At 59.5% G+C, this 46,080-nt stretch carries 45 protein-coding genes and 1 pseudogene; 26 read left to right on the top strand and 20 right to left on the bottom strand.

The window, feature by feature from the left end:
- From SYN63AY4M2_RS04555 to ebsA, 5 genes are all read right to left on the bottom strand, one after another.
- On the bottom strand, positions 1–2,006 hold a 2,006-nt coding region (locus SYN63AY4M2_RS04555), incomplete at its 3' end, for a DNA polymerase III subunit gamma/tau (RefSeq protein ID WP_099887238.1).
- An 88-nt stretch (positions 2,007–2,094) separates the two neighbouring features.
- Complete coding sequence (locus SYN63AY4M2_RS04550) at positions 2,095–2,568, bottom strand: hypothetical protein (protein ID WP_187147164.1); 474 nt, start codon at positions 2,566–2,568, stop codon at positions 2,095–2,097.
- A gap of 91 nt (positions 2,569–2,659) precedes the next feature.
- Positions 2,660–3,352, bottom strand: coding sequence for a dephospho-CoA kinase (gene coaE / locus SYN63AY4M2_RS04545; protein WP_011429468.1), 693 nt, complete (start codon positions 3,350–3,352; stop codon positions 2,660–2,662).
- 99 nt (positions 3,353–3,451) lie between these two features.
- Complete coding sequence (gene cimA / locus SYN63AY4M2_RS04540; RefSeq protein WP_099887237.1) at positions 3,452–5,119, bottom strand: citramalate synthase; 1,668 nt, start codon at positions 5,117–5,119, stop codon at positions 3,452–3,454.
- Positions 5,109–5,480 (bottom strand): type IV pilus biogenesis protein EbsA, encoded by a 372-nt coding sequence (ebsA, locus tag SYN63AY4M2_RS04535; protein ID WP_099887236.1) that lies wholly within the window; start codon positions 5,478–5,480, stop codon positions 5,109–5,111. Before ebsA ends, cimA begins: the two co-directional genes overlap by 11 nt.
- Before the next feature lie 288 nt (positions 5,481–5,768).
- On the opposite strand from ebsA, the gene larE reads away from it, so the two are divergent.
- The 3 genes from larE to SYN63AY4M2_RS04520 all read left to right on the top strand — a co-directional run bounded on the left by larE (position 5,769) and on the right by SYN63AY4M2_RS04520 (position 9,029).
- Positions 5,769–6,593: an ATP-dependent sacrificial sulfur transferase LarE gene (gene larE / locus SYN63AY4M2_RS04530; RefSeq protein WP_011429471.1), complete on the top strand. Its 825-nt coding sequence runs from the start codon at positions 5,769–5,771 to the stop codon at positions 6,591–6,593.
- Between the two features lie 47 nt (positions 6,594–6,640).
- A complete protein-coding gene (locus tag SYN63AY4M2_RS04525) occupies positions 6,641–8,467 on the top strand; it encodes a DUF3769 domain-containing protein (RefSeq protein WP_011429472.1) in 1,827 nt (608 codons plus the stop codon).
- Between the two features lie 280 nt (positions 8,468–8,747).
- Complete coding sequence (locus SYN63AY4M2_RS04520; RefSeq protein WP_011429473.1) at positions 8,748–9,029, top strand: DUF1830 domain-containing protein; 282 nt, start codon at positions 8,748–8,750, stop codon at positions 9,027–9,029.
- A gap of 24 nt (positions 9,030–9,053) precedes the next feature.
- On the opposite strand, the gene SYN63AY4M2_RS04515 is transcribed toward SYN63AY4M2_RS04520, so the two are convergent.
- The 3 genes from SYN63AY4M2_RS04515 to SYN63AY4M2_RS04505 are packed head-to-tail and all read right to left on the bottom strand — an operon-like array spanning position 9,054 to position 10,769.
- A complete protein-coding gene (locus tag SYN63AY4M2_RS04515; protein ID WP_011429474.1) occupies positions 9,054–9,428 on the bottom strand; it encodes a hypothetical protein in 375 nt (124 codons plus the stop codon).
- A gap of 31 nt (positions 9,429–9,459) precedes the next feature.
- Entirely contained in the window at positions 9,460–10,185 is a 726-nt protein-coding gene (locus SYN63AY4M2_RS04510) for a hypothetical protein (protein WP_041438088.1), read from the bottom strand.
- Positions 10,186–10,226: 41 nt separating this feature from the next.
- A complete protein-coding gene (locus SYN63AY4M2_RS04505) occupies positions 10,227–10,769 on the bottom strand; it encodes a DUF3110 domain-containing protein (protein WP_011429476.1) in 543 nt (180 codons plus the stop codon).
- Between the two features lie 481 nt (positions 10,770–11,250).
- Between SYN63AY4M2_RS04505 and speD the strand changes: the two genes are divergently transcribed.
- The 3 genes from speD (at position 11,251) to SYN63AY4M2_RS04490 (ending at position 13,927) form a co-directional block, all read left to right on the top strand.
- Positions 11,251–11,709, top strand: a complete 459-nt coding sequence (gene speD / locus SYN63AY4M2_RS04500; RefSeq protein WP_011429477.1) for an adenosylmethionine decarboxylase — start codon at positions 11,251–11,253, stop codon at positions 11,707–11,709.
- Between the two features lie 28 nt (positions 11,710–11,737).
- Complete coding sequence (locus tag SYN63AY4M2_RS04495) at positions 11,738–12,676, top strand: polyamine aminopropyltransferase (RefSeq protein ID WP_011429478.1); 939 nt, start codon at positions 11,738–11,740, stop codon at positions 12,674–12,676.
- Between the two features lie 99 nt (positions 12,677–12,775).
- The gene (locus SYN63AY4M2_RS04490) at positions 12,776–13,927 is read left to right on the top strand and encodes an NAD-dependent epimerase/dehydratase family protein (protein WP_011429479.1); all 1,152 of its coding nucleotides are present in this window, start codon (positions 12,776–12,778) and stop codon (positions 13,925–13,927) included.
- Here SYN63AY4M2_RS04490 and SYN63AY4M2_RS04485 read toward each other — a convergent pair.
- The 10 genes and pseudogenes from SYN63AY4M2_RS04485 to SYN63AY4M2_RS04440 form a co-directional block, all read right to left on the bottom strand.
- Positions 13,924–14,835 (bottom strand): histone deacetylase, encoded by a 912-nt coding sequence (locus SYN63AY4M2_RS04485; RefSeq protein ID WP_011429480.1) that lies wholly within the window; start codon positions 14,833–14,835, stop codon positions 13,924–13,926. The two genes, SYN63AY4M2_RS04490 and SYN63AY4M2_RS04485, sit on opposite strands and share 4 nt — an antisense overlap.
- A gap of 49 nt (positions 14,836–14,884) precedes the next feature.
- Positions 14,885–15,205: a hypothetical protein gene (locus SYN63AY4M2_RS04480; protein WP_011429481.1), complete on the bottom strand. Its 321-nt coding sequence runs from the start codon at positions 15,203–15,205 to the stop codon at positions 14,885–14,887.
- 580 nt (positions 15,206–15,785) lie between these two features.
- Positions 15,786–16,157, bottom strand: a complete 372-nt coding sequence (rsfS, locus tag SYN63AY4M2_RS04475; RefSeq protein WP_041438093.1) for a ribosome silencing factor — start codon at positions 16,155–16,157, stop codon at positions 15,786–15,788.
- A 12-nt stretch (positions 16,158–16,169) separates the two neighbouring features.
- The gene (gene yqeK, locus SYN63AY4M2_RS04470) at positions 16,170–16,811 is read right to left on the bottom strand and encodes a bis(5'-nucleosyl)-tetraphosphatase (symmetrical) YqeK (RefSeq protein ID WP_011429484.1); all 642 of its coding nucleotides are present in this window, start codon (positions 16,809–16,811) and stop codon (positions 16,170–16,172) included.
- Positions 16,804–18,615 (bottom strand): translation elongation factor 4, encoded by a 1,812-nt coding sequence (gene lepA / locus SYN63AY4M2_RS04465; RefSeq protein ID WP_011429485.1) that lies wholly within the window; start codon positions 18,613–18,615, stop codon positions 16,804–16,806. Before lepA ends, yqeK begins: the two co-directional genes overlap by 8 nt.
- A gap of 266 nt (positions 18,616–18,881) precedes the next feature.
- Positions 18,882–19,406, bottom strand: coding sequence for an NYN domain-containing protein (locus tag SYN63AY4M2_RS04460; RefSeq protein WP_011429486.1), 525 nt, complete (start codon positions 19,404–19,406; stop codon positions 18,882–18,884).
- Positions 19,407–19,553: 147 nt separating this feature from the next.
- Positions 19,554–20,540, bottom strand: coding sequence for a glycine--tRNA ligase subunit alpha (gene glyQ, locus SYN63AY4M2_RS04455; RefSeq protein ID WP_011429487.1), 987 nt, complete (start codon positions 20,538–20,540; stop codon positions 19,554–19,556).
- Positions 20,541–20,585: 45 nt separating this feature from the next.
- Positions 20,586–20,708, bottom strand: coding sequence for a hypothetical protein (locus tag SYN63AY4M2_RS14350; RefSeq protein WP_276307358.1), 123 nt, complete (start codon positions 20,706–20,708; stop codon positions 20,586–20,588).
- A 270-nt stretch (positions 20,709–20,978) separates the two neighbouring features.
- Positions 20,979–21,658, bottom strand: a pseudogene (locus tag SYN63AY4M2_RS04445) (proteasome-type protease); the annotation flags it as partial.
- A 35-nt stretch (positions 21,659–21,693) separates the two neighbouring features.
- The gene (locus SYN63AY4M2_RS04440) at positions 21,694–23,124 is read right to left on the bottom strand and encodes a DUF697 domain-containing protein (protein WP_099884229.1); all 1,431 of its coding nucleotides are present in this window, start codon (positions 23,122–23,124) and stop codon (positions 21,694–21,696) included.
- Positions 23,125–23,300: 176 nt separating this feature from the next.
- Here SYN63AY4M2_RS04440 and SYN63AY4M2_RS04435 point away from each other — a divergent pair, with 176 nt between their 5' ends.
- The 9 genes from SYN63AY4M2_RS04435 (at position 23,301) to SYN63AY4M2_RS04395 (ending at position 31,747) form a co-directional block, all read left to right on the top strand.
- Positions 23,301–23,585, top strand: a complete 285-nt coding sequence (locus SYN63AY4M2_RS04435) for a DUF427 domain-containing protein (protein WP_011429490.1) — start codon at positions 23,301–23,303, stop codon at positions 23,583–23,585.
- Between the two features lie 119 nt (positions 23,586–23,704).
- Entirely contained in the window at positions 23,705–24,223 is a 519-nt protein-coding gene (locus tag SYN63AY4M2_RS04430; protein WP_041438852.1) for a TolB family protein, read from the top strand.
- 34 nt (positions 24,224–24,257) lie between these two features.
- Positions 24,258–25,457: an LL-diaminopimelate aminotransferase gene (locus SYN63AY4M2_RS04425; protein WP_099887235.1), complete on the top strand. Its 1,200-nt coding sequence runs from the start codon at positions 24,258–24,260 to the stop codon at positions 25,455–25,457.
- A 169-nt stretch (positions 25,458–25,626) separates the two neighbouring features.
- Positions 25,627–26,415 (top strand): hypothetical protein, encoded by a 789-nt coding sequence (locus SYN63AY4M2_RS04420; protein ID WP_240527732.1) that lies wholly within the window; start codon positions 25,627–25,629, stop codon positions 26,413–26,415.
- A gap of 244 nt (positions 26,416–26,659) precedes the next feature.
- Positions 26,660–27,973 carry a histidinol dehydrogenase gene (gene hisD / locus SYN63AY4M2_RS04415; protein WP_011429494.1) on the top strand — a complete coding sequence of 438 codons (1,314 nt, stop codon included), beginning with the start codon at positions 26,660–26,662 and terminating at the stop codon, positions 27,971–27,973.
- A gap of 49 nt (positions 27,974–28,022) precedes the next feature.
- On the top strand, positions 28,023–28,847 hold the full coding sequence (locus tag SYN63AY4M2_RS04410) for a hypothetical protein (RefSeq protein WP_240530498.1): 825 nt from the start codon (positions 28,023–28,025) through the stop codon (positions 28,845–28,847).
- A 96-nt stretch (positions 28,848–28,943) separates the two neighbouring features.
- Complete coding sequence (locus SYN63AY4M2_RS04405; protein ID WP_011429496.1) at positions 28,944–29,249, top strand: hypothetical protein; 306 nt, start codon at positions 28,944–28,946, stop codon at positions 29,247–29,249.
- Positions 29,250–29,273: 24 nt separating this feature from the next.
- Positions 29,274–30,464 carry a tetratricopeptide repeat protein gene (locus SYN63AY4M2_RS04400; protein ID WP_011429497.1) on the top strand — a complete coding sequence of 397 codons (1,191 nt, stop codon included), beginning with the start codon at positions 29,274–29,276 and terminating at the stop codon, positions 30,462–30,464.
- A gap of 512 nt (positions 30,465–30,976) precedes the next feature.
- Positions 30,977–31,747 carry an RNA polymerase sigma factor SigF gene (locus SYN63AY4M2_RS04395; protein WP_099812412.1) on the top strand — a complete coding sequence of 257 codons (771 nt, stop codon included), beginning with the start codon at positions 30,977–30,979 and terminating at the stop codon, positions 31,745–31,747.
- Between the two features lie 195 nt (positions 31,748–31,942).
- Here the strand turns inward: SYN63AY4M2_RS04395 and SYN63AY4M2_RS04390 are convergent, their stop codons facing one another.
- Positions 31,943–32,707 (bottom strand): hypothetical protein, encoded by a 765-nt coding sequence (locus tag SYN63AY4M2_RS04390; protein ID WP_099884225.1) that lies wholly within the window; start codon positions 32,705–32,707, stop codon positions 31,943–31,945.
- A gap of 204 nt (positions 32,708–32,911) precedes the next feature.
- Here SYN63AY4M2_RS04390 and SYN63AY4M2_RS04385 point away from each other — a divergent pair, with 204 nt between their 5' ends.
- From SYN63AY4M2_RS04385 to SYN63AY4M2_RS04340, 11 genes are all read left to right on the top strand, one after another.
- On the top strand, positions 32,912–33,397 hold the full coding sequence (locus tag SYN63AY4M2_RS04385) for an ureidoglycolate lyase (RefSeq protein ID WP_099887485.1): 486 nt from the start codon (positions 32,912–32,914) through the stop codon (positions 33,395–33,397).
- A 267-nt stretch (positions 33,398–33,664) separates the two neighbouring features.
- Entirely contained in the window at positions 33,665–33,820 is a 156-nt protein-coding gene (locus SYN63AY4M2_RS13760) for a hypothetical protein (RefSeq protein WP_168173315.1), read from the top strand.
- Positions 33,821–33,836: 16 nt separating this feature from the next.
- Positions 33,837–34,985, top strand: coding sequence for a CAP domain-containing protein (locus SYN63AY4M2_RS04380; protein WP_099887234.1), 1,149 nt, complete (start codon positions 33,837–33,839; stop codon positions 34,983–34,985).
- A 192-nt stretch (positions 34,986–35,177) separates the two neighbouring features.
- Positions 35,178–36,731 carry a ferredoxin--nitrite reductase gene (locus SYN63AY4M2_RS04375; RefSeq protein WP_099812409.1) on the top strand — a complete coding sequence of 518 codons (1,554 nt, stop codon included), beginning with the start codon at positions 35,178–35,180 and terminating at the stop codon, positions 36,729–36,731.
- Positions 36,732–36,763: 32 nt separating this feature from the next.
- Entirely contained in the window at positions 36,764–38,086 is a 1,323-nt protein-coding gene (locus tag SYN63AY4M2_RS04370) for a CmpA/NrtA family ABC transporter substrate-binding protein (protein WP_099887233.1), read from the top strand.
- 145 nt (positions 38,087–38,231) lie between these two features.
- Positions 38,232–39,191 (top strand): nitrate ABC transporter permease, encoded by a 960-nt coding sequence (ntrB, locus tag SYN63AY4M2_RS04365; protein ID WP_011431708.1) that lies wholly within the window; start codon positions 38,232–38,234, stop codon positions 39,189–39,191.
- A 72-nt stretch (positions 39,192–39,263) separates the two neighbouring features.
- Entirely contained in the window at positions 39,264–41,255 is a 1,992-nt protein-coding gene (locus SYN63AY4M2_RS04360; protein ID WP_099887232.1) for a nitrate ABC transporter ATP-binding protein, read from the top strand.
- Between the two features lie 38 nt (positions 41,256–41,293).
- A complete protein-coding gene (locus tag SYN63AY4M2_RS04355; protein ID WP_099816180.1) occupies positions 41,294–42,136 on the top strand; it encodes a nitrate ABC transporter ATP-binding protein in 843 nt (280 codons plus the stop codon).
- A gap of 174 nt (positions 42,137–42,310) precedes the next feature.
- Entirely contained in the window at positions 42,311–42,751 is a 441-nt protein-coding gene (locus tag SYN63AY4M2_RS04350; protein ID WP_240530497.1) for a Uma2 family endonuclease, read from the top strand.
- An 86-nt stretch (positions 42,752–42,837) separates the two neighbouring features.
- Entirely contained in the window at positions 42,838–44,973 is a 2,136-nt protein-coding gene (locus tag SYN63AY4M2_RS04345) for a nitrate reductase (RefSeq protein WP_099887484.1), read from the top strand.
- Between the two features lie 24 nt (positions 44,974–44,997).
- Complete coding sequence (locus SYN63AY4M2_RS04340; protein ID WP_099887230.1) at positions 44,998–45,498, top strand: nitrate reductase associated protein; 501 nt, start codon at positions 44,998–45,000, stop codon at positions 45,496–45,498.
- Here SYN63AY4M2_RS04340 and SYN63AY4M2_RS14125 read toward each other — a convergent pair.
- Positions 45,495–46,080, bottom strand: a 586-nt coding sequence (locus tag SYN63AY4M2_RS14125) for an RNA-guided endonuclease TnpB family protein (protein ID WP_240530496.1), incomplete at its 5' end; no start/stop codon positions are given. The two genes, SYN63AY4M2_RS04340 and SYN63AY4M2_RS14125, sit on opposite strands and share 4 nt — an antisense overlap.

Below are 46,080 nucleotides of genomic sequence, written 5' to 3'. Positions count from 1 at the left end.
TCCGGGGATCCCTCTGCTTCCAGGCTCTCGAGAGCGGACAGTTCTGCCGTCGCCTCCTCGGGCGAGGCCAGGATCCCTTGCAAATCTATCAGGCTGCCGTTGAAATGGTCGGCAAAGCGGCGGGCCACCTCCGCCAGCTCGTGGGCAAGGTGGTAGGAGGGAGGCTTTGCCGCTTGCGCTGGCGGGATGGAGTTCTCGCCAGGGGTCTCTGGCTCAGCAGGAGGAGGTTGCCCGACTCTACCGTAGCTTTGGGATCCCGCCTTGGGAGATGGCGATAAGTCTTTGGGGAGGTTGTCGCCCCTGGGGGTTCGGCTCTGCAACTTTGCAGGGGCGAGGGGTGGAGCCTTTTCGCGACCTGAGGTTTCGCCAGCACTCCCCTCACGATGGCGGGACGAAGGTCCCTGCTGCACCACCAAATTTAGCCGCACCGGGCGCTGCAGCAGGTTGTGGAGCGCAGAGCAGAGCTCGGCTTCTTTGCTGCGCACCTTGTCCACTAAGCCCTTATTGGGAAAAGCAAGGGTAATCTCTAAGGTCTCCGTCCCGTCAGAGCCAACGAGAGACTCCTGCTGCAAATAGCCGGATGCCAATAGGCCTCTGGTGATGGGGCGAAGGTTTTCAAGAAACTCCTCCCACCGGGGCCGCAGCAGCTTGAGGGGATGCGGATCTTTCGCTTTTTCCGGGCTGGCCGGCTTCTCCCGACTTGGCTTTGCCGTTTGCGACGGCGGGAGGGATCCCCCTGTTGCAGCAGGGGAAGGGGCTGGGGTCTCTGGAAGGGTTGTCGTAGGAGCTGTCAGCTCCTCGCTGGCTGGGACGGTGGGGCTAGGGGTCTTTCCGACCGTTGGCGGGCCGACGGCTGGGAGCGGCTCTCCGCCTTTGGCCTCTATTGACGGCAGCGGGACGGCACTCTGGCGAAGCTGGCCCAGCAGATCCAGCAGGGCGATCTCCAACCAAAGCTGGGGTTGCCCGCTCTGGCGAATTTGCGGCTCGCACTGGCGCAGGTGGCTCTGGGCCGCCAGCAGCATCTCCACCGAGTAGCGAGGAGCCCGCTGCTGCAGAGCTGCCCAGGTGGGATCCGTTACGGCCGCCAACTGCCGCTGTTGGGGGGCCGTCTTGGCCAGCAGCAGATCCCGGTAAAAAACCACCAGGCTCTGCAGCACCACCAGGGGCTCTCTGCCCCGCTCCAGCAATTGTCGCGTCTGGGCCAGCACCGCCTGCACATCCTGAGCCAGCAACGCATCGGTCAAATCCAAAAGCTGCCGCTCCGGGATCCCGCCCACCAAGTCCCATACGGCTTCTGGGGTGATGGATCCCTCCAGCAAGCTGAGCTGATCCAACAGGCGCTCGGCGTCCCGCAGCCCGCCCTGGGCCAGTTGGGCCACCAGGTGCAAGGCTTCTGGTGCAATGGGGATCCCTTCCTGGGCGGCGATCTGGCCCAGGTGGGCCACCATGTCGTCAAGGGGGATGCGGCGGAAGTCAAACCGCTGACAGCGGGAAACGATGGTGGGCAGAACCCGCTGGGGGTCGGTGGTGGCCAGCACAAACACCACGCGAGGAGGCGGCTCTTCCAGCGTCTTCAGCAACGCGTTGAAGGCGGCATTGCTGAGCATGTGGCACTCGTCGATGACATAGACCTTGTAGCGGCTATTTACCGGCGCAAATTGGGCCCGCTCGATCAGCTCGCGGATGTTGTCTACGCCGGTGTTGCTGGCCGCGTCGATCTCAATCACGTCCAAAGAAGAGCCGGCGGTGATGGCGCGGCACTGGCTGCATACCTGACAGGGATCCGGCGTTGGCCCCTGCTCGCAATTTAAAGACTTGGCCAAGATGCGGGCGCTGGAGGTTTTTCCGGTGCCCCGCGGCCCACAGAACAAGTAGGCCGGCGCCACCCGCCCCAGCCGGATGGCATTGGCCAAAGTCTGCACGACTGCCCCTTGGCCCACCACCTCGGCAAAGCGCTGCGGGCGGTATTTCAAATGAAGGGGTTCGTACTTGCCAGCAACGGCCATTTTTTCGAGCTCTCCAGTCGCCTTGCAAGCGCGCCCCCGCCGAAACCGCTCTTGCTGGGCAATGCTGAGGCATCCCAGGGGGGCTCCCCTATTCTGGCTTCTCCCTTTGTCCCTCAAGAGCGATACTGGGCCTGGGAGGAGATGTCGCTCCCTGGGCGGGCAGAGCTTTGGGATCCCGGCGGCGCAGCGGAGGGATCTGCGGCAATTGCACCTTCCAGCCGGGGGCATCCAGTTGATCCACGTGCTGCAGCCGGTAGCTGAGCTGGTACAGTTCCCTCTTGAGCCGGCGATTTTCTGCCTGCATGGCGGCGATGCGCTCGCGGATGGGCTGCAGGCGGGCCTGAAGTTTGCGCCGGTAGAGCTCCGGCAGCTCCTGGAGCATCTGCTCCAACACCTGCTTTTCTTGGTAGAGCTGCTCGATCTCGGCCTCGTAGCTGCGAATTTGCCGCTGTTGCTTTTCTTGGCGCAGCTCCAACAGGTCGATCTGGCTCTGCAGCAGGCGGTTGCGCTCCCGCAAAAGCTGGATCTCCCGCTCCCGCGCCGCCAGCGCTGAGGTCCACAAAGACTCTCTCCCGCTGCCACAAAGTGCTTCCTGCATCGCCTCTTTCTCGATCCATCCAGACATAGCTGCAAAGAAAGGGATCCCTCCCCCGTCACTCTATCCGGCTCGGCGGGGTGGGGCAAATGGCCCCTCCTTCTCTGGGGTGAGCCCCCAGGGCTTGCCTAACCTGGGCTTCCAGCTGCGCCAGGGATCCGGAATTGTCCAGCACTACATGGGCGCGACGGGCCTTTTCTTCTAGGGGCCACTGGCTGGCCAGGCGCGCCTCGATTTCTGCCGCCGTCAGCAGATCCCGCTGCGCCAGCCGCTGCCGCTGCTGCTCCGGGGTACAGGTCACCACCCAGATCTCGCTGGCCCAGTTTTCCATGTGGGCCTCAAACAGGAGCGGGATCATCAGGCAAACGGTGGGATGGCCTTCCCCGTGAGGACATTGGCAACTGGGTCGAGCCTCAGTCGCTTCCTCAGGCGGCGCAGATGCCCCGTGGGCCTCGAGAAACTCCCGCAGCCGCGCTTTGACAAAAGGATGGATCTGGGCTTCCAGCCAGGCCCGCTCGGCGGCATCGGCAAAGACAATCCGCCCCAACTGGCGGCGATCCAGCGCTCCAGAGGGATCCTGGATGGCCCGGCCGTAGCGCTGCAGCACCCGCTCGCGGATGGGGGATCCCACCGCTAGGGCTTGCCGCGCCATCTGATCTGCATCGGCCACCGGGATCCCGTGCCGTTCCAAGATGCGGGCCACCGTGGATTTGCCTGTGGCTATGCCGCCCGTCAGGCCGATGATTCTCATGGGAGCTGGGTGATTTCAAATGAGTTGGAGACAGGCCCAAGCGCTCCGCGCCGGCCCTCACCCCCAGCCCCTCTCCCAGAGGGAGAGGGGAGATCCCCTTCAAGGCGAGGCCCTTTGGGTAGAGGGTGGGGAAAGGCAAGGTTCTGTTAAGAGACTATACTCAAAGCCTTCCACCAAGGCCCGGCAGGAGGCTTCGATGATGTTGGTGGAAACTCCCACCGTGGTCCAACGGCGGTGGCCGTCGCTAAACTCCACCAGCACCCGCGTCTTGGCCGAGGTGCCGGCCCGCCCGTCCAAGATGCGCACCTTGTAGTCGGCCAGGTGAATGGCCTCCAGTTGCGGGTAAAACTCCAGCAAGGCTTTGCGCAGCGCCCCATCCAAAGCCGCCACCGGCCCATTGCCTTCCGCTGCCGTCACCCGCGTCTGCCCCCGCACCGCAATCTTCACCGCCGCCAAGGACTGCACCTCCGTTGCCTCGCCGCTGGGATCCCAGTCTTTGCTGCTCCAGTCGGAGCGGGTGGTGGCGCTGACATGGAAGCTGAGCACCTCAAACGGATGCGAGCGCTGCCCCAACAGCTCCCGCACCAAGAGCTCAAAGCTGGCCTCAGCGGCCTCAAACTGGTAGCCCTGCAGCTCCAAGGTCTTCAGCCGCTCTAGGATCAAGCGGGCCTGGGGATCCGACTTGTCCAGCCGGATCCCGAACTCGGCCACCTTGCTGAGGATATTGCTCAGCCCCGCCTGTTCCGAGACGACGATGCGCCGGCAGTTGCCCACCTGCTCCGGGGCGATGTGCTCGTAGGTGAGGGGGTTTTTTTGGACGGCGCTGACGTGGATCCCGCCCTTGTGGGCAAAGGCCGACCGGCCCACAAACGGCGCGTGGTCATCTGGGGCCAGGTTGACCACCTCACTGATGGCGCGGGAGATCTCTGTCAGGTGTTGCAGCTTCCCCTCCGGCAGACAGCGGTAGCCCAGCTTCAGTTGCAAGTTGGGGATAACGCTGCACAGGTCGGCATTGCCACAGCGCTCCCCGTAGCCGTTGATGGTGCCCTGCACCATGCGCGCCCCCGACTGTACTGCCGCCAGGGCATTGGCCACAGCAGTGCCAGAGTCGTTGTGGGTGTGGATCCCCAAGGGCAAATGCCCCAGGTGATGGGATTCGGCCAAGACGGCTGCCGTGATGGCGGCGATCTCGTGGGGCAGGGATCCGCCGTTGGTATCGCAGAGAACCAGCCACTCCGCCCCTGCCTCGGCAGCCGCCACGAGGGTTTGCAGGGCGTAGTCGGGGTTGTGGCGGTAGGCGTCGAACCAGTGCTCGGCATCGTAGATCACCCGCCGCCCTTGGGAGCGCAAATAGGCGATGGTGTCGCGGATCATGGCCAGGTTTTCCTGCAGCGTGGTGCCCAGCCCCTCCGTAACATGCAGATCCCAAGACTTGCCAAAAACCGTCACGTAGCGGGTTCCCGCCGCCAAGATGGCCTGCAGCAGGGGGTCATCGGCTGCCCGCCGCCCCGGCTTGCGGGTGGAGCAAAAGGCCACCAGCTCCGCCTGCTCCAGCGGCTCTTCCCGCAGTTGCCAGAAAAATTGTCCATCTTTGGGATTGGCCCCCGGCCAGCCCCCCTCAATAAAGGGGATCCCCAGCCGATCCAGCAGCTTGGCAATCTGCACCTTATCTGGCACCGACAGCGACAGCCCCTCCCGCTGCGCCCCATCCCGCAGCGTGGTGTCGTAGAGGGTGATGGCGACCGGAGAATCTGCTTCAGTCTTCATACCGCATCAACTTTTTGTAAAAGGCGGTGGTGAAATCCGGCGGCTGCCCCCGCTGCACCAGCGCTACCACGTCGATGAGGTAGTCCACAAACTCGTAGTTGACGATGGAGAGCTGGTAAGTGAGCTCGGCATCCTGATCGAAGACCACCTGCACCACGGTCAGATCTGCGGGCAACAGCGACGTGTGCCAACTGGCCAGGAAACGCACGGGCTTGTCTCCCTCGATGGCCCTCTGTCCTTCCAGGCTGCCTTTTTTGTAAAGGCCCACGGCCAGGGGCAGGTACTGCCGGCGGGCAACCGCGTAATAGGGCTGATAGAGGGACACTTCCGACGGGCCGGCGGGTTCGAGCTGCAGAGCCATGGCGTGTCAAGGGAAGAAAACGGTTAAGGACGGCAACAACCCCAACTGCAATCCAGCCTACCGCCTCGACGACTTGCTGGTCTAAGGGTTAGGGGCTCTAGGAGGGATCCGGCACCTTCTTTGGGAGAAAAGCGTTGGAAAGTCGAGAAGCTCTGCGGAAGAATAGGAGAAGTAAAGAGGGGATCCCCCCAAGCGACTCCCTCTTCGGCATGTCCTGGACCCATGGACACCAACCAAGACAGGAACATCGCTTCCCCCGCCCCAGCTCTGGCGACGGAGTGGGATCCCGTGCTGCAGCAAAAGTTTGAGCAGCTTGCCCAGATCTTGGCCAAGATGGGGCGGGTCTTGGTGGCCTACTCAGGCGGGGTGGATAGCAGCCTGGTGGCCAAGCTGGCCTGGGATCAGTTGGGGGAGGGGGCCCTGGCCGTCACTGCCGCCTCCCCTGCCCTTTTGCCCGAAGATCTGGAGGAGGCCATCTGGCAAGCCCAATCCATCGGCATCCGCCACCAGATCGTCGAGACCCAGGAGCTGCAGGATCCCCGCTACGCCGCCAACCCCGCTAACCGCTGCTACTTCTGCAAAAGCCACTTGCATGACCTGCTGTGCCGGCTGGCGCAAGCCCAAGGATACGACTACGTGGTGGATGGCCTCAACGCCGACGATCTGGCCGACTACCGGCCGGGAGTGCAGGCAGCTCGAGAGCGGGGCGTGCGTTCCCCCCTGGCGGAGGTGGGGATGAGCAAGCTGGAGGTGCGGCAACTGTCTCGCCATCTGGGCCTGCCCTGGTGGGATAAGCCGGCTCAGCCCTGCCTCAGCTCCCGCTTTCCCTATGGCGAGGCCATCACTGCCGAGAAGCTGCGCCGAGTGGGGGCGGCAGAGCGCTATTTGCGCAGCTTGGGCTGGCACCAGGTGCGGGTGCGCTCCGAGAAAGATACTGCTCGCATCGAACTGCCCCCTCACCAGATCCGAGAGTTTGTGCAAAAAACCGATCTGGAAGCGCTGGTCAGGGCTCTGCAATCCTTCGGCTACCTCTACGTCAGTCTCGATTTGGAGGGCTACCGCAGCGGCAAGCTCAACCGCGCCCTCAACCCGCCCCCGCCGACAACGGGCTGAGCCAGCCCGGGGGCTTGGGCTGAAGTTTTGCGCAGGTTTGGGGGAGTATGAAAGGGTTTTGGTGGCTCTGGCTTTGCTTGGGGGTGTTTGGCCTGGCAACGGCTGCTCCTGCCTCAGCCCAGAAAGACCAGGTGGCAGCCGCTCAGCCTGGGGATACGAGTGCCCCCGATACCCTTGCGGATCGCACGTTACGGCTGCGCTCCGACCGCCAAACCTTCGACCAACGGGCGCAGGTTTTCCAGGCGGAAGGAAATGTGGAGATGCGGCTGGGCCGCTCTGTGCTGCGGGCAGACCGCCTGCGCATCGAGCTGCAACAGCGGCGAGCCGTGGCCGAGGGCAATGTCTCGGTGGAGCTGCATCGGCAGCGCATCCAGGGATCCCGCCTGGAATACGACTTTGAGCGGGAGCAGGGAGTTTTGGAAGAGGCCTTCGGGCAGGTGGATATCGGCCAGTTGCAGGCCGCCGGATCCCCGGCAGCGGCCCTCTCGCCGCAGCGGCTGGTGCGCTTTCGCGCCGTTCGCATCCGCTTCGCTGCCAACAACTGGGAAGGAGAGCAAGTGCAGTTGACCAACGACCCGCTAGATCCGCCAGAGCTGGAGATCCGCAGCCCGCGAGTGACCTCCGCCCTGCAGCCGGATGGTTCCAGCCTGCTGATGGCCGAGGCGGGGCAACTGGTTTTCGACCAGGTCTTTTTTTTGCCCCTGCCCATTCGGCTGCGTCTTGACTCCTTCAACCGTCAGCCTCCGGTCAGCCTTTTTTACGATGACTTCGACCGGGAAGAACTGCGGCGCGGCCTGATCCTGCAAGCCAACATCGAGCTGCTGCAGGATCCCAACCTCAGCTTGGTGCTCTCCCCCCAACTGTATCCGCAGCGCCTCTGGGGGAGCCTCCAAGGGATCCGCGATGGGGTTGGGCTGCGGACGGATTTTCGTTGGCGGCAACCGGAAGCCAATGCCCAAACCTCGCTGTTTGCCGAGCTGCGCGGGATCGTCTTCGAGGAATTTGCTCGGCGCTTGCGGGCGCAGGTCGAACACCGCGTTACCACCGGCGACGGCGGCCAAGTCACCTACACCTATGCTTATCGGGAGCGTTTTTTCAGCGGGCGGCTGGGGTTTCAGATCGTGGAAAATCGCTTCGGTGTCAGCTACAACTCGCCCACCCTCCTTCTCGGCGACACCGGCTTGAATTTCAGCTACCGCATAGCCGCCGACTCCATCGACGCCCTAGGACAACTCGGCGACATCGACACCGATCCCGATCTAGCCCTGGCCAAGACCACCGACCGCATCCAGCTCACCCGACTGCAACTGGGGGCAACCGTGAGCCGCTCCTTTCCCATTTGGCGGCCCCCCAAGACGGCAGCAGATCCCCCACCCCGCTTTTCCGCTTTGCCCATCGAACAGGGAATCTGGCTCAACACCGGCCTCAGCAGCAGCCAGTCGTTCTACTCCAATGGCCGTGCCCAAAGCTATACTGCCGGCAGCATTGGCCTCGACGCGGTAATCGGGGCTTTCGTGGCCGATACCTTCGACTACACCAACCTGAGGGTGACCTACTCCAATGGCTTTTTGGCGGGGGCCTCGCCGTTTTTGTTCGACCGCATCACCACGCGGGAGCAGCTTGTTCTGGGCTTTTTACAGCAACTGTACGGCCCGCTGCGGGTGGGGGCCGAAACCACACTGGATCTCCAATCCGGCCAGCAGGTGGATACCACCTATCGCCTGGGTTACGACCGCCGCACCTATGGATTTAGCTTGCAATACAATCCGGTGCGTCAGTCGGGGGCGCTGGAGCTGCGGGTGGAGGGCCTGAACTGGGATCCCCGCCAGTCCTCGCCGAAGCCGACGACCGGAGCGAGCCTCCACGAGCCGTGATCCCCAAACTCCCAAGGGGACTCAAAATGTAATCTTAACTACTGCTCTGCGGAGATTCTCTGTGAGAAATTGCCTCGCCGCAGGGAGAAATTTCAATCCAAATCCCTCCTGATTTGAAGGGCCATTCTGAAAAATCAAAACTGTAAGATAAAATACAGAAATTACTTTTCCAGGATTCATTTTTGCTGGTTGGGATCGCCGTATCAAAGGCTACTGCAGCGATCCCCAGGCGGTGTTAGGGTAGATAGTAGGCTGAGCAGAGTGGGCTGGTGATCTAATTATGCAAACACTTGATGCGATCCCCGACAAAAAACGAGTAGAGCGAATAACCTGTAGCTACATCAACGCGACCAGCTCCGTTCAGGTGGTTCGCATCACAAATATCGAGAACTGGTACTTTGAGCGGGTGGTCTTCCCAGGGCAGCGGCTGCTGTTTGAGGCAGTGCTGGGAGCCAAACTGGAGATCCACACGGGCATGATGGCCAGCTCCATCCTGACGGATATCATCCCTTGCGAAAAGCTGCGCGTGCGAGAGACGGAGCCGGTGACGGTGGGCGCCTAGATGCCCCGAGGCCAGCGGTGTGGACTAGGTCTCGCGACCTTGCTCCTTTCTCTCCTCTCTTTCCGGGCTAGGGGAAGGTTGGGGTGAGGGGCGAGGCTTGGGCGGCAGTGGGATCTCAAGGAAACGGGCGCTCAACCGCACCGGGCTGATCTCGCGCCGTTGCGGCGGCCACGGGATCCCCAGCCAACGGGCCGTGAGCTCCAGCAGGCTGGGGGGCGGTGTGGGAGTAGGGGTGGGCGTTGGTGGTGGGGTGGGGTACAGATCCAAGCGCGGCGGACGGGGGGTGCTGACCCGAAAAGCATCGGGGGGAGGTTGGGTCAGCGGCACATTGGGATCCCCGCACCCCAGCAGGCCCAGCCCCAGCAGGATGTACAGCGTTGCGGTGCCTCTGCTTCTCATGAACAAGCTGCCGAGCATCGACACCAGACTATCACCGGGATCCCAGGGCTCTGAGCTGGGTTTGCAGATCTGCTTCCAGGGCAGATAGCTCGCGAGCTATGGCTGCGTAGCGGTTGGCAGTCAAGTTTTTGGCGATAAATTGCTCCAGCAGTTGCTGATCCCGGGCAACCATCTGGTTAAAGTACTGCTCTACGGGAACCCGTGGGTCTTCGATCAAGGCTCTGCACATCTGCAAAGCCGTGATCAACTGGGCCCGCACCTGCAAAAAGAGCGACTGGATATACCGCTGCTCGGCCTCGCTCAGTTGGCGAAAATCTCGCCAATACTGGCCCCCCTCCAGCGATTGTTGGAGCTCTTGCACCCAGCGGTTGTACTCTTTTACCTTGCGGGCGAGATCGCTGGCAAACTCCATGATCTTGGGAGGGCTATTTAGGAGGTGGGCCTCCTGCCAGCGCTGGCGAATGCGGCGCAGGCTCTGCTGCAGCTCCAAGCTGGCCCAGAGGAGCCCCAGCAAAACCACCGCCAGCAACACGACGGCCACTGTATACAGTAGCCAATAGCCGGGATCCCGCATCCCCAAAAAGATCACCAGGGCAACCACCAACAGGCAGAGGGCCAGCATAACCCAGAAGCGCAGTTGTTGTTGTTGCAGACGCAGGTACCCTTCCCTCAGGCCAAATGCTTCACAGCAAGCCTCCAGATCCGCATCCATGATCTGGCGAAACTCCTCTAGAGAGATTGGTTCGGCAGTGATCATCGAAGACCCTCGCAACGCAATCTGGGTTGAAGTCCAGGCCGTTAGGATTTGCCCTGCCAATTCCGCGCGGCTTCCGTACTCTCCTCCAGCGGCTCCAGCACCTCGCTGGCTGGAACCACCATCAACCCATAGCCCCCTTCGCGACAAAAATCGACGATCTCCTGAGTATCAAAGCGCTCGGCCAGCGGCTTGGGCAGCCCCTGCTGGGCCAGCCTTTGGGCATATTTTTTCGCCCCAAAGGCGCTCTCAAACGCAATGACAATGTCCTGCCCCCCGATCTGGCGTGTGCAGATCCCCTCTTGGCCATTGGCTTGGTAAAGCAGCACGATGACCTGGGAAGGCAAGTCTTCCGGGCTAGCCCAAGCCAACTCCTTCTCAGCCTGGGATCCGCCGCCGAGCAACACATCCCGCGCCTCGTTGAGCCGTGCCAGTTGCGCCTCCAGCAAGGGCCTTTGCCGTTCGTCCTCCAGCTCCAAGAGGGCGGCACTGAGGGTTTGATATTCTCGAAACCACTTCCTCCGGATCTCCCGTTCGCTGGCATCCGGCGGCAGGTTGAGAACTTGGAGGGCCTCGGCGGTGTCCATCGACAGCCTCTGCTCGGATTGAGAGGAACGTCACTGTCCACAGTCTAGACTAACCGCTCTGGGAGCTTTGAGAGGGGGACTCTTCCAGGGATCCCCGCTCCTTGGCGCTGTCAGCCGGTCGTTGGGTAGGAAGCCGAACTGCTGAGCAATTCCCCTTGCACCACGTTCGAGATGCCGCCAGCGGGGTGGGCAGATATCGGGCTTGGCCAACTGGATAGGCAAATCGGGCAGAGCAGCAAAGGATGGTGTGGCACAGCAAGTGGGGGTTGCCTGCCAGCAGCTACTGCAAGTTGTGAAAGAATCGCCGCTCTCCCCCTGCGTGGGAGCAAGCCGGCAGGGCTGCGGACAACGTCAAGGTTAATTCTCAGTTAAGAAAAAAGCCGTTGCGGGGTGTAATCCCGCTGCATCTATGAGAAGATGGTAAAGCTGTGCTTTTTGTTCGCACGGCTTCGGTAGTCTATCTGGCCAATTAGGGGATAGTATGCTGCACACACTATCTGGCCAATTAGGGGATAGGTCTCTGGCTCTGATCGGGATCCACTGCATCCTAGAGCTTTACGACTGCCCGGCCAAACTTCTGGATGATGTTTCCCTGGTGCAACAGGCCTTGCGGGAGGCAGCAAGACGCTCCAACTCCACCCTCTTGGGCGAGCTTTGCCATCCGTTTGAGCCACAGGGGATCACGGCTCTGGCCCTTTTGGGAGAATCCCATATCTCCATTCACACTTGGCCCGAAGCGGGCTATGCAGCGGTGGATGTGTTCACCTGTGGTCGCCACACGCGGCCCGAAGCAGCCTGTGAATACTTGATCCAGGTGTTTCAAGCGCGGCGGTATTCGCTGCGCAAGCTACCTCGCCGAACCACGGATGCGGCACCCATTGAAGAGATGGCGGATTTTCCCAAAGCGCTAAGCTGTGAAACGGCCGGACGAAGGCGCTGAGATCCCGCCACTTTTTGTCAGGTGTCCTATGAACACCCCAAAGAGCTTCTTCTGGGCGCAGGAGTACTTCACCCCCTGGGACTACACTGCCCGTGCCATCACGCGCATTCTGGCCTACCGAAAAACCCGTTTTCAGGAGATGCTGATCGCCGAGACGGGAGCCTATGGCAAGGGCCTGATGCTGGATGGCCACTGGCAGTCCACCACGGCGGACGAATTCCTGTACCACGAGGCTCTGGTTCATCCGGCCCTGGTGCAGGTCGTCCAGGCGGGTGGGATCCCGCGGCGAGTGTTGATATTGGGTGGTGCGGAAGGGGCGACGCTGCGGGAGGTGCTGCGCTGGCGCTCGGTGGAGCAAGTGGTGATGGTGGATATCGACGGGGAGGTGGTGGAAGCCTGTCGAGAGCATCTGCCGGAAATGCACCAAGGATCCTTTGCGGATCCGCGGGCAGAGGTGGTGATCGCCGACGCCTTGGACTTTCTTGGCCAGACGGAGCCGATCTGGGACGCGATCCTTTCCGATCTGTCGGATCCCGTTGAGGCCGGCCCGGCCTACCGCCTCTTTACCCAGGAGTTTTTCCGCCAGGTTCGCTCCAAGTTGCAGACCGCTGGGGCTTTTGTCATCCAAGCTGGGCCGACGGGTCCAGTGGAGTTGTGGCAGCACACTCGCATCGTTCACACCTTGAAAACGGTGTTTGCTGCTGTGCAGCCCTACGCTATCTACGCCCCCACCTACGGCGGGCCGCTGGGGTTTGCCCTGGCAGCCCAGGATCCCATCTCTTCCAGGCCGGAGCCCGAACAGGTCGACCAGATCCTGGCCCAACACCTGGATCCCGACCGCGGAGCGCTGCGCTTCATCGATGGCATCACCCTCCTGGGACTCTACCAGGTTCCCGCCCACCTGCGCCGTGCCATTGCTGCTGAGACCACCGTCTACACCCTGGCCAACCCTCCTCAGGTCGAGTAATCTGGCGGCCCAATCCGCGATTAAAAGTGGGATCCCAGGGTATTTGTCTTCGGTGCCATAACTTGGTAGATTCGTGAGCAGCCGAATTTTGCTTCCCCGATGAAAGTCCTGGTTATTGGTGGTGACGGATACTGCGGCTGGGCAACGGCCCTACACCTGTCCAACAGGGGCTATGAGGTGGCCATTCTCGATTCCTACGTGCGCCGCCTCTGGGATCTGCAGCTAGGGGTTTCTACCCTGACGCCCATTGCCCAGCTCGAGCAGCGGGTGGATCGCTGGAAGGGGCTGACCGGCAAGGATATTCCCATTTTCGTTTGCGACGTCACCAACTACGAGGCCCTCATTTCTTGCATGCGTCGCTTTGAGCCGGAGGCCATCGTCCACTTTGGCGAGCAGCGCTCTGCTCCCTACTCGATGATTAGCCGCGAACATGCGGTGATGACCCAGGTCAACAACGTGGTGGGCACCCTGAACATCCTCTACGCCATCAAGGAGGAGTTTCCCGACTGCCACCTGGTGAAGCTGGGCACCATGGGCGAGTATGGCACCCCCAACATCGACATCGAGGAGGGGTACATCACCATCGAGCACAACGGCCGCAAGGATACCCTGCCCTATCCCAAACAGCCGGGTTCCATGTATCACCTCTCCAAGGTGCACGACAGCCACAACATCCACTTCGCCTGCCGCGTCTGGGGCCTGCGGGCTACCGACCTCAATCAAGGGGTGGTGTACGGCGTGTTAACAGAAGAAACCGGCATGGATGAGGTGCTGATCAACCGCCTCGACTACGATGGCGTGTTCGGCACGGCCCTGAACCGCTTTTGCGTTCAAGCCGCAGTGGGCCACCCCCTGACGGTGTACGGCAAGGGGGGCCAAACCCGTGGCTTCCTGGATATCCGCGATACGGTGCGCTGTGTGGAGCTGGCCATCGCCAATCCTCCTGAGCCAGGTCAGTTCCGGGTGATGAACCAGTTCACCGAGCAATTTAGCGTGGAGCAACTGGCGCTGATGGTGCAAAAGGCCGGAGCCGCCATGGGCCTGAAGGTGGAAATCAACTACTTGGAAAACCCCCGTGTCGAGCTGGAGGAGCACTACTACAACGCCAAAAATACCAAGCTCCTAGACCTGGGCCTACAACCCCACTACCTATCTGACTCGCTTTTGGACTCGCTGCTCAACTTCGCCCTCAAGTACAAAGACCGCGTGGATGTGCGGCAGATCCTGCCCAAGGTGAAGTGGAAGGGCTAGCTCTCCAGGCAAGCTTGGGCCAGGCTCAGCCAGCCGCGGGCCAGATTCTCCAGGTCATAGCCCCCTTCTAACCCGAAGACGGTCTTGCGGGTCACCTCCTCCAGGCAGAGGTGGGCCATGCGGCCAAAGTCTTCCGGCTCCAGCAGCATACTGGCCAAGGGATCCCCTTTGGCACAGTCAAAGCCGGCGCTCACCAGCAGCAAATCCGGTTGGAAGGCCCGCAAAAACGGCAAGACCTTCTCATCGAGAGCTTTTTTGTAGACCGACCAGTCTGACCTGGCAGGCAGAGGCACGTTGCAGAGGTTGCCGTGGATCCCGGTTTCCTCGGCCAAGCCCGTGCCAGGGTAGAGGGGAAACTGATGGATAGAGGCATAGGCCAGTTGGGGGTGACGCTCCACCACCGCCTGCGTGCCGTTGCCGTGGTGCACATCCCAATCGAAAATGGCTACCCGCCTCACCCCCGGCTGATCCAGGGCCCAGAGGGCGGCAATGGCGGCGTTACTGAAGAGACAAAACCCCATTGCCCGTTCCGGCTCCGCGTGATGCCCCGGCGGGCGACACAGCACCAAAGCAGGCTGAGCCGCGGCCAAAGCCGAGGCCGAAGCAGCAATCCAGGCTCCAACTGCCTGCCGCGCCGCCTCAAAGCTCGCTGGGGAAACGGCGGTATCGGCATCGAGGCGACCCCCTCCTGCCTCAGCCAACTCGGCCACCCGTTGAATGTGCCAGCGCGGGTGTACCCGCTCCAGTTGTGCAAGATCGGCCAAGGGGGGATCCCGCCATTCCAGATGCTCGGCGAAAGAGGCACCGCGCAGCGCCTTGACAATGGCCTGCAGGCGAGCCGGACGCTCGGGGTGAAACGGCCCGGCGTCGTGGCGGAGAAAAGTCTCAGAATAGTAAACGGGCAACATACCAGGGCAAGGTAGCGTTCTTGCAGTCTAGCCTAAGCCCATCTTCCCTCTACCCGTAGAAGGCTTCCGACATGGATCCCGCATAGGGATCAACGCCAAAAGAAGCTTGTTGCAGCTTTTGATTGACCACCTCCCGCACTACCGAGCGGAGCAATTCCAGCTCAGAAGGGTTGAGCTGATCGCGGCTGGGACACTCATCGGCAGCCAGCCACATATAAACAGCAGGAACCCGGTTTAAGATCTGCTGCATCAGCGCTTCCCGCTCCCTGGCATCGTGGAAAACCTGCTGATGGGGGTGCTCAGTACAGAGGACATTTTCCAGTTCTCCCAAAGCCAGGTACTCAACGATATTAACCAACATCTTTTCCATTTGTCCCTCCTAAAAATCCCCGTCGCTCTTAAAACAGGCATTAAACAAAAAGTGCAACTTTCTCCTTTCCTCCTTCGCCGCTCTTTGCCTCGGACTCTTGCCTACAGGCCGGATAGCTGAGCCGGCGGCAGATCCAGTCCACCAGCGGGAAGAGGTTGTGGATTTGTCTGCTAAGATCTCCCCTGCGGCCAATCCTTAGCCCCCTCTATTTGCCCCGTTTGCCCTCCCCTCTGCCGCTGAAAGCAGCCAACAATCAGCAGCCGGAAAATCTCTTCGCTGGTATCCGGTACCAACGAAAAATTATCGGCTTTTTGAGAAGGACAGGGTAGGCCATTTAACAAAGACTATAGAAACTCAACCGCAAGAGGGAAGAAGATCTTACCCAGCTACTCCTCCTCCAATACGCTAACACGTAACTATGTAGGAAGTTATGGGACTATTAAGAAGTTTGCACATTTCTTGACGATCGGCTAACACTTTCGTTTGGCAAAGACACCCACTTGAAGAGCTAAGCGGAGCAACTCTTCGCCTGGCTACAAGCTCTGAAAAGCTGCCAAGATCTAAGGATCTAAAACTATGTCTAGCCTGCTATTGGCAAATCGACTCGCTGAGCCTGGATCCAGAAAGATTCCAGGTCGTAATAGTCTCTTTCCTCCTGCATGAACACATGGACGATGAGATCGGCATAGTCGATCAGTATCCAAGAGCCTGACTCTTGACCTTCGATGCGGCGCGGACTCTGTTGCCACTCCTCCCAAACCTTTTCCTCGATTGCTCGGGCAATGGCCCGTACTTGCGTAAGCGAGTAGCCACTGATCAAAAGGAAGTAATCCGCCAACGTGGAAATTTGGGATACATCCAGCAGGACAATGTCGCCGCCTTTTTTTTCTTCTGCTGCGCGAGCTGCGCTCAACGCCATGCGATAGATGGGATCCCTGGCACGGACAGGCATGGACTGTAGCAACTAAAACCCTCCTGAAACGACTGAATTGACTGGAGACACAATCTCCTCCGAACCTTTTTTACCCAAAGGATGCAGCAGAAAATGATTCCGAGTCATGAGTGTGCGTGGATGGATCACCTGATACCGGTTTAGCAGAAATCTCAGGCTGAGATCGCAAACCCCCACCACAGCTTTAGATAAATCTACAAAAGCTAGTCGTCGCAGATGTTCTAGCTCCGGACTGTTGCCGCGGTTGGGTTCCAGAGCATCGGCTACAAAAACCACACAACTGAGCGGATCCATGCCGGGCCGTCCCAGGGTGTGGTTGGCGATGGCTGCCAAGATCTCCGCATCCTGCACCTGAAATCGCTCCCGTGCCAGCAGGGATCCCACCTCGGCATGGAGAAGGTGGGGCTCGGCCCGCTCGATCTCGTCCAACTCCCGCTCCTGAGCGACGCTCTGCAGCAGTTGCTCCGGGGGGAAGGACTTGGCCAAGTCGTGCATCAGCCCTGCCCAAGCAGCTTTTTGCTCATCCAGCCCATAGTGAGCTGCCAGTTGCCGGGCCATCGCCTCTACCCCCAAGATGTGGCGAAGGCGAGGGGGGGGCACCTGCTCCTGGAGCCAGGCCAACACCTCTTCCCGCCGTAAGACCGGGCTAGTCATTTTGCAACTTCAGCACCGCCATAAACGCCTCTTGGGGCACCTCGACGGTTCCCACCGCCTTCATGCGCTTTTTCCCCTCCTTTTGTTTTTCCAACAGCTTGCGCTTGCGGGTCACATCCCCCCCATAGCACTTGGCCAGGACATTTTTGCGCAGGGCAGGAATAGTTTCGCGGGCTATCACCCGAGAGCCAATTGCTGCTTGAATGGGCACCTCAAACTGGTGGCGTGGGATCAGCTCGCGCAGCTTGGCTACCAAAGACCGGCCCACATAAAAGGCTTTGTCCCGATGCACAATGGTGGACAGAGAATCCACCACGTCGCCGTTGATGAGGATGTCCAAGCGCACCAGGTCGTCGGCGCGGTAACCCACCATTTGGTAATCCATACTGGCGTAGCCGCGGGTGCGAGATTTCAGTTGATCGAAAAAGTCGGTGACCACTTCTGCCAGCGGTAGCTCATACACGAGCGTAGTTCGACCCTGCGCCAGGTATTTCATGTCCTTAAAGGTGCCGCGTTTGGTCTCGCACAGCTCCATCACGGTACCGACAAATTCCTCAGGAAGAATCACCTCTACCCTCACAATCGGCTCCTCAATGCTGGTGCGCTCGTTGGGGGGAGGCAGCTTGCTGGGATTGTCTACCCGAATCACAGAGCCATCGTTGAGGGTAACCTGATACACCACCGTCGGAGCGGTGATCACCAAATCCAGGTTGTATTCCCGCTCCAGGCGTTCCTGCACCACCTCCATGTGCAGCAGGCCCAAGAAACCACAGCGGAAGCCAAAGCCCATCGCAGGGGAAACTTCCGGCTCAAAGTAGAGGGCGGCATCGTTGAGCTTCAGTTTTTCCAGAGCTTCTTTGAGTTCGGCGTATTGATCGGAGTTGCTGGGGAAGAGGCCGCAGAAGACCATCGGCTTGGCTTCTTTGTAGCCGGGCAGAGGCTCAGAGGCCTTGCGATGGACAAGTGTGATGGTATCCCCGACACGGGCGTGCTCGACACTTTTAATGGCGGCGGCAATGTAGCCCACTTCCCCAGCATGGAGAGACGCAACGGACTCTTGATGAGGGCGCATCACCCCCAGCTCGGTAATTTCGTATTCCCGACCGGAGGCCATGAAGCAGATCTTATCTCCCGTCTTCACCTCCCCATCCATGATGCGCACATAGACAATCACGCCGCGGTAGGAGTCGTAGTAGCTATCGAAAATTAGGGCCCGCAAGGGATCCGCCACTGTATCCCGCGGCGGGGGCACCCGCTGCACAATGGCCTCTAGGATCTCTGGGATGCCGATGCCCATTTTGGCAGAGGCCAAGATCGCTCCGCTGCAATCGAGGCCGATGACCTGCTCGATCTCGGCGATCACCCGCTCCGGCTCCGCCCCCGGCAGGTCGATTTTGTTAATGACCGGGATGATCTCCAGGTTGTTCTCCAGGGCCAGATAGACGTTGGCCAGGGTCTGCGCCTCCACACCTTGAGAGGCATCCACCACCAGCAGCGCCCCTTCGCAGGCGGCCAGGGAGCGGGAGACTTCGTAGGTAAAGTCCACATGCCCCGGCGTATCGATGAGGTTGAGGACATAGTCTTGGCCGTCTTGGGCGCGGTAGTTCATGCGGGCCGCCTGCAGCTTGATGGTGATGCCCCGCTCCCGTTCCAGTTCCATGTTGTCCAACAGTTGCGGCTTCATCTCGCGGGCTGAAACGGTGCCGGTCGCCTCCAGCAGCCGGTCGGCCAGGGTGGATTTACCGTGGTCGATGTGGGCGATGATGGAAAAGTTGCGAATGCGGGAGACGGGAACGTCGGTCATAAAAACCTGGTTGGGGCAAAGATTTTTTACAATGCTAGCCTCTTTGGCCCTCTGCCTGGGCCAAGGTTGCCCAGAAGTTAAAGTGGCTGGGACAGCTTTTCCCGGCAACGCCGACGATGGCCGGTGTAACAGATGGGTCGCTTGCGTGGCAGCAATTTTACCAAGCAGACTTTCTCTCAAGGCGGAGAAACCCGAAGGACCTCAGGTGGGTTGTGACAACTCCGCCGGGGAGCTGTGGGGCCAGCTCGAGAGTAGAGGGATCAGCCCTACTTATCCAGCTTCTCGATGTAGGGGCGAATGTCGTTGAGGTCGATGTAGCGATCGGTGGCATTGCGCAGCTCGCGGGCGATCATTCCTTCAGTGGAGACGACTGTAATCAAAGTGTTTTTGGAGCGCAACAGCTCAACGGCCCGCTCAAAATCGCCATCGCCGCTAAACAAGATGATCCTGTCGTATTGCCCAACCGTGTTGAACATATCGATGACGATCTCGATATCCAGGTTGGCCTTCTGGGAGTAGCGGCCAGAGTCTTCGTCTCGATACTCTTTAAGGATCTTGGTGCGCACCGTAAAACCCAAGCTGATCAGAGCATCTCGAAAGGCCCTTTGATCGTTGGGATCCTTGATGCCGGTGTACCAAAATGCGTTGACTAGCTCGACGTTGGGCTGTGACCTGACAAAATAATCCAAGACTCGGCGCGGGTCGAAAAACCAGCCATTTTTTTGTTGAGCATAAAACATATTGTTCCCATCGATAAAGATGGAAACCCGCGTGACGGGATGGCGAAACATAAAGATTTTTCTCGGAATAAAGGTGGACTGGTCAGGAAAAGAGGGTGAAAACGAGAGTGTCGATTATCCTAAGGTAAGGGTGGCCACGGCAGGCCAGCGCCTGCTGATACCAATCACCCATCATAGCGAAAACAGGGATCTTTTTCCCTAGCCATTAGCCCAGGCGCCTTTGGAGATCAGGGTGGGTTCCGGCTGCCGCAGGGCATAGCTGGATCCAGGGCGGTCGGCTTGGCTAACGTACAGCTCTGCCAATTGTCGGGCCAGGTTGCGGATGCGCCCAATGTAGAGGGTGCGCTCGGCTACGGCAATGACGCCGCGGGCATCGAGCAGGTTGAAGGTGTGGGAGCACTTGAGCACATAGTCGTAGGCGGGCAGGAGCAGCGACACCGCCAGCCGATCGGGAAGCACCTGTTTTTGCAGCTTCTGCTGTGTGGTTTCGATCAGGCGCTTGGCTTCAGCTTCGTAGAGGCGGAACAGCTCCAGCAGCATCTCGGGATCCGAATACTCGAAGTTGTAGTAGGACTGCTCCACCTCGTTTTGGAAATAGATTTGCCCATAGGTAATCCGGCCTAGGGAAGGGTGCTCACCCCAGCAGAGGTCGAAAACCGAGTCCACCCCCTGTAGGTACATGGCCAGGCGCTCTAGGCCGTAGGTAATCTCCACAGAAACGGGGCGACAATCCAGCCCGCCCACTTGCTGGAAGTAGGTGAATTGGGTTATTTCCATGCCATCTAGCCACACTTCCCAGCCCACACCCCAAGCCCCCAAGGTGGGAGATTCCCAGTCATCTTCCACAAAGCGAATGTCGTGTTCTGCCGGGTCAATGCCCAGGGCCCGCAGGCTCTCCAGGTACACCTCCTGGATGTCGTCGGGGGAGGGCTTGATCAGAACCTGGTACTGAAAGTAGTGCTGCAGACGGTTGGGGTTTTGGCCGTAGCGCCCATCGGTGGGGCGGCGACAAGGTTCCACATAAGCCACCCGCCAGGGATCCGGCCCCAGGGCGCGCAAAAACGTGTGGGGGCTCATGGTGCCGGCGCCTTTTTCCAGGTCGTAGGGTTGCAGGATGAGGCAGCCTTGCTCCCCCCAAAACTGCTGCAGGCGAAAGATCAAGTCCTGAAAGGTGTGGGCTGACATACCAAGGGCTGAGCAGGGATACCTTATCCTACCAATCTCCCCCCCTCAGTCGATCAGCTCTTCTTGATCGGCATCCGCTGGGTCTGAGTGGTTCCACTCGATGGGCGGCATTTGGTCGAAGGCTTGTTTGAGGGCGCTGATACATTTACGCTGAACACTGCTGAACATCACTGTTCAACTATGCAGCGATAGCATTCTGCTTGTTTCCATTCGCGTTAGCGGGACGGAGTCCAAACAGAATGGCGGTATCCCGCAAAGCTTTGAGTAGAATACCCAAAGCGCAGTTTCCGTGTCGTCTTACTACCAATTTTGTGCTTTGCTTTGGCTACCATGTTGGCAGACTCGAAAGTAAACAGAAAGATCAACTGGTAGTAATCCGTACTGAACATATTATACATTATTTTCAGTATAGTTGAGCTTATTATTGACTAGAGTCATGCTCTCCCAGAGCTTGCGCATCTTGGCCAGGTAGGGATCCCCGGTGCGCAGGCGCAGGCGCTGGGAGACTTTGAACTGATCCGCTTGTACCATCACCAGGTCGATGGGGGGGCCGACGGAGATGTTGGATTTCATGGTGGAGTCGATGGAGAGGAGAGCACATTTGGCCGCGTCCTCCAGCGAGGTTTCGTAGGAGAGGATGCGATCCAGGATGGGTTTGCCGTATTTGGTTTCCCCCACTTGCAAAAAAGGGGTTTCTGGGGTGGCTTGAATGCAGTTGCCCTGGCTGTAGCTCAAGAAGAGGGCCGGCTCCTCGCCGCAGATCTGTCCTCCCAGCAACAGGCTGCACTGGGCGTCGATGCCGTCTTTTTCCAGCCAGGGTCGGTCTTGCTCCTGGATGTAACGAATTTTGGATCCCAGGTAGCGGGCCACGTCGTAGAGATGGGGAAACGTGTGGAGATTGGCACTTTCCTGCTGGCGCAGATCCCGCTGCACTTCGGTTAGAACACTCTGGGTGATGGACAGGTTGCCAGAGTGCAGATCAGGATCACCCGTTCTTCGGGCACGGAAAAGTCGAACAGCTTCTGATAGGTGGAGACATAGTCCACCCCGGCGTTGGTGCGGGAATCTGCCGCCATCACCAAGCCAGAACGGGTGAGGATGCCAAAACAGTAGGTCATGGGTGCAAGGGGCTCGGCTTCTCGACTGTAGGATCTCAAAGCAGCGCCGAACCGATTTTGCTGCGGATCTCTTCCCGGAGGCGCGCGGTAATGGAGGTCTCGTCCAAATCGGCCAAAATTTGGGCAATGGCGGCTTTGGGCCCTTCTGGCCCCCAACTGGCTCCTTGGGCCAGGTAGCGACGGGCCGCCTCCCCGATGGCGTAGCAGGAAAACCCGGCCAAGACCGCTTGCGTCAGGGCCACCGAACCGTAGGCCCCTAGGGAGAATCCTCCAGCGAAGGGCAGGGATCCCCCCAGCAAGGTTTTCAGGGATCCCAGGCCCAACAGCGCCACCCACTCGCCGGCGCCCAGGCTGAGCATGCTGAGGACGATCTTCTGCAGCAGTTGTGCGGCTCCCGCGCTGCTCATGGGCCAGCCATAGAGGCGGGACAGGCGCAGGATCAAGGCAATATCCAGGGCCAGCCCTCCCAAGGTATCGAGCAGGGTAACGGGGTTGAGGGCAACGGCCAGCGCCTTGGTGCGGGCAGCGGCGGCGATGAGGTCTTGGGCTTGCTGGGCGCGGCTTTGCAGCTTGCGCTCGATGACCTGTTGGTTGACGCGATCGGCAAACAGGAGGGCATTCAAGGCCAGCAGGGAGCGCCCCTCCCGGTGCAGCACCTCCAGGATCTTCAGGCGCAGGGCGTCCACTTGGGGGGGGCCGATCTCCATCTCCACGCCGAAGCTGCCATCTGGCCTCTGCACCAGCCGCGGCACGCGCGGGGAGGCCGCCACCATGACGATCTCGTCGGGAGAAAGAAGTTGCCGCACCCGTTCGTTGCGGATCTTGTCGTAGATGGCCTGGCGATCCGCCTCCGGGTACTGGTCGATCTTGTTGAACACCAGCAGCATGGGCTTGCCCGCCTCCCGCAGGGTGGCCAGAGCCTCAAACTCCACCCGCGTCAGATCCCCGCAGACCACAAAGAGGATCAGATCGGCCCGCTGCGCCACCTCCTGGGCCAGCCGTGCCCGCTCCTCGCCGTCCACTTCATCCAGGCCGGGCGTGTCGATCAGCTCCAGACGGGATCCCTGCCAGTGACTAACCTGAACCGACTGCACCGAGGCAGGGGGCAGACGGGATCCCTGCAGGGCTGCTGCAGAGAAGGGGGATTGGGGGCGGGTTTCCCAACTGATGTTCCAAGCTGCCGCTTGCTGGGTGCGGGTAATGCCGTGGGTGGGCCCCGTCTGGAAGACCGGCTCCCCCAGCAAAGCATTGAGCAGAGAAGATTTGCCCCGCCCCACCAGGCCAAAGGCAGCGATGTGGATCACCTCGGTTTCCAGCTTGTCCAGCAGCGTCTGCAGGCTCTCCAGCTCCCCTTCCAAACCCGCCATCTCCTGGGGGCTTAGATCCAGTTGAGCCACCCACTGGCGCAGGCTGCGCTTGGCTTGCTGGTAGTTGAGGTCATCTTCTAGGGTGTTGCGGCGAGCCATGGCAGTGACGCTCAATAGCAGTGGAGAACAGCCCGGCAGGGGCGGGTGTCAACCCTCAACGACAACGATGACGATAAGCAGAAACGCTAATCTCAAAGAAAGGCAGTTGGCCTTGCCGGGATCTGCAACTTTAAAAATAACGTTGAGAACTGGGAGTTTGCGACAGGAGGTTTTTCATGCCGAGGGCCATCTGGAACGGGGTGGTTGTGGCGGAGACCGACCGCTACGAAACCGTGGAAGGCAACATCTATTTTCCGCCGGAATCCCTGCGCTGGGAATACTTCCAGCCCAGCTCCACCCACACCACCTGCCCCTGGAAAGGACAAGCCAGCTACTACACCCTGGTGGTCAACGGCCAGGAGAACAAAGACGCCGCCTGGTACTACCCGGATCCCAAGCCGGCTGCAGCCAACATCCGCGGCTACGTGGCCTTCTGGAAGGGCGTCGAGGTAGAACTCTAGCCGAGCCGAGTTGCCAACTGAGTATGATGGAGAAGAATTGGAGGGGCAATGCGATGCTGACCGATGGCCAGATTCCACGCAGCCCAACCCGCTGGGCAAGCAGGTGGTGTTGGGCCGGCTTGAGCCTCCTGTTGCTCGGTTGTGGCCCGGCAGGGTTTCGCACGCCGCGCCCCACGCTGGCCGGCAGCGGCCTCAACAGTATCTTCCCCGATGGGGAGCCCTCCTTCAGCGGGGATGGTCGCTACCTGGTGTTTTCCTCCGCCCGCGGCGGCAGCCAGGATATTTTTCTCTACGACACGGTGGAACAGCGGCTGGTGGACTTGCCCGGCCTGAATTCCAGCGACGTGGCCGCCACCTCGCCCGACATTAGCGCCGACGGCCGCTACATCGTTTACGTGTCCAATGCGCTGGGCAAATCGGAGATTTTTCTCTACGACCGCCAAACCCGCCGCGTTGAGAATATCAGCAGCCGGGTACCGGGAGATGTGCGCAACCCCACCATCAGCGGCGATGGCCGCTTTATCGCCTTTGAGAGCAACGGTCGCGGCCAGTGGAACATCGAGATCTTCGACCGTGGCCCGGCAGCGGCCACACGGCCCTCTGCCCCCAGCTCTTCTAATGCCGGCAGCAATCCCTAAGGGGATTCAGGAATAGCCAACCTGGACTTGTCGCATGCTCGCTGCCTTCGCCCAACGACTGGAGCCGCTGCACTCCAATGTCTTTGACCAGCTAGACCAGGCCAAGTGGGAGGCGCGCCGGTCGGGCTTGGATGTCATCGACCTTTCTTTGGGCTCCTCAGACCTGCCCCCGCCCCCGGAAGCGCTGGCAGCCATTCAGAGGGCCCTGGCAGATCCCTCCACCTATGGCTACACCCTGTTCCACGATACGGCCGAGTTTCGCGCCGCCTGCGCCCAATGGTATCTCAGGAAGTTCGGCCTGGAGATCGACCCAGAAACTGAGGTGCTGCCGCTGATCGGATCCCAGCAGGGAACGGCTCTCCTACCGCTGGCCCTGCTCAATCCCGGGGATGTTGCTTTGATCACCGACCCGGGCTACCCCTCCCATGGGGGCGGGATCCATCTGGCGGGCGGGATCCCCTACTATCTGCCCCTGCGGGCGGAAAACCGCTTCCTGCCCCAGTGGGATGAGATCCCGGCGGAGATCTGCCGTCGGGCGCGGCTGTTGGTGCTGAGCTATCCCCACAACCCCACCACCGCCACCGTCACCCCAGAGTTTTGGCAGGAGACGCTGCAATTTTGTCAGCAGCACGATATCTTCCTGGCCCATGACTTTCCCTATGTGGACTGGCGTTTCGACGGCCAGGTGGCTCCCTCGGCGCTGCTGGCGGATCCCGGCAAGACCCGCACCATCGAGTTCTTTTCCCTCTCCAAGTCTTACCACATGGGGGGGTTCCGGGTGGCCTATGCCATCGGCAGCCGCGAGCTAATCCGAGCCTTGCGGCTGGTGAAGTCCACCATTGACTTCCACCCCTACCAGGGCATCTTGCGGGGAGCAGCAGCGGCTTTGGCGGCTCCCGATAGCTTTTTGGATAACTGGCGGCAGGTATACCGCAAGCGACGGGATCTTGCGGTGGCCGCTCTGCACCGCATCGGCTGGCCCGTGCCCCTGCCGGAGGCCACCATGTACCTGTGGGCACCTTTGCCCGAGTTCTATCGCGGCTCTTCAGCCCAGTTTTGTCTAGACTTGGTACGGGCTACCGGGGTGGCTCTGTCGCCAGGCTCAGGCTTTGGCCCCGGCGGCGAAGGCTATGTCCGCTTTGCGCTGGTGGCAGAGGGATCCCGGCTGGAAGAGGCAATAGAACGAATTGGGGAATTTTTGGGCAAAGGCACTTCTGGTCTCCGGCAGGCCTAGTCGCATAGAGCCAGCTTAGAAGCAGCAAGGGGGCAGGCTACAGATGTTCCTCTGAGGCCGGTTGTTGTCCCCGTCCTGGCCTTTTAGGCTGCCAGTATTAGCTGCAGCCAGTGCCGGCTAATCTGAGCCAGGATAGGAGTTGTGTTGGCCCAGTTGGCTCCCAAGGGGCATGGAAAAAGAGACGCTCGAGAGTTTTTTGTCCATCCGCGGGGTGATGGGGGTAGCGCTCCTGAGTCGAACAGGCCGCCCTTTTTTCTACCGTTCTTTTCAGAACTTGGACAGCCGACAGCAGCAGGCCCTCACCGAAGGGCTGTTTCAGGTTTTGCAAACCATGCCCCCAGGACTGGACTATTTTGACTTTCAGTTTGCCGAGCAGCGGGTTTTCGTTTACCCTTTGGGGCCGGAGTGGGTGCTGCTGGTGGCGGTCAATGACGACCTGGTGATGCCGGTCTACACCTTGGCCGTCAACCGCCTGCGAGCCGAGCTGCAACGGGATACGCCGAAGGGCCTGGCCACCTTGCGCCTGTTGACCAGCCAGGCGGAGACGGGTCGGAACCTTACCCAACCCAGCTCCACCCTAGCAGAAGGCAAGCCCACACCAAGGGAGGAGGCGACCCAGCCGGCAGCGACAGGCAGCCGCATGGAGATGGATGTCTTCGTGCAATCTCTCAATCGTCTTTGCCAGATCACAAGCGGCTATTTGGGCAAGGCGGTGATCGTCAACTATTGGAAGGCGGCGCGGCAGGAAGTGGTGGAACGCCAGGGATCCTCAGCCGAGTGGCTCCATCAGTTCGAGATCGAGCGCAGCGGACAAATCCACTACAAGGGCACCCTCAAGGAGCTGGACGAATCTCAACAAAAGGTGCTGCGGGACTGGGTGCTGGCTTTTTTCCGCCGCTGCGAAGAGGTGATCCACGATTTTCGCAATTTAATCAAATCGGCGGAATTGCGCTTTTGACATGCTCCCTAAGGCCACAACACCCCCGCCCCGCAAAGGCTGGGCGGCTCTTGGCCGCGGAAAATCCAGGCTAAGCTATGACCATAGCCACCGTGGATCACGCTAGGTGCAGACGGGATCCCTGCCTGGGGATGTCCCTTCTTGTCGCCGCAAGCCGACCCAGCGAAAGATCCGCTTTGCTACCGCGATGCCGCCGGATCCCTCGTTACTATGGGGTTGCGGCACTCTACGCGAAGGAGTCGCTATGCTGAGAATCGTCACCCAGCTAGCCGAGGCTGAAGCCGAGCTTAGACGGATCTCGGAGCGCACTCAGGCTGACCAGAACTTGCACCGCGAGGCAACCGTGCGGGAGATCCTACAAGCGGTACGCCGCCAGGGGGATCGCGCTCTCCTGGCCTACACGGCGGAGTTCGACCAGGTGGAGCTGAGCGTAGCCGAGCTAAAGGTGTCGGGGGCTGAGCTGGAGGCAGCCTACCAGGCGGTATCTCCGCAACTGCTATCGGCCCTGCGCTTGGCCAAACAGCGCATCGAAGCCTTTCACCGGCAGCGGGTGCCCAGCAGTTGGGTGAGCTTTCCCGGCCCCGAGATCGTCTTGGGCAAGCAGTACCGCCCGGTGGATCGCGCTGGCCTCTACATTCCAGGAGGGCGGGCCGCCTATCCCAGCACGGTGTTGATGAACGCCATTCCGGCCAAGGTGGCGGGGGTGCCCGAGATTGTCATGGTGACCCCGCCGGGATCCGACGGGCTGGGGGGCAAGGGGATCAGCCCGGCTATTTTGGTGGCCGCCCAAGAAGTGGGCATCCACACCATCTATCGCGTCGGCGGGGCCCAGGCTATTGGGGCCTTGGCCTATGGCACCGAGACCATCCCCAAGGTGGACGTGATCACCGGCCCCGGCAACATCTATGTGACGCTGGCCAAGAAGCTGGTCTACGGCACGGTGGGGATCGACTCGCTGGCGGGGCCTTCCGAGGTGTTGATCATCGCCGACGAGAGCGCCAATCCCCTCTACGTGGCTGCCGATCTGCTGGCCCAAGCGGAGCACGATCCCTTAGCAGCCGCGATCCTCCTGACCCCCGATCCCAAGCTGGCCCAACAGGTGCAGCAGGCTGTAACCACCCAGATGGAAGCCCACCCCAACCGTCTGCTGGTGGAGAAGGCGGTGGCCAACTACGGCCTGATCGCGGTGGTGCCGGATCTGGCCACAGCGGTCAACTTGTCCAACCAGTTTGCGCCGGAACACCTGGAGCTGCAGGTGGCGGATCCCTGGGCTCTGCTGGATCCCATTCGCCACGCGGGGGCGATCTTCCTGGGACACTACACCCCAGAAGCGGTGGGAGACTACCTGGCCGGCCCCAACCACACCTTGCCCACAGCGGGGGCGGCCCGCTACGCCTCAGCGCTGGGAGTGGAGACCTTCCTGAAGCACTCCAGCCTAATCCAGTACGGCTCGGCAGCCCTGCAGGAGGTGGCCGGCGCGATCCAAGCTCTGGCGCAAGCCGAGGGGCTGCCCGCCCATGGCCAGTCGGTACAGGTACGGCTGGCGGAGGAGCACTAACCTAGCCTAGACAGGGCTTGAACCGCAGTGAAGACGGAAGGTGGAGCAGATGGGGAGCCGGCTCAGGCAAAACTGGCTGGGGCAACTGGGGGGAGCCCTTGTGGCGGTTTGGATCGTCTGGGCGGAGGGGAGCGCCGCCTGGCCGAAGGACATAAAAGACATAATGTCGGCTGCCCCCGAAGCAATCTCTTCTCCTGCCTTGCCCATCCCGTGGGAGTGGGTATACGACTTGCAGGAGCAGGCGCGGCAACGGCAGTGTACGCTGGTGGGCCTGTTGCGCAGCCGGCCCCTGCCGGCCCCGGATCCCCAGTGGCAGGTGTACACTCGTCTGGATTTGGTTGCCACGCCTCAGACCAGTCGGTTGACCAGTGTGTTGTTTGCCAAGAACACTCGTACCCAAGCCTTGCAAGTGATCTATCAAGCTGCGGCGTCTGTGTACGACCCCGTTGAGCCATTGGATTTTGCCATGATCCTGCCTCTGGCCTGGCAGGACAACACCCTGCTGGCGCGGGAGTACGCAGGCTGGTTCCAGACCGACTTGAGCTGGGATCGGGCGGTGATCTGGCCCTTGCCCGCCGACTCGAACAGGATCCCACCGGTACAGGTTTGGGAGCCACCGCCGGCCCTGGGGTATGCCGAGCTGCTGGACTGGGATCCCCAGGCGCGAGGGCGGGTGCTGTTTGCCGTGGCCGATAGCCTGGAGGAGGTGCCGCGGCTGGTGAGCGTTGGCCCTGGTCAAGACTTGCTGTTGCGAGGGACGGCACCGCTGCCAACCTCCGAGCCTCCTGTCCCGCAAAAGGGCTGGACCAGCGCTACCCTCGCAGGGTCGGTACCCATTTGTCATGCCAACAACTTTGGGCTAAACATCAGGTAGTTCCTCCCCAGGGTTTTGGAGCTGCCGCCGATCTTTGGGGTGCTTAGGAGCCGAGGGGAGGATCTAGAGCAGCCCCTAGCGGGAGAGGGAGTAAGCATGCCTAGACCCCAAGTACGACGCGGCTGGCCTTTAGAGGCCTTTGTGGGCGATGTTATTGTCTGTACGCTGGAGGGATCCCATCTGGATCAGGTGACGGAGATCCGGATCAGCCCGGCGGGCAAGGGGATCCGGGTTAGCTTCGGGGATCCCTTGGGGCGCTCCCAAGAGCCGGTGCAGGCCACTGCCGAGGCGCTGACTGTGACTTTTGAGATCGATCCCAGCACCTACCCCGGCGAAAAGCGCATCGAGCTGATCTCGCCGGCAGGGCCCAGCGATCCCCTGCCGTTTTTGGTGATGATGTAGAGGCGCGCAGAGGGGAAGTGAGTCATGGCGTTGGCAACTGCCTCGACCGACTTGGGCGCGCTGCTGCTGGGAGTGGGCCTGTTGCTCCTGGTGGGAGGCTGGGCCTGGCGGCTGCGGCGACAGCAGCGAGCTGCTCCCCCAGACTCGACAACTGTTTTGCCGGCAACGGCGATTGACCTCTCTGCCCTTACGGCGGAACAGGCGGCCCAACTGCAGCCCTTCGAGCAGGCGGTGGGAGATCGGCCGCGGGATCCCATTGCCTGGTACAACCGCGCCACCACCCTCGACCAAATGGGGCAGGCCCAAGCCGCCCTGGCCAGCTACGACCGGGCCCTGCAGCTGAAGCCGGATTTTCCCGAAGCCTGGAACAACCGCGGCTCTCTGCTGGACGATCTCGGCCGTCACCAGGAGGCGCTGGCCAGCTACGAGCGGGCTTTGCAACTGAGGCCGGATTTTTTCGAGGCCCGCTTTAACCAGGCCAACACGCTGCGGCAACTGGGCCGCTACCAAGAAGCGCTACGCGCCTACGAGCAGGTTCTCACCTTCCGCCCCGACAGCGGGGAAGCCTGGCATCTGCACGGGCTGACCTTGGCCTCCTTAGAGCGGTGGCAGGAGGCGGTGAACAGCTACGACAAGGCCCTGGCCATCAATTCCAGCGATCCCCGGGTTTGGCAAAGTCGCGGGCTGGCCCTGGTGCACCTGGAGCGCTACGCCGAGGCTCTGGCCAGCTATGAACGGGCTCTGCAACTGGGATTGGAGTCGGCCTCTCTCTGGGCCGGCCACGCCCTCGCCCACCACCGCCTGGGCAACTGGATGGAAGCTCTCAACAGCTACGACCGCGCCCTGCAGCAGGATCCCCGGCGTTCTCAGATCTGGGTGCAGCGCGGCCTGGTGCTGATGGACTTGAACCTCTACGGGCTGGCCATCCAGAGTTTTGACCGAGCCCTGCAGATGGATCCCGACGATGCCGAGGCCCACTACGCCAAAGCCTGCTGCTGCGCCTGGGAAGGCCAGGTGCCCCAGGCCCTGCAAGCCTTGGAGCAAGCCCTGCGCCTGCAGCCGGAACGCTACCGCCCCTTGCTCGCCTCTGAGCCCTATTTCGACCTCATTCGCGGTGAGCCGAGCTTTACGGCCTTCCTGACAGCCCTCTCCGGCCTTGGAACCGACACGAACTCTACCTCCCTGACGCGAACGGCTCCATCCTCTGCTTCCTAGATTTCTTCTGAGGTTCCAAAGTGAGCCAGCAGCAGCAATCCGGCGATTCCGCCAAATGACGGAGAGAAATTCGGCTCTTTTGCTGAAGAAAGCTGCTGATTTTCCGTAGGGATGCTGTTGCTTGCGGCGGAAAACCCAGTAAACTAAGAACGCTCCAGCTCCTGGCAGATCTCGGAGGCAAGCTGTGTTCTTGTTAACATCTGGTAGCATTTTCACGGCTACAACCTGATACTGTCTGCCTGCAAGCTTCTTCGCGGTTGGTTCCAGCAGAAGTCTGGCCTAGGGAGAATGGGGGTCGCCTGGCATCCTCTGCCTTTGAGTTGTTTGGGTGCTGAATCCAACCTTGAATGGCTTCAGCTCAAAAAGAAAAAAAGTAGTTGTCTATGCTAACGGCTCCTCAGCAGCCTTCTCTCGACGACTCCGAGCCGCCGGCGCCATCGACAGCCGCGGCTCCCCTGTTTTCTGCCAAAGCTGGTGCTGGGGATTCTGGATCCGGAGCTGTGGGTGCGTCTATGGCATCCAAATATGAAGATGTTAAAGCTCAAACTGCTGCACTGTTGCGACTCTACCACCAGACTCGGGATCCAGCCCTGCGCAACCGGCTGGTGGAAATAAACCTGGGCTTGGTGCGCAAAGAAGCCCACCACTGGCGTAACCAATGCGACGAAGGATACGACGACTTGGTGCAAGTGGGTTGCATAGGGCTCATCCAAGCCATCGAGCGCTTCGATATCAGCCGCGGCCTGGCTTTTAGCTCCTTTGCCATGCCCTACATTCGCGGAGAAATTCAACACTACCTGCGAGACAAAAGCCCAACAATACGGATCCCACGCCGCTGGGCGACGCTGCAGCGACAAGCCAAGAAGGTGATCGCGCGCCTGAGACAAGAATTGGGCCGTTCTCCTTCTGAGGCGGAGGTGAGGGAAGCCCTACAACTGACGGAGCAGGAATGGCGAGAGCTGCAGCTGGCCCAACAAAACAGCCTTTTGCTCAGCCTAGATGCTCCCGTACAGGTTGAAGAAGACAGCGTTGCTCTAGGGGATACCATTCCCGATCAGCGCTACCGCAGTTTTCAACTGGCCGAAGAAGATCGCATCCGCCTGCAAAATGCCTTGGCCAAGCTGGAGGAGCGCACCCGACAGATTTTGGAATTTGTTTTCTTCTACGACCTCACCCAAAAAGAGACGGCAGAGCGGCTGGGAATTAGCGCCGTTACCGTTTCCCGACAGGTCAAAAAGGGACTGGAGCGCTTGGCTAAGCTGCTGAGTCAGGACATTTTTTAGGGCGTTGCCGAGAAGGAAGATCCCTGGGCTTCGCGACAGTCTCCAGCGCTTTTCCAGGCAGATCTGAACCCTCTCCCAAAGTGGAGATCAAGGCGACAAAGAGCCTCACAACGACTTTCCCGTAGTCCAAGGCTTTGGTTACTTCAATATCAGTGCAGTATCCTGGTCGAAATAGCTGTAACTTGTGTCTTCGCTTTAATCTTTTTTGTCTCGAGCTTTGTCTGAAGCTTGATCTTTGTCTTGGGAACAATTTGCTCCCCGGTTCTGCAGTTGGCTTAGTTGAGAGCGCACCTGCAAGGCAATTTGCAAAGCAGCATCCAAAAGCTGCGACTGTTCGCTGGCCTGTTCTCTTAGCTGGAGCGCAGTCAGAGCTGCCAGCTCGTCGCCGAAGAACTCCCTTTGCTGCTCAATAAAGTCTTTGTTCTGCCGCAAGATCCGTTCAGTTTTCAAGGCGCGGATTAGGTCGCTGCGAGTCAGCTTCAGAGCCTCGATGATCTGCTTACGCTGAGGCAGCTTGACCTCGGGATTGCCCGCCTCCACCAATTGGTCGTTAATGTGAATGGCCTGGATAATGCGGTTGTAACGCTCTACTTCTTCCAGCAAGTTCAACAGCAGCGGCATGCGGCGGCTGCGGAAAATCCAATAGGCTTGGCCCAAAGCGGCAATAGCTGCCAGGATCCCCCATTCCAGTAGCCAGGTGCTCCAACTGCTGGTCAGACCAGGGATCAAAATCCGTCCCACCAAGGTCACTAGGGATCCGCCTGCCCAAAAGGCACGACAGAAGAGATCCAGCACCAGCAACAGGCGCAGCAGATCCCAGAAAGCAGAGAACTGCTGTAGCCAGTCTTTCCAGTGACGGACGGGCCGAGGCCGGTACAGCCAAGCTACAGGTACCCCAGAAAGATTTTCCACTTGAATAGGGGAAATAACCAGCTCCTGTAAATCCCGCTGCATTGCCATTGCCGAGTGTTACAAATTGTCCCCATTCTACTGAGATTGTTTTCCTGCTTGGGGATCCCTTGCTGGAAGGAGACTACCGGCAAATCTGGATAAGATAAGGTCTGCTCTGCTACTTGGGTCTTCACGCCCTTGCGCCGGCAGCAGCGGGAGACCGGCTCGCGGAGCAGCAATGGGTACAGGTTTGGGAAAGAGGAGACAAGCAGGGTGAGCAGCCAACTGCGCCAACTGAAGGCCCATCTCGCTGAACCGGAAAACTTTGCCCCCTACGGACAGGTGATCTACCCTGTCCCCGACCACAAACCCTTCGACAGCCAAGATGCCCAGTTGGTTTTGAATCAGGGCCAGCCCCGCTTCTACTTGATGCGCCTGCCCCGCCGCGGCCTCAAGTTTAGCCAGATAACCCACCACACCCGCTGCACCCAGTGTCTGGGATCCCTGCACGGCAAGGAGTGGTTTATCGCCGTCGCGCCGCCCGCCGACGAGCTGCAAGTGGACGAGATTCAGGCTTTTCGGGTGCCCGGCGATCGCTTTATCAAACTGGAGATGGGCACCTGGCATGCCGGCCCCTACTTCGACCACGAGGAGTTCATCGATTTCTATAATCTGGAGCTGGCCGACACCAACCTCACCGACCGCGAGACGATCAACCTGCTCCAGACCTACAACCTGGAGTTTCAGATCGTCCCCTGAAGGCGGATCCCTGCAGTCTCGGCAAAAAAATCGATGTAGTCTTTACGCTTGAGCGCGGAAAGAGGTGCGGGGATCCGCAGCTACGCTATAGGAAGGGGCAGAGGCTGAACTCAGGTTCTAGCCCTAGAGGATCCGGCTGAGTTGGGTGAGCATTTCTTGACTGGGGTTCGAGTTCTGCCCTTGCCGACAGAAGTCTCGGCACAGCAACTTGTTGGGCCAGGTGATAGAACAGGGTCAAACCTGGCAGCGTTTTGGAGGTTTGTTGCGATGGCCGCACTCCAACTCAACAAGGTGAGCCGCCAGCTCTTGGGGGCTCTGGCCCTGTTCCTGTGCCTGGGACTGTTGTCTGCCTGCGACGAGGGTAGCAGCAGCACCGTCAGTCCCCCCAGCCTCACGCCCACTCCCACCCCCGCTGGTCGGTAAGCCCACAGGATCTTGCATGCCTTGGCAGCGGCTGCCCAGTTTGCAGCAAGTCTGGGCAGGGATGGTTTTGAGTCTGCTCTGCCTTTTTCTGTTGGCAGCCTGCGGCGGTGGGGAGGGATCCCTTACTGCGGTGGGGCCCCCTCCGGCAGGGGAGCTGCCCATCGCCGGTTTCTTGTGCCAGTTGGATCGCCAGACCCGCAGCTTTGCCGGCCCCATCTATGCCGAGCAGCCTCAGGCTGCCACCTGCAATCCCGGTCGCCTCACCCCGGCAGCAGCCCAAAAGATGATGGATCGGCTCAACTTTCTGCGGCTGTTGCACGAGTTGCCGCCGGTGAAGCTCAATCCCGAATTCTTGGAGGCCGCTCAGCAGGCGGCCCTGATGCAGGTGGCCAATGGCGCCCTCAGCCACCAGCCGCCCCCCTCTTGGCGCTGCTTTACCCCTGCTGGGGAGGCGGGATCCCGCTTCAGCAACCTGGCGGTTGGGCCCATCCTAGAGCTGAACGGCCCCGATCCAGGCCGGGTGTTGGCGCGGCAGGTGGACATCTATTTTGCCGAGCCAGGTCGAGAAAACTTTGTGGATGTGGGGCATCGCCGCTGGAACCTGTATCCTCAGTACGCCCAGGGGGCCTACGGCATTGTCTTTGACCCACGGGCTGGACGGGTGACCCAGGCCAACGCCAACTGGATCTTCGGTTTTGACGAGTCGGTGCCAGATCCAGAGTTCATCGCCTTCCCGGAGAAAGACGGCTACCTCTACCGCCTAGAAGGGTTTTCCGGCCAGCCCCTGTCTGCCTACCGCTGGTCTTTCTCGGTGCCCAGCCGTGGCGGCAAGGCTGATCTCAGCCAAGCCCAAGTCCGCATCACCGATGCCGTCACAGGTGAGCCGGTGCCCGTTGGAGATATCCGGGTTGGGGATCCCGCCTTTGGCCTGGAAACTTTGACCTACTCCGTGGGTTCGATCCAGCCCAATCGCAACTACACCTTTGAAATTAGCGGCATTCGCCTCAACGGTGGCCCCCCCCGCAGCTACCGCTACACCACCGCTCTCTACGACTGCGATCCCCAAACTTCCCAACGGCCCGCACCCCTCACTGAAGGGCTGGGGATCCCGCCCCGTCTGCTCTGGCAGATGGAGCCTTTCAACTCTTTCAACCCTCTCAACTAGCTTTTCCTCACCCCCAGCCCCTTTCCCAAAGGGGAGAGAGGAGTCTGCTGCTCCTGGAAGCCTGACTTTATGCATAAAGCGCAATTCGAGAATGACAAAACTGCATAACCTGTTACAAAGTGTAACTGCCAATACCAAAGTTAACGGTTCGTCATCGCTAGGGTAGCTAGTGTTCACCCCACGGCAGCGATCATGGCGAACCAATTTGAACGCCTCAAAAGCGAAAAGGATGGGCTGGCGGTCAAGGCCGAGCTGGAGGCGTTTGCCCGGATGGGTTGGGAGAACATTCCTGAAGACGACCGGGATCACCGCCTCAAGTGGCTGGGGATCTTCTTTCGCAAGCGCACCCCAGGTCAGTTCATGCTGCGGCTGCGCCTGCCCAATGGGATCCTAACCAGCGGCCAAATGCGGATGTTGGGCGCAATCATCCACCCCTATGGAGAACAGGGCGTAGCCGACATCACCACCCGGCAGAACCTGCAACTGCGGGGCATCCCCATCGAGGAAATGCCCCAGATCCTGGGCTACCTGAAAGAGGTAGGCCTGACCAGCATCCAGTCGGGCATGGACAACGTGCGCAACATCACGGGATCCCCTCTGGCTGGTATTGACCCGGATGAGCTGATCGACGTGCGCGGCCTCACCCGCAAAGTGCAGGACATGATCACCAACAACGGCGAGGGCAACCCTTCCTTCAGCAACCTGCCGCGCAAGTTCAACATCGCCATCTGCGGTTGTCGCGACAACTCGGTGCATGCCGAGATCAACGACCTGGCCTTTGTGCCCGCCTTCAAAAATGGCCGCCTGGGCTTCAACGTCCTGGTGGGCGGCTTTTTCTCTGCTCGCCGCTGCGCCGAGGCAATTGGCCTAGATGTCTGGGTGGATCCCCGCGATGTAGTTCCCCTGTGCGAGGCGGTGCTGCTGGTCTACCGGGATCACGGCCTGCGGGCCAACCGGCAAAAGGCGCGGTTGATGTGGCTCATTGACGAGTGGGGCCTAGAGAAGTTCCGGGCGGCTGTGGAGCGCCAGATAGGCCACCCTCTGCCCAGGGCAGCGGAAAAAGACGAGGTGGTCTGGCACAAGCGGGATCTGCTGGGGGTGCATGCCCAGAAGCAGCCGGGCCTCAACTTTGTCGGCCTGCATGTGCCGGTGGGGCGGCTCAACGCCCTGGAGATGATGGAGCTGGCCCGCTTGGCGGAGGTGTACGGCTCCGGGGAGCTGCGGCTGACAGTGGAGCAGAACGTGCTCATCCCCAATGTGCCCGACTCCCGAGTGGCCCCGCTCCTCAAAGAGCCGCTCTTGAAGAAGTTCTCCCCTAACCCAGGGCCATTGCAGCGGGGGTTGGTGTCCTGTACGGGCAACCAGTTCTGCAACTTTGCCCTTATCGAGACCAAAAACCGGGCTGTGGCCTTGATGGAGGAGCTGGAGGCGGAGCTGGAGATCCCCCAAACGGTGCGCATCCACTGGACGGGCTGCCCCAACTCCTGCGGCCAACCCCAAGTAGCCGATATCGGCCTTATGGGCACCACTGCTCGCAAGGACGGCAGGGTGGTGGAGGCCGTGGACATCTACATGGGGGGAGAGGTGGGCAAAGACGCCAAGCTGGGCGAATGCGTGCGCAAAGGGATCCCTTGCGAAGACCTCAAGCCCGTCTTGGTGGAGCTACTGATTGAGCACTTCGGGGCCAGGCCGCGTCGTGATCCCTCGGCTGCTCAGACCTCTGCTTCCCCCTTGATGACCTACTAGGCAGTTCGTCGTTCGAAATTTTGGAGGTTGTGATGTCTAAGCTATTCAACACTTCCTCTCCCATCTCCCGTCGCCAGTTTTTGGCTGGGGCAGCTGCCCTTGCGGCTGGAGCAGCTACGGCTGGGATCCCGCGCGCCCAATCGCAATCCTTGGGCAAAGGCTACTGGGTGGCGCAGGCCGATACTCCCGAAACCACCAGCGCCAAGCTGGGGTTCATCGCTCTAACCGACGCGGCCCCCCTGATCATCGCCAAAGAAAAGGGGTTCTTTGACAAGTACGGCATGAAGGACGTAGAGGTGGTCAAGCAGGCCTCTTGGGGCACCACCCGCGACAACTTGGTGCTGGGATCCGCCGCCGGCGGCATCGATGGGGCACACATCCTCACCCCCATGCCCTACCTCATCACCACCGGCAAAGTTACCGATGGCAAGCCGGTGCCTATGTACATTTTGGCCCGTCTCAATCTGGACGGTCAGGGCATCAGCATTTCCAACCAATATCGGGATCTGAAAATTGGCTTGGATAGTTCCCCCCTCAAAGCTAAGTTTGCCGAGTTGCGAGCAGCCGGCAAAGAGCCCAAATGTGCGATGACCTTCCCCGGCGGTACCCACGACCTATGGATGCGCTACTGGCTGGCCGCAGGCGGGATCGATCCCACTAGCGACGTCTCCATCATTGTGGTGCCGCCGCCGCAGATGGTGGCCAATATGAAATCCAGAACCATGGAAGCCTTCTGTGTGGGCGAGCCTTGGAATGCCCAGCTGGTGAACCAAAAAGAGGGGTATAGTGCCCTCACCACCGGCGAGCTGTGGAACGGCCACCCGGAAAAGGCCTTTGCCCTGCGGGCCGACTGGGTGGATGCGCACCCGAAAGCCACCCTTGCCCTGTTGAAAGCGGTGCTAGAAGCCCAGATCTGGTGCGACCAGATGGAAAACAAAGAGGAGATGTGTCGCATCATCGGCGACCGCCGCTGGCTGGGGGTGCCTGTGCCCGATATCTTGGGCCGTTCTCGGGGCACTTTTGACTACGGCACCGGCAAGGTCGTTGAAAACAGCCCCCACCTGATGAAGTTCTGGCAGAACTACGCTTCCTACCCCTTCAAGAGCCACGATCTCTGGTTCTTGACCGAAAACATCCGCTGGGGCTATCTGCCTGCCGACACCGATACCAAAGCCTTGGTGGAGCGGGTGAATCGGGAAGAACTCTGGCGAGAAGCTGCCAAAGCCATTGGTCAGGGGGCAGCCATTCCCCCCAGCACCTCTCGAGGAGTGGAAACCTTCTTCGACGGGGTGCAGTTCGATCCCGAAAATCCTGCCGCCTATCTGGAGAAGTTGGCGATTAAGAAGCTGGCCTAATTTCCCAACTTTCCCCAGCAAGTTAGCTGCAAACCCTCTGTCCAGGAGAGAAGGGATCCCCGAATCCCCACAAAGAGTGTTCAACTGAAACCCCTTCTCTCTTGGGATCCTCTTAAGTTGACTTCAACCTTACTCCCAGCAAGCCATGAGGATTTTCCACTCTGCCCTACAGTTGGGCTACCACCTCTTTCGGATCCTGCTTCCCCTACTGGTTGGCCTAGGCCACTGGCTGCTGAAAACCGGCCAAGGTTCTGTTCTTCAGTCCAGTACCGGAATCGGTTCTCCCGCCAGTTCTGCACCTTCTTCTGCTTGGCGGCAAAGAGTCCAAATCCACAAAGCGCTGCGTCGCATTCTGTTGCCCGCTACGGCCATTTTGCTCGTCCTGATTCTCTGGCAAATCATTTACAGCCGTCCCGGAGCCAATTTGCCCACGCCTCTCCAAGTTTGGCAGGACACCTGGGATCCCCTCATTAAAGATCCCTTTTTTGACTATGGCGGCAATGCCAAAGGGCTGTTCTGGCAAATTTGGGCCAGCTTGCGGCGGGTGTTCATTGGGTTTGCCCTGGCCGGCTTGGTGGGGGTTGTGGGCGGCATGATCATCGGGGTCAATCGCTGGCTGTACGAGGCTTTGGATCCCATTTTTCAGGTGCTGCGCACGGTGCCGCCTTTGGCCTGGCTGCCGATTTCTTTGGCTGCCTTTCGAGATGCCAACCCTTCCGCCATTTTTGTAATCTTCATTACGGCCCTCTGGCCCATTTTGATCAACACTGTTGTCGGCGTACAGCAGATCCCTCAGGACTACCGCAACGTGGCCAGAATTGTGCGCATGTCCGGCTGGAAGTACTTTTTCAAAATCGTTTTCCCGGCAACTGTGCCCTATATTTTTACCGGCTTGCGCATTGGGGTGGGCTTGTCTTGGCTGGCCATTGTGGCAGCGGAAATGTTGATTGGCGGTGTGGGCATCGGGTTCTTCATCTGGGATGCCTGGAATAGCTCCCGCATCAGCGAAATCATTCTGGCTTTGATCTATGTCGGGATGGTGGGTCTTCTGCTGGATCGGATCACGGCTTGGATTGGCTCGCTGGTGGTGGCTGAGGATCGCTAAATGAGCTTGGCCGAGTTTTAGATTGGTTGCTGACAATTTCTCCATGCTCTCAGAAATCATCTCAGGGGAATCATGAAGACCCAGCCTTACATTGAAGTGGATCATGTCGACAAGGAATTTCTCCTCGACAACGGAGAGATCTACCCTGTCCTGAAAGACATCCACCTGGAGATCCAAAAAGGGGAATTTGTCTCGTTGATCGGCCACTCTGGCTGTGGCAAATCGACCCTACTCAACATCATCGCCGGCCTGGAAAAGCCTTCCCGCGGAGGCATTCTCCTGGAGGGCCGACAAGTTACAGATCCCGGCCCAGATCGCATGGTGGTGTTTCAGAACTATTCCCTGCTGCCCTGGCTGACGGTGCGGGAGAACGTTGCCCTGGCCGTGGACGAGGTGCTGGGATCCCTTCCCAAAGCAGAGCGAAGCCGGATTGTGGAAGAGCACATCCGCCAGGTGGGGTTGCAGGGGGCAGCCGACAAGCGACCGGCCCATCTGTCAGGAGGGATGAAACAGCGGGTGGCCATTGCCCGAGCCTTGGCCATTCGTCCGCGGGTGCTGCTGTTGGATGAGCCCTTTGGCGCTCTGGATGCCTTGACGCGCGGCAACCTGCAGGAGCAACTGATGGAGATTGCCCAGGCGGAGCAGCTCACCTGTGTCATGGTTACCCACGATGTGGATGAGGCCCTCTTGCTTTCGGATCGGGTGGTAATGATGACCAATGGCCCGGAGGCCCGCATTGGCCAGATTTTGCGGATCCCTTTTCCTCGGCCCCGCCATCGTTTGGAAGTGGTGCGTCACCCCGACTACTACAGCCTGCGGGGAGAGATGATCTACTTTCTCAACCAGCAAAAGCGGGCTCGCCAAAAAACGCCTGTTCGCGTGGCCATTGCCAAACACGGCCTGGAGAAGGTCAATTTGGAGATTGGCTTTGTGCCTCTCAACGACTGCGCGCCTCTGGTGGTGGCGCAGGAAAAAGGCCTGTTTCAAAAGCATGGCCTGGAGCAGGTCACCCTGGTGCGAGAGCCAGGCTGGAAGACCATCTGGGAAGGGATCCGCTCCGGTCGGCTGGATGCGGCCATGGTGGTGGCCGGGATCCCGTTGGCCTCCACGTTGGGGGTGGGGGGAGTTCCGGTGCCTTTGATTACCGCGCTAACCCTCTCCCGCGGCGGCAACGCCATTACCTTTGGGCGCAGACTTTTGGAGCGAGGCGTTCAAAGCCTGGCGGATTTTCGCCAATACCTCAACCACACCCCCGACACAGTCCACACCCTGGGAGTGGTTCATCCGGCTTCCATGCAAAACTTCCTGTTGCGGCACTGGCTGGCCGGTGGGGGGGTGGATCCGGATCGGGACGTTACGTTGACGGTGATCCCGCCGCCGCAGATGGTGGCCCATCTCAAGGCCGGCAACATCGATGGCTACTGCGTGGGCGAGCCCTGGAACTCCCGCGCCGTGCGGGAACAGGTGGGGGTTATCGTCGCCACCACCCCTGAAATCTTACCCAGCCACATCGAAAAGGTGCTGACGGTGCGCCAGGATTGGGCGCAAAACTACCCCCGTACCCATGTAGCTCTGGTCAAGGCACTACTGGAGGCTTGTCACTACTGCGATCAGCCGCAGCACCGTTCTGAGATCTTGGAGTGGCTGGCTCAGCCCCAGTATGTGGGCGTGGCCCTGGAGGATCTGCAGCCGGGGTGGACGGGTATTCTGCAGCGGGGAATTGCCGATGAATCCCAAGCCCTCACCGGTTTTCACCAGTTTGCCAACGGGCGCAACACCTGTCCCGAAAGGTTGGAACACCTCTGGATCCTGACGCAGATGGCTCGCTGGGGCCTCTGCCCTTTTCCCCGCAATTGGGTTTCGGTTCTCGACCAAGTTCTGGACAGCGAAACCTACGCCCTAGCCGCTAGAGAACTGGGCCTGCCGGATCGGGCCCATGACCGCGGAGCTTTGCTCTTTGCCGATGGATCCCGCTTTGACGGAGAGGATCCCGTTGCTTACCTGGAGTCGGTGGCCATCCGGCAGGATCTGAAGCTGCAGGAGTACCGGCTCAGCGAAGTTTAGCTTTTGTTACCTTAAACTCTCGATTGGAAAACACCATGATGACCAGCTCCCGCACGTTCTCCTCACCGCTATCTTCTGCTTCTCCGGTTGCAGGACTGCCCCTTCTTTGTCTTCAGAATGTGGGCAAGACCTACTTCACCTCAGCAGGGCCCTTCGTTGCGCTGGAAAATATCAATCTGGAAGTGGCCGCCGGTGAGTTTGTTTGCATTATTGGCCACTCGGGTTGTGGCAAATCCACCTTGATCAACATGGTGGCGGGTTTTTCGACTCCCACTTCGGGATCCATCGCCCTCAAGGGCCAGCCCATCACCTCCCCAGGGCCAGATCGGATGATGGTGTTTCAACATTATTCCCTTTTGCCCTGGCTGACTGCCTTTGAAAATATTTATCTGGTGGTGGATCAGGTTTACCCAAACAAATCCCGGCGGGAGAAAAGGGAAATCGTTGAAGAACACCTAGAATTGGTAGGTTTAGCAGAGGCAGCCCACAAGCGGCCCAAGCAGCTTTCTGGAGGCATGAAGCAAAGGGTAGCCATTGCCCGTGCTCTTGCCGTTCGTCCGCAAGTTTTGCTCTTGGATGAGCCTTTTGGGGCCTTGGATGCCATTACCAAGGAAGATCTACAAGATGAGCTGCTGGCCATTTGGCGGGATCACCGCTGCACAGTTTTGATGATTACCCACGACATCGACGAGGCTCTCTACTTGTCAGACCGTGTGGTGATGATGACCAACGGCCCCGCTGCCCATATTGGTGAGATCTTGACCATTCCCTTTGAGCGACCGCGCATCCGCTCCCGCATTATGGAAATGCCTGAGTTCTACGAATTGCGTAACCGCGCCCTTGACTTCCTCTATCGCCGCTTTGCCCATGGAGGGGATTGAGCTAGGGTTCAAAATACTTGGAGAGGGAAGTTGATGGCCGCTGCTCCGGTTCAGGTAGTTCCAACCGATCTCCCAATGGAGGAGCGGGTCTCTAGCTTGCCCAAAACCCTTGCCGACTATCTGGCCAATCCAGTTGCCCAAACCAAATGGGTAGATGGCTACATTGTGGAGAAAGTGGGGCAAACTTTAGGGGATGCAAAGCTCCAAACCCGACTTCTCTTCCGTTGGCTCGGTTATGTTGAATGTCAGCCATTGGGGGGTATGGTTTTGGTGAAGGCTCCCGGCCAAACCAAAGGCAAAGTCAGAAGACCTGATGCTGCCTACTCATCTCCAGATTTAATCCAGCAATTTGGAGAGGATATTGCCACGCTACTGCAGAGCTATCCTCTGGTTGAGGAGATCTTCTCTCCAACCGACTGTGGAGAAGATATTTTCCTAAAAGCCCAAGAGTATCTCAGCTCCGATGTACTGGAAGTCTGGCTGATTTTTCCCAAAAGCAAATTTATTTTTATCCAGACTCAGGATCGCCACCTTTGGCTAACCGAACAAGAGACTGCCAAAAGCCAGGTTGTATTGCCCGGATTTGAGATCCAAGTGGCCGATCTCCTCGGCTAAGAGATCCTTAACCTGATGGCCTATCGGGATCCAAAATGCAAGACACTTATCCATCCTGACAGGGATCCCAACTCATGGTGACCGCGATGGAGTCGGAAAAAGCTGTCATCAAAACCCTATGTCCCTATTGCGGTGTGGGATGTGGATTGGAGGCGGTTTCGACAGCCTCAGGTGACTGGAAAATGAGAGGCGACCGGGAGCATCCTTCCAGCTTGGGGATGGTCTGTGTAAAGGGGGCTACGGTTCTGGAGGCAGTTGGTCGGGATCGGCTGCTCTATCCCCTGTTTCGGGAGAGCTTGGGCCAGCCCTTTCGTCGCATTTCTTGGGATCAGGCTTTTGAGGAGATGGTTTCTCGGCTGCGCCGCCTCAAAGACAACCCCCACTCCATAGCCATGTATGGATCGGGGCAGTTGCTCACTGAAGACTATTACGTTGCTCAAAAGCTCATTAAGGGCTGCCTGGGCACCAATAATTTTGACACCAACTCGCGCCTGTGCATGTCCTCAGCCGTCTCGGCCTACACCCAATCCCTGGGATCCGATGGCCCCCCCTGCTGCTACGAGGATCTCGATCTCTGCAATCTGGCTTTTCTGGTGGGCACCAACACAGCAGAGTGCCATCCCATTCTTTTTAATCGCCTGAAGAAGCGGCACAAGCCCGGATCCCCCCTCAAAATGGTGGTCGTGGATCCCCGGCGCACTCAGACAGCAGAAGCTGCCGATCTCCACTTAAAAATTCGCCCCGGTACGGATATCGATCTTTTCAATGGGATTGCCCATTTGCTGTTGAAGTGGGGATCCATTGCTGCTGATTTTATCGAGGGCTTCACCCAAGGTTTTGCTGAATATGCAGCTTTGCTGGCCGATTATGAACCGCAGATTGTAGCCCAGCGCTGCGGAATTGCCACCGAGGATTTGATCGAAGCAGCCAAGCTTTGGCAGGGATCCCAAAGGGTTCTCTCCCTTTGGTCGATGGGCCTAAACCAGTCCAGCGAGGGCACCGCCAAGATCACCAGCCTAATCAATCTCCATCTTCTAACTGGGCAAATTGGCCGACCGGGGACCGGCCCCTTTTCCTTGACCGGCCAGCCCAATGCCATGGGCGGTCGAGAGGCAGGGGGGTTATCTCATCTGCTGCCGGGATATCGGCTGGTGAGCCAGCCCCAGCATCGGGCAGAGGTGGAGCAGGCTTGGGGTTTGCCCAGCGGTTCCCTCTCTCCCTGCCCAGGGCTGAGGGCCACCGAGATGATTGCCGCTCTGGAGACGGGATCCCTGCAGTTCTTTTGGATTGTGGCCACCAATCCTTTGGTGAGCTTTCCGGATCTGGAACGGGTCAAAAAAGCCCTGAAAAAGTCTCCCTTTACTGTTTATCAAGAGGCTTATTACCCTACGGAAACGGCAGAATATGCCCATTTGCTTTTGCCCGCCTGCCAGTGGAGCGAGAAAACCGGGGTGATGACCAACTCCGAGCGCAGGGTTACCCTTTGTCAAGCCTTTCGAGACCCCCCTGGCGAAGCCCGACCCGATTGGGAGATCTTTGCTGAAGTGGGGCGCAGGTTGGGCTTTGAAGCGCAATTTTCCTTCCAAACCGCGGCAGAGGTTTATGCAGAATTTGCCGCCCTTACCGCAAATCGCCTCTGCGATCACTCCGGCCTCAGCCATGCCCTTTTGGCAGAACAAGGCCCTCAGCAATGGCCTTATCCCAAAGAAAGAACCTCGGCCCCTAAGTCCACTCGCCTCTACACAGATTGGCGTTTCCCGACCCCCGATGGCCGCGCCCGCTTTATCCCCCACCATTCCCGTGGCCTAGCAGAGCCGCCGGATCCCCAGTTTCCCTACGTATTAACCACGGGCAGGCTTTACGGCCATTGGCACACCCAAACCCGCACCGGCAGGATTGAAAAAATCAAGCACATGCACCCCCAACCCTTTATTGAAATCCATCCTCGCGATGCGGAAAAACTGGGCATCCAAGATGGAGATTGGGTTCAAGTGCGTTCTGCCCGCGGACGGGCCTATTTCCCGGCCAAGATAACTGCCAACATTGCTCCCGGTACGCTATTTGTACCCATGCACTGGGGATCCCTCTGGGCAGAACAAGCCGAGTGTAATGCCCTTACCCATGACATCAGTTGTCCCGATTCCGGACAGCCGGAATTAAAAGCCTGTGCCGTTGCTCTTGAGAAAGCCGACCCACCGCTCAAGCAATCCCCTCAACTCTAGATTTGGTTCCTAATCGAGGTTCCCATGACTCTGTTTCAGTTTGAGCAAGATTTTGCCGACTCTCTGCGATGCATCCCCATGACCTTGCGCCTAAAGCTGGATTTGTGCGGGATCAAGCTCAAGCTCCATCAATGGGCCAAGTTTTCCTTAGAAGAGCGGCGGAAGTGTGTTGATTGGCCCCCTGAATCTCCACAGGATCTAGAAGAACTCCGCAACCATCTGCGCCATTTGGTTCGCTCCATCTGCCACGAAGAGGCGCAAGAGATTCCCATTGACCCCCAGCCTGAATGGCAAAATCCCAACCAGATCCCAATGGCTGTCCAACAAAAAGCTCAAGACCTGGGGATCCGGCTTGCCCTCGATTTCTGGAGAAACTTGCACGATATCCAGAGATTTGCCTTGCTGAAGTTGAGCCGATCCCATCACGAAAATAAAAATTTCTTGCCCGCTCTGCGAGAGTTTGGCCTGAAGATGGCGAGGGATGGTGATTGCAGTTACTGTAAACTACCCGGCTCCGACCGCTAAGCGGTACGGAGCGGGCTTTCAGTAGCCCTGAGCCTGTTCTGCTCTACCAGAGAACAAAACAAGCCCGAACCTCTAGGCTGGTTTACGACAGCCCCCAAGAGCGCAATCACATTCGCACCATTCAAATCCGCATCCCCTTCCCATCCACAGTGCCCACACTTGAACGACTTGCCACTGCGATAGGATTGCGCAGGGTCGGGATGGATGTGCAAACACCGGTGGCAGGTCTGCGACGTGTAGGCAGGCGGCACAAGAATCAAGGGAACCCCTGCAACCCTCGCCTTGTACTCCAGAAACTGACGTAGTTGGTAGAACGCCCAACTGTTAGCCCTACGCCTTTCGGTTTTGCTGCGTGGCTGTTGATTGACTCTTTCCCGGATCCCTGTCAGGTCCTCCAGGGCGATAGCGCTGTTGGTAGCTTTTGCCCTAGAGACAATAGCTTTGGAGATGCGATGATTGACCCACACTTGAAAGCGTCTCTCCTTGCCAGACAGCCGTTGCAACAGTTCTCTGCATCTGCGCCGCGAACTGCGTGTGCCCTTACTGGCTTTGCGTTGGAGTACCGCCCTCAACCGGGAGTAG

The sequence above is a fragment of the Synechococcus sp. 63AY4M2 genome, assembly GCF_002760475.1.
Classification (GTDB): Bacteria; Cyanobacteriota; Cyanobacteriia; order Thermostichales; family Thermostichaceae; genus Thermostichus.
Note: the sequence above shows the minus strand (reverse complement) of the source record. Positions and strands in the feature narration are given on the sequence as shown.

Bases quoted from the DNA above. Each gene is read 5' to 3' on its own strand.
- SYN63AY4M2_RS04340 (WP_099887230.1), top strand. From the start codon at position 44,998: ATGACTCTGTTTCAGTTTGAGCAAGATTTTGCCGACTCTCTGCGATGC.
- SYN63AY4M2_RS04405 (WP_011429496.1), top strand. From the start codon at position 28,944: ATGCCTAGACCCCAAGTACGACGCGGCTGGCCTTTAGAGGCCTTTGTG.
- SYN63AY4M2_RS04495 (WP_011429478.1), top strand. From the start codon at position 11,738: ATGAACACCCCAAAGAGCTTCTTCTGGGCGCAGGAGTACTTCACCCCC.
- ntrB (WP_011431708.1), top strand. From the start codon at position 38,232: ATGAGGATTTTCCACTCTGCCCTACAGTTGGGCTACCACCTCTTTCGG.
- SYN63AY4M2_RS04480 (WP_011429481.1), bottom strand. From the start codon at position 15,205: ATGGAAAAGATGTTGGTTAATATCGTTGAGTACCTGGCTTTGGGAGAA.
- SYN63AY4M2_RS04515 (WP_011429474.1), bottom strand. From the start codon at position 9,428: ATGAGAAGCAGAGGCACCGCAACGCTGTACATCCTGCTGGGGCTGGGC.
- cimA (WP_099887237.1), bottom strand. From the start codon at position 5,119: ATGAAGACTGAAGCAGATTCTCCGGTCGCCATCACCCTCTACGACACC.
- SYN63AY4M2_RS04420 (WP_240527732.1), top strand. From the start codon at position 25,627: ATGGAAAAAGAGACGCTCGAGAGTTTTTTGTCCATCCGCGGGGTGATG.
- yqeK (WP_011429484.1), bottom strand. From the start codon at position 16,811: ATGACTAGCCCGGTCTTACGGCGGGAAGAGGTGTTGGCCTGGCTCCAG.
- SYN63AY4M2_RS04520 (WP_011429473.1), top strand. From the start codon at position 8,748: ATGCAAACACTTGATGCGATCCCCGACAAAAAACGAGTAGAGCGAATA.
- ebsA (WP_099887236.1), bottom strand. From the start codon at position 5,480: ATGGCTCTGCAGCTCGAACCCGCCGGCCCGTCGGAAGTGTCCCTCTAT.
- SYN63AY4M2_RS04355 (WP_099816180.1), top strand. From the start codon at position 41,294: ATGACCAGCTCCCGCACGTTCTCCTCACCGCTATCTTCTGCTTCTCCG.
- SYN63AY4M2_RS04370 (WP_099887233.1), top strand. From the start codon at position 36,764: ATGTCTAAGCTATTCAACACTTCCTCTCCCATCTCCCGTCGCCAGTTT.
- hisD (WP_011429494.1), top strand. From the start codon at position 26,660: ATGCTGAGAATCGTCACCCAGCTAGCCGAGGCTGAAGCCGAGCTTAGA.
- glyQ (WP_011429487.1), bottom strand. From the start codon at position 20,540: ATGTCAGCCCACACCTTTCAGGACTTGATCTTTCGCCTGCAGCAGTTT.
- SYN63AY4M2_RS14350 (WP_276307358.1), bottom strand. From the start codon at position 20,708: ATGTTCAGCAGTGTTCAGCGTAAATGTATCAGCGCCCTCAAACAAGCC.
- SYN63AY4M2_RS04490 (WP_011429479.1), top strand. From the start codon at position 12,776: ATGAAAGTCCTGGTTATTGGTGGTGACGGATACTGCGGCTGGGCAACG.
- SYN63AY4M2_RS04395 (WP_099812412.1), top strand. From the start codon at position 30,977: ATGGCATCCAAATATGAAGATGTTAAAGCTCAAACTGCTGCACTGTTG.
- SYN63AY4M2_RS04485 (WP_011429480.1), bottom strand. From the start codon at position 14,835: ATGTTGCCCGTTTACTATTCTGAGACTTTTCTCCGCCACGACGCCGGG.
- SYN63AY4M2_RS04380 (WP_099887234.1), top strand. From the start codon at position 33,837: ATGCCTTGGCAGCGGCTGCCCAGTTTGCAGCAAGTCTGGGCAGGGATG.
- SYN63AY4M2_RS04410 (WP_240530498.1), top strand. From the start codon at position 28,023: ATGGGGAGCCGGCTCAGGCAAAACTGGCTGGGGCAACTGGGGGGAGCC.
- SYN63AY4M2_RS04510 (WP_041438088.1), bottom strand. From the start codon at position 10,185: ATGATCACTGCCGAACCAATCTCTCTAGAGGAGTTTCGCCAGATCATG.
- SYN63AY4M2_RS04375 (WP_099812409.1), top strand. From the start codon at position 35,178: ATGGCGAACCAATTTGAACGCCTCAAAAGCGAAAAGGATGGGCTGGCG.
- coaE (WP_011429468.1), bottom strand. From the start codon at position 3,352: ATGAGAATCATCGGCCTGACGGGCGGCATAGCCACAGGCAAATCCACG.
- SYN63AY4M2_RS04390 (WP_099884225.1), bottom strand. From the start codon at position 32,707: ATGGCAATGCAGCGGGATTTACAGGAGCTGGTTATTTCCCCTATTCAA.
- SYN63AY4M2_RS04425 (WP_099887235.1), top strand. From the start codon at position 24,258: ATGCTCGCTGCCTTCGCCCAACGACTGGAGCCGCTGCACTCCAATGTC.
- speD (WP_011429477.1), top strand. From the start codon at position 11,251: ATGCTGCACACACTATCTGGCCAATTAGGGGATAGGTCTCTGGCTCTG.
- rsfS (WP_041438093.1), bottom strand. From the start codon at position 16,157: ATGCCTGTCCGTGCCAGGGATCCCATCTATCGCATGGCGTTGAGCGCA.
- SYN63AY4M2_RS04505 (WP_011429476.1), bottom strand. From the start codon at position 10,769: ATGGACACCGCCGAGGCCCTCCAAGTTCTCAACCTGCCGCCGGATGCC.
- SYN63AY4M2_RS13760 (WP_168173315.1), top strand. From the start codon at position 33,665: ATGGCCGCACTCCAACTCAACAAGGTGAGCCGCCAGCTCTTGGGGGCT.
- SYN63AY4M2_RS04525 (WP_011429472.1), top strand. From the start codon at position 6,641: ATGAAAGGGTTTTGGTGGCTCTGGCTTTGCTTGGGGGTGTTTGGCCTG.
- SYN63AY4M2_RS04440 (WP_099884229.1), bottom strand. From the start codon at position 23,124: ATGGCTCGCCGCAACACCCTAGAAGATGACCTCAACTACCAGCAAGCC.
- SYN63AY4M2_RS04435 (WP_011429490.1), top strand. From the start codon at position 23,301: ATGCCGAGGGCCATCTGGAACGGGGTGGTTGTGGCGGAGACCGACCGC.
- lepA (WP_011429485.1), bottom strand. From the start codon at position 18,615: ATGACCGACGTTCCCGTCTCCCGCATTCGCAACTTTTCCATCATCGCC.
- SYN63AY4M2_RS04400 (WP_011429497.1), top strand. From the start codon at position 29,274: ATGGCGTTGGCAACTGCCTCGACCGACTTGGGCGCGCTGCTGCTGGGA.
- SYN63AY4M2_RS04345 (WP_099887484.1), top strand. From the start codon at position 42,838: ATGGAGTCGGAAAAAGCTGTCATCAAAACCCTATGTCCCTATTGCGGT.
- SYN63AY4M2_RS04360 (WP_099887232.1), top strand. From the start codon at position 39,264: ATGAAGACCCAGCCTTACATTGAAGTGGATCATGTCGACAAGGAATTT.
- SYN63AY4M2_RS04460 (WP_011429486.1), bottom strand. From the start codon at position 19,406: ATGTTTCGCCATCCCGTCACGCGGGTTTCCATCTTTATCGATGGGAAC.